General features: G+C 69.1%; 32 protein-coding genes and 1 pseudogene (1 of these 33 only partly in view). 17 read left to right on the top strand and 16 right to left on the bottom strand.

Going from position 1 to position 40,934, the window contains the following annotated elements:
• From EGT67_RS24435 to EGT67_RS24455, 5 genes are all read right to left on the bottom strand, one after another.
• A protein-coding gene (locus EGT67_RS24435) for an Ig-like domain-containing protein (protein WP_241566230.1) crosses the window boundary here: on the bottom strand, positions 1–136 show its 5' portion. It extends 1,871 nt beyond the left edge of the window; only the first 136 of its 2,007 coding nucleotides appear in the window; the start codon lies at positions 134–136; its stop codon lies off the left edge, out of view.
• A gap of 61 nt (positions 137–197) precedes the next feature.
• A complete protein-coding gene (locus tag EGT67_RS24440; protein WP_127918710.1) occupies positions 198–2,534 on the bottom strand; it encodes an Ig-like domain-containing protein in 2,337 nt (778 codons plus the stop codon).
• Positions 2,535–2,730: 196 nt separating this feature from the next.
• The gene (locus EGT67_RS24445; RefSeq protein WP_241566231.1) at positions 2,731–6,951 is read right to left on the bottom strand and encodes a beta strand repeat-containing protein; all 4,221 of its coding nucleotides are present in this window, start codon (positions 6,949–6,951) and stop codon (positions 2,731–2,733) included.
• A 326-nt stretch (positions 6,952–7,277) separates the two neighbouring features.
• Positions 7,278–10,205: an Ig-like domain-containing protein gene (locus EGT67_RS24450; RefSeq protein WP_241566232.1), complete on the bottom strand. Its 2,928-nt coding sequence runs from the start codon at positions 10,203–10,205 to the stop codon at positions 7,278–7,280.
• Positions 10,206–10,476: 271 nt separating this feature from the next.
• Positions 10,477–13,653 carry a beta strand repeat-containing protein gene (locus EGT67_RS24455; RefSeq protein WP_241566233.1) on the bottom strand — a complete coding sequence of 1,059 codons (3,177 nt, stop codon included), beginning with the start codon at positions 13,651–13,653 and terminating at the stop codon, positions 10,477–10,479.
• Between the two features lie 579 nt (positions 13,654–14,232).
• Here EGT67_RS24455 and EGT67_RS24460 point away from each other — a divergent pair.
• Positions 14,233–14,721, top strand: coding sequence for a PaaI family thioesterase (locus EGT67_RS24460; protein WP_127918713.1), 489 nt, complete (start codon positions 14,233–14,235; stop codon positions 14,719–14,721).
• A gap of 78 nt (positions 14,722–14,799) precedes the next feature.
• On the opposite strand, the gene serS is transcribed toward EGT67_RS24460, so the two are convergent.
• Positions 14,800–16,059, bottom strand: a complete 1,260-nt coding sequence (gene serS / locus EGT67_RS24465) for a serine--tRNA ligase (protein ID WP_127918714.1) — start codon at positions 16,057–16,059, stop codon at positions 14,800–14,802.
• Positions 16,060–16,089: 30 nt separating this feature from the next.
• Positions 16,090–16,500: an ankyrin repeat domain-containing protein gene (locus tag EGT67_RS24470; RefSeq protein WP_127918715.1), complete on the bottom strand. Its 411-nt coding sequence runs from the start codon at positions 16,498–16,500 to the stop codon at positions 16,090–16,092.
• Between the two features lie 60 nt (positions 16,501–16,560).
• Between EGT67_RS24470 and EGT67_RS24475 the strand changes: the two genes are divergently transcribed.
• From EGT67_RS24475 to EGT67_RS24495, 5 genes are all read left to right on the top strand, one after another.
• On the top strand, positions 16,561–17,652 hold the full coding sequence (locus EGT67_RS24475; protein ID WP_127918716.1) for a septum formation family protein: 1,092 nt from the start codon (positions 16,561–16,563) through the stop codon (positions 17,650–17,652).
• Between the two features lies 1 nt (position 17,653).
• Positions 17,654–18,004 (top strand): metallopeptidase family protein, encoded by a 351-nt coding sequence (locus EGT67_RS24480; RefSeq protein WP_127918717.1) that lies wholly within the window; start codon positions 17,654–17,656, stop codon positions 18,002–18,004.
• Positions 18,005–18,141: 137 nt separating this feature from the next.
• Entirely contained in the window at positions 18,142–18,450 is a 309-nt protein-coding gene (locus EGT67_RS24485; RefSeq protein ID WP_127918718.1) for a PE domain-containing protein, read from the top strand.
• Positions 18,451–18,508: 58 nt separating this feature from the next.
• Entirely contained in the window at positions 18,509–19,735 is a 1,227-nt protein-coding gene (locus tag EGT67_RS24490; protein ID WP_127918719.1) for a PPE domain-containing protein, read from the top strand.
• The gene (locus tag EGT67_RS24495; protein WP_127918720.1) at positions 19,732–20,535 is read left to right on the top strand and encodes an ESX secretion-associated protein EspG; all 804 of its coding nucleotides are present in this window, start codon (positions 19,732–19,734) and stop codon (positions 20,533–20,535) included. Before EGT67_RS24490 ends, EGT67_RS24495 begins: the two co-directional genes overlap by 4 nt.
• A gap of 4 nt (positions 20,536–20,539) precedes the next feature.
• Here EGT67_RS24495 and EGT67_RS24500 read toward each other — a convergent pair whose 3' ends face one another.
• The 3 genes from EGT67_RS24500 to EGT67_RS24510 form a co-directional block, all read right to left on the bottom strand.
• Entirely contained in the window at positions 20,540–21,229 is a 690-nt protein-coding gene (locus tag EGT67_RS24500) for a histidine phosphatase family protein (protein WP_127918721.1), read from the bottom strand.
• Positions 21,226–22,140 carry a prephenate dehydratase gene (pheA, locus tag EGT67_RS24505; RefSeq protein ID WP_127918722.1) on the bottom strand — a complete coding sequence of 305 codons (915 nt, stop codon included), beginning with the start codon at positions 22,138–22,140 and terminating at the stop codon, positions 21,226–21,228. The genes EGT67_RS24500 and pheA overlap by 4 nt, the downstream gene beginning before the upstream one ends.
• 68 nt (positions 22,141–22,208) lie before the next feature.
• Positions 22,209–22,928 carry a hypothetical protein gene (locus tag EGT67_RS24510; protein ID WP_127918723.1) on the bottom strand — a complete coding sequence of 240 codons (720 nt, stop codon included), beginning with the start codon at positions 22,926–22,928 and terminating at the stop codon, positions 22,209–22,211.
• A 151-nt stretch (positions 22,929–23,079) separates the two neighbouring features.
• Between EGT67_RS24510 and EGT67_RS24515 the strand changes: the two genes are divergently transcribed.
• The 7 genes from EGT67_RS24515 to EGT67_RS24545 all read left to right on the top strand — a co-directional run bounded on the left by EGT67_RS24515 (position 23,080) and on the right by EGT67_RS24545 (position 30,114).
• On the top strand, positions 23,080–23,844 hold the full coding sequence (locus EGT67_RS24515) for a DUF2470 domain-containing protein (protein WP_127918724.1): 765 nt from the start codon (positions 23,080–23,082) through the stop codon (positions 23,842–23,844).
• A 109-nt stretch (positions 23,845–23,953) separates the two neighbouring features.
• On the top strand, positions 23,954–25,342 hold the full coding sequence (locus EGT67_RS24520; RefSeq protein WP_127918725.1) for a wax ester/triacylglycerol synthase family O-acyltransferase: 1,389 nt from the start codon (positions 23,954–23,956) through the stop codon (positions 25,340–25,342).
• Positions 25,339–26,565: a serine hydrolase domain-containing protein gene (locus EGT67_RS24525; protein ID WP_127918726.1), complete on the top strand. Its 1,227-nt coding sequence runs from the start codon at positions 25,339–25,341 to the stop codon at positions 26,563–26,565. The genes EGT67_RS24520 and EGT67_RS24525 overlap by 4 nt, the downstream gene beginning before the upstream one ends.
• A 26-nt stretch (positions 26,566–26,591) precedes the next feature.
• Positions 26,592–27,410 carry a CPBP family intramembrane glutamic endopeptidase gene (locus tag EGT67_RS24530; protein ID WP_127918727.1) on the top strand — a complete coding sequence of 273 codons (819 nt, stop codon included), beginning with the start codon at positions 26,592–26,594 and terminating at the stop codon, positions 27,408–27,410.
• Between the two features lie 34 nt (positions 27,411–27,444).
• Positions 27,445–28,797 (top strand): LCP family protein, encoded by a 1,353-nt coding sequence (locus EGT67_RS24535; protein ID WP_421958166.1) that lies wholly within the window; start codon positions 27,445–27,447, stop codon positions 28,795–28,797.
• 63 nt (positions 28,798–28,860) lie between these two features.
• Complete coding sequence (locus EGT67_RS24540; RefSeq protein ID WP_127918728.1) at positions 28,861–29,406, top strand: ferritin; 546 nt, start codon at positions 28,861–28,863, stop codon at positions 29,404–29,406.
• A gap of 159 nt (positions 29,407–29,565) precedes the next feature.
• Positions 29,566–30,114 carry a ferritin gene (locus EGT67_RS24545; protein WP_127918729.1) on the top strand — a complete coding sequence of 183 codons (549 nt, stop codon included), beginning with the start codon at positions 29,566–29,568 and terminating at the stop codon, positions 30,112–30,114.
• A 68-nt stretch (positions 30,115–30,182) separates the two neighbouring features.
• Here EGT67_RS24545 and EGT67_RS24550 read toward each other — a convergent pair whose 3' ends face one another.
• From EGT67_RS24550 to EGT67_RS24565, 4 genes are read right to left on the bottom strand one after another with little or no spacing between them, the layout of a single operon-like run.
• Positions 30,183–31,097 carry a DUF5926 family protein gene (locus EGT67_RS24550; protein WP_127918730.1) on the bottom strand — a complete coding sequence of 305 codons (915 nt, stop codon included), beginning with the start codon at positions 31,095–31,097 and terminating at the stop codon, positions 30,183–30,185.
• 33 nt (positions 31,098–31,130) lie between these two features.
• A complete protein-coding gene (locus EGT67_RS24555) occupies positions 31,131–31,895 on the bottom strand; it encodes a glycerophosphodiester phosphodiesterase (RefSeq protein ID WP_127918731.1) in 765 nt (254 codons plus the stop codon).
• The gene (locus EGT67_RS24560; protein WP_127918732.1) at positions 31,892–32,842 is read right to left on the bottom strand and encodes a DUF4328 domain-containing protein; all 951 of its coding nucleotides are present in this window, start codon (positions 32,840–32,842) and stop codon (positions 31,892–31,894) included. The genes EGT67_RS24555 and EGT67_RS24560 overlap by 4 nt, the downstream gene beginning before the upstream one ends.
• Entirely contained in the window at positions 32,843–33,190 is a 348-nt protein-coding gene (locus EGT67_RS24565) for a rhodanese-like domain-containing protein (RefSeq protein WP_241566234.1), read from the bottom strand.
• 503 nt (positions 33,191–33,693) lie between these two features.
• Here EGT67_RS24565 and EGT67_RS24570 point away from each other — a divergent pair.
• The 3 genes from EGT67_RS24570 (at position 33,694) to EGT67_RS24585 (ending at position 38,680) form a co-directional block, all read left to right on the top strand.
• A complete protein-coding gene (locus tag EGT67_RS24570) occupies positions 33,694–34,623 on the top strand; it encodes an LLM class F420-dependent oxidoreductase (protein WP_127918734.1) in 930 nt (309 codons plus the stop codon).
• Between the two features lie 1,719 nt (positions 34,624–36,342).
• Positions 36,343–37,848 (top strand): MFS transporter, encoded by a 1,506-nt coding sequence (locus EGT67_RS24580; RefSeq protein WP_127918735.1) that lies wholly within the window; start codon positions 36,343–36,345, stop codon positions 37,846–37,848.
• Positions 37,849–38,026: 178 nt separating this feature from the next.
• On the top strand, positions 38,027–38,680 hold the full coding sequence (locus EGT67_RS24585; RefSeq protein WP_241566236.1) for a hemerythrin domain-containing protein: 654 nt from the start codon (positions 38,027–38,029) through the stop codon (positions 38,678–38,680).
• A 9-nt stretch (positions 38,681–38,689) separates the two neighbouring features.
• Here EGT67_RS24585 and msrA read toward each other — a convergent pair whose 3' ends face one another.
• A complete protein-coding gene (gene msrA, locus EGT67_RS24590) occupies positions 38,690–39,364 on the bottom strand; it encodes a peptide-methionine (S)-S-oxide reductase MsrA (protein ID WP_127918737.1) in 675 nt (224 codons plus the stop codon).
• A 9-nt stretch (positions 39,365–39,373) separates the two neighbouring features.
• Positions 39,374–40,516 (bottom strand): acyltransferase family protein, encoded by a 1,143-nt coding sequence (locus EGT67_RS24595; protein ID WP_127918741.1) that lies wholly within the window; start codon positions 40,514–40,516, stop codon positions 39,374–39,376.
• Between the two features lie 282 nt (positions 40,517–40,798).
• Between EGT67_RS24595 and EGT67_RS24600 the strand changes: the two are divergent.
• A pseudogene (locus tag EGT67_RS24600) lies at positions 40,799–40,934 on the top strand (superoxide dismutase); the annotation flags it as partial.

Below are 40,934 nucleotides of genomic sequence, written 5' to 3' on the forward strand. Positions count from 1 at the left end.
TGTTCGACACCGTCCGCGTGTATCGGCTGTTGCCGTCGTCCCACGTCACCGAACCCGGCGCCGCTCCGGCCGTACCCGCGCCGAATGCTCCGACGAGGGTGGCTGAAAGGGCGGCCACGCCTGCCGCGGCGGTCATTCGCCGTGTCGTCTTACCCGTCATACCGTTCTCTCGTTCTCTCACCGTCGTTGCCTTCGAATCACGCTGTCGCATTGCCCACTCCGCTCAGCGAACCGAGCGAGAGGCTACCGGTGTCGACGCCGGGCAGACCACCGCCGGTCTCGGAGATCACGAGCGTCCCCGAAACCGAGGTCGACGCCGTGAATCCCGCTGCACCGCTGTACTTCGCGGTGATGGAGTGGGATCCGGTGCCGGTGAACGTGTGCGTGAGGCTCGCCTGGCCGTCGACCAACTGCACGGCCTCGCCGAGCGGCTTGTCACCGTCGAAGAACTGCACGGTGCCGTGCGGCGTTTGCGAGGCGACGACACGGGCCGAGATGGTCACGGGCTGTCCGACGGTGCCGCCGGCCGGGAGTCCCAGCTCGGTCGCCGTCGAGAGATCCACGACCGACGCGACGGTCACGTTGATGTTCTGGGCATCCGTGGTCGAGCCCGAGTAGGCACCGGCGCCGCTGTAGACGGCCGTGATCGAGTGCGATCCCGTGGTGGCGAAGGTGTGGGTCAGCTTCGCGACGCCACCGGCGACGGGAACGGGGTTCCCGATCGGCGTCCCACCGTCGCGGAACTGCACCGTGCCGCCGTTCGGCACCTGAGCGCCGTCCACCAGATCGAAGACGCTGGCCCACAGATCCACGGGCGCACCGCTCTTCGCCTCACCGGGCGCGTTGAGCATCGTGACGGTGCCGATGTTCGACGCCGTCACCGCCACGGTGACCGGAGCAGCAGTCGAGCCGAGCGAACCCACGCCACCGCTGTAGACCGCGGTGATCGAATGCGATCCGCCCTTGGTGAACGTGTGCGTGATGCTCGCGGTGCCGTCCGACAGCAGAACCGGCGAACCGAGGTTCGTCGCACCGTCGCGGAACTGCACGGTGCCGTCGACGGGCTTCGGCGACACGGAGGCCGAGATCGTGACGGCCGTGCCGACCTCCGCGGAGGCGGGTGCGGTGACCGCGGTAGTGGTCGCGACGGCGTCCGGCATCGGCTCCGAGACCGTCACCACGCGGGCACCCGACGCCGACGCCGCGAACCCGGCGTCACCCGTGAACTCCGCGGTGATGCTGTGCGCACCGGTCGTCGTGAAGGCCTGCGAGAGGGTCGCGACGCCGCCGTTGACCCGGACCGGCGTCCCGAGATTCGCGCCGCCGTCCTTGAACTGCACCGTGCCGGTGGCACCCGCGGGATTGACGGCCGCGACGAGATCCACCGCGAGACCGGTGGTCGCCGTAGGCGGCACGGTGATCGACGTGGTGGTTGCGGCGGCCGGCGGGGTGACCGTCACGGTCTGCGCCGCGGACGTCGAGGTCGCGAAGCCGGTCGCTCCCGAATAGACCGCGGTGATGCTGTGCGCGCCGGTCGTCGCGAATGCGTACGACAGGCTCGCCGACCCGTTGTTCACGGGAACCGCGGCGCCGATGTTCGTGCCGTTGTCCTTGAACTGCACCGTGCCCGACGCCTCGGCCGGCGACACCGTCGCGGTGAGCTGCACCGGGGCACCCGTCGCCGCACTCGGCGGGACGGACAGCGTGGTGGTGGTCGTCGCGTCCGGCGCCGAGATGCGGATGGTCGCGAGCGGTCCGGCACCGGCATTGAGCGCAGCGCCTTCGGAGTTGCGCGGGCTGCAGCGCGTCGGCGCCCACTGGGTGCCGAACAGCGATGCCTTGGCGAGCTGGGTGCTGAAGTTCTTGTCGTTGTTGAAGCTGCCGGCATCGCCGCTGGTACGAATCTTGGGCTGAATGGTCCCGGACTGACCGGCCACCATCGTCACGTCAATCGCCGGCAGACGGAACCACGAATCCCCGTTGCCGTTGCCGCTGCCGTCGATATTCAGTTTCAGCTTGGGCGCCACGATGCCGCCCTCGCTGCTGCCGCTGTTGTTCGCACCGTTGCCGATGACCTCGTTGTTGCCGGAGATGCGGAGGATTGTGCCGTTGGGGTCGGCGATTCCGTTGTCGTTGACGCGGATCACGCTCGGCGCGACACCGCCGAGGTTGATCCCGGACCCCGGAACGATCGTCGCCCCGACGAACGTGGCGTTCGAGGGGATCTCGAAGTCGTTCTTGAGCCGCGACAGATTGGTCGTGGTCGCCCCCGAATCGGAGTTCGGGTACGACTGCGCATTCGTCTGCATCCTGAAGGTGAACTGCTCACCCGGAGCCACGGTCGCAGGGGCGTCGACGGTAACCGAAGCGGCCGGCGTCTTGGTGACGTTGATCGTCGCCGACGCACGGCATGTCGTGGTGAAGTCGACTGTGGACTGTGCAGCACTCGCCGGCGTGGCGAGGAGCAAGGAAGCGGACACCACGGTGGCGCCTGTGAGGGCTGCCGCGCAGCGCCTCGATAAAGAGGAACTCATCGGTCTCCTGAAACAAACGAATGATGGGCGCCCGCGGACGTCGAACTCCCAAGTCAGAGACGATAGACGGCCGAATTGGAACGTGTACCAGTTTCGCTGGACAAATGTTCAGTCGATCTTGTAAATGTCGAAATGCGTGTGGCCCCCTGTCGCAGAACGACAGGGGGCCACGCGATTCAGATCAGCCGATCACCACTCAGAAGCCGAATCGGAATCCGCTCAGGCTGCCCAACGACCCCAGCGAGCCTGCACCATCCGTGCCGCCACCGGACTCGGCGACGTCGAGCACCTGCACCTGCGACGTCGAACCCTGCACACCCTGGCCACCGGAGTACACCGCGTGAATCTGACGCGGGCCCGTCTGGTCGAACGTGTGCTCGAGTTCGGCGATCCCGTTCACCACCGGAACCGGCTGGCCGAGCGCGACACCACCGTCGTAGAACTGCACCGTGCCCGGCAGTGTCGGCGCACCCGTCACGCTGGCCTTCAGCTTGAACGGCGTGCCGGCCGACGCGGACGTCGCCGAGGTGATGGCCACCGACGACTGTGCGTCGGTCGGGTTCGGCGCGGACACCACGATCTGGTGCTGCGTCGAGGTGGATCCGACGAACCCGGCGTCCGCGGTGTACACCGCGGTGATCGAGTGCGTGCCCACCGTGGTGAACGTGTGGGCCAGCGTCGCAGACCCGTTCAGCAGCGGAACCGGGTTACCGATCGCCGCCCCGTTGTCCTGGAACTGCACGGTGCCCGTCGGCACCGCCGTGCCGGACTGCGCCTGCACCGTCGCCGAGAGGGCCGTCTCGGCTCCGCTCGTCGCGGTGGCCGGAACGCCCAGCGACAGCGACGTTTCCACATCCTGCGGCGCAGGATCGGTCACCGAGACGTTCTGCGCGGCAGCGGTCGACGCCGTGAACCCGGGCGCACCCGAGAACTCCGCCGACACCGCATACGAACCGGCCGCATTGAACGCGTACGGCATGCTCGCATGACCCGACGCATCCACACCCACCGGCGCACCCACAGCATTACCGCCAACCTTGAACTGCACCGTGCCACCAGCCGGAACCGGAGCCACCGCCGCCGACAGGGTCACCTGCTCACCCGTCTCAGCACCCGCAGGCACCGACACCGTCGTCGTGGTCTGCGTATCCGGCACAACAGGATCGGTGACCGTGACACTCTGCGCTGCGGCCGTCGAGTTCGTGAACCCGGTGCCGCCCGTGAAGGTGGCAGTGACGGCGAACGATCCGGCGGCGTCGAACGTATGCGGCAGGCTTGCAGCACCGTTGACGACCGTGACGGGGGCACCCACCGGGGCACCGTTCACCGAAAACTGCACCGAACCCTGAGCGTTGGCGGGCGAAACCTGAGCCGACAGGCTCACCTCAGCACCCGTCTCCGCAGTAGCAGGCGCCTGAACCGTCAGCGACGTCTGGACATCCGGATCAGTGACCGTCACGTCATGCGCGGCAGCGGTCGAGTTCGTGAACCCGGCAGCACCCGTGAACGACGCACCGATGCTGTGCGTACCCGCGCTGTCGAACGAATGCGGCAGCACGGCCACACCGTTCGCCACTGTCACCGGAGCACCGATCGGAGCACCGTTGTCCGTGAACTGCACCGTGCCCGCGGCGTTCGCCGGCGACACCGTCGCCGTCAGATCCACCGACGAACCCGTCGTCGCCGAACCCGGCGCCGACAGCGACAGCGACGTCCCCACGTCCGGATCGGTGACCGTCACGTTCTGCGCCGCAGCAGTCGAGTTCGTGAACCCGGCAGCACCCGTGAACTCAGCCGTCACCGCGAACGAACCAGCCGCATTGAACGTGTACGGCAAGGCCGCAGCACCATTCGACACCGCAACCGCAGCACCAACCGGGCTGCCATTCACCGAGAACTGCACCGAACCCTGAGCATTCGCCGGGCTGACCGTGGCGGACAGGTTCACCTCAGCACCCGTCTCGGCAGCCGACGGAACCGTCAGCGACAGCGACGTCCCCACGTCCGGATCAGTGACCGTCACGTTCTGCGCCGCAGCAGTCGAGTTCGTGAACCCGGCAGCACCGGTGAACTCAGCCGTCACCGCGAACGAACCGGCAGCATTGAACGTGTACGGCAAGCCCGCCACACCATTCGACACCGCAACCGCAGCACCAACCGGGCTGCCGTTCACCGAGAACTGCACCGAACCCGCGGCGTTGGCAGGCGAAACCTGAGCCGACAGACTCACCTCAGCACCCGTCTCCGCAGCAGCCGGCGCCTGAACCGACAGCGACGTCTGCACATCCGGATCAGTGACCATCACCTCGTGCGCGGCAGCGGTCGAGTTCGTGAACCCGGCCGCACCGGTGAACTCGGCCGCGATGCTGTGCGCGCCCGCGCTGGCGAACGAATGCGGCAGCACCGCCGCACCGTTCGCAACCGCCACCGGCGCACCGATGTTCGAGCCGTTGTCCTTGAACTGGACCGAACCCTGTGCGTTCGACGGAGACACCGTCGCCGACAGATCCACCGACGACCCGGTCGTCGCCGAACCCGGTGCCTGAACCGTCAGCGAGGTCGCGACGTCCGGATCGGTGACCGTCACGCTCTGCGCGGCAGCCGAAGCGTTCGTGAACCCGGCGGCACCGGTGAACTCAGCCGTCACCTGGAAGGAACCGGCAGCATTGAACGTGTACGGCAAGCCCGCCACACCATTCGACACCGCAACCGCAGCACCAACCGGGCTGCCGTTCACCGAGAACTGCACCGAACCCGCGGCGTTGGCGGGCGAAACCTGAGCCGACAGACTCACCTCAGCACCCGTCTCCGCAGCAGCCGGCGCCTGAACCGACAGCGACGTCTGCACATCCGGATCAGTGACCGTCACGTCGTGCGCGGCAGCGGTCGAGTTCGTGAACCCAGCCGCACCCGTGAACGACGCACCAACGCTGTGCGCACCCGCACCCGTGAACGTGTGAGGCAGAGTCGCAACACCATTCGCCACCGTCACCGGAGCACCGATCGGAGCACCGTTGTCCGTGAACTGCACCGTGCCCGCGGCGTTCGCCGGCGACACCGTCGCCGTCAGATCCACCGACGACCCGGTCGTCGCCGAACCCGGCGCCGACAGTGCGAGCGAGGTGGATACGTCAGGGTCCGAAACCGCGACCGACTGGGCGGCCGACGTGGACCCAGCGAATCCGGCGCCACCGAGGAACTCTGCCGTGATGCTGTGCGCTCCCGCAGCAGCGAACGTGTGCTGTAGCGACGCCTGGCCGGCGACGACAGCCACCGGCGAACCGATCGCGGTGCCGTTGTCCTTGAACTGCACGGTGCCGACCGCACCGGCCGGCTGGACACCCGCAGAGAGCGTCACCTGCTGACCGGTCGTCGCCGACGCGGGGGCCTGCAACGTCGTCGACGTCGGGGCGTTCACGGTCACCGTCTGGGCCGGTGCCGACGAGTTCACGAAACCGGAGCCCGCCGTGAAGTCCGCGGTGATGCTGTGTGCACCGGACGTCGTGAATGTGTGCTGCAGCGTCGCCTGGCCGCTCGACACGGGCACCGGCGAACCGATGTTCGTTCCGTTGTCCTTGAACTGCACCGTGCCGGTCGCGTTCTGCGGAGCGACGTTGGCCGTCAGCGTGACCGGCGCGCCGGTCAGCGCGGTACCCGGAACCGACAGCGCGACAGTCGTGTTGGCCGGGGCGTTCACCTGTACGTTCTGAGCCGCCGACTGCGAGGAATTCGCAACGGCAGTGCCCGCGAACTTCGCCGACAGGCTCCGCGCACCCGCCGTAGCCGGCGTCCACACGAATGTGCCGGTACCCGACGCATTGATCTGGCTCTCGCCGAGCTTCGTCGTCCCGTCGTAGAACTCCACCGTGTTGCCCTGCGCGGCACCGGTCACCGTCGCGGTCAGCGTGACCGACTGCCCCGTCAGGACCGGAGTCGGCACCGCGGCCAACGTAGTGGTGGTGGCGTCCTTCGCGACCGTGATCGTCGGACCCTTGTCTGTGTACGTGCCGCTACCGAGGCTTCCCCCGTAGTGCATCGTCGTCATCAGCGGGGTCGCGCGAGCACAATTCGCGTTCACCAGGTAGTTGAATTCGAAGGTCTGCGACTTCGGACTGATGTTCGGGTACACCGGCCACGACCCCGTCACGCGGGTGTAGTCCGCGGCGATCTCCGGGCCGCCCGTGTTTCCGCTGACATACGTCAGGCAGGTCGGGTGGAGATCCTTGACCGCCTGGATGTACTCGACCACGCCGCCGGTGCGCTCGAACTTGGTCGACACCGTGACGGTCTCACCCACCGAGGGGGTGGAGTTGCTCACCGTTCGGGTGAACTTGCTGTTGCCGTCGTTCCAGGTCACCGACGCCGGCGCCGCACCCGCCGCTCCGACACCCACCGTTGCCGCGAATCCCGCGGCCATTGCGAAAGCACTTATTCCGCCGACTATCCGGCGTAGATCCCTGCCAACCATGCACTTCCCTCTCGACGACGACCGTCGGTCGCCAACTCAACGGATCAGGTTCGACCTGGGACACTGCGCTGGAGGAATCGAGTCCGGGGCGCGCTGCAGGGCCCATGCCATTCCCCTGCAACCAAACCGCAGCCCGACTCCGCGTCTGAAATGCGGCTCGAACTCTACCGGACAAACGTCCAGATGGAACCCGATTGGCCAGGTCCGACCACACGAAAGCGCTGTGGCCCCCTACCGTCGGGCAGGGGGCCACAGCCTGTTTCACTCGTCAGACGTCAGGATCCGAAGCGGAGTCCGCCCAGGCTGCACAACGAGCCGCTGCCCATTGAGCCGTTACAAGCCGGCCCGCCGGTCTCGGCGACATCGAGCACCTGCACCTCCGACGTCGAACCCTGCACACCAGGGCCACCGGAGTACACCGCATGGATCTGACGCGGCCCGCTCTGGTCGAACGTGTGCTCGAGTTCGGCGATGCCGTTCACCACCGGAACCGGCTGACCGAGCGCGACACCACCGTCGTAGAACTGCACCGTACCCGGCAGCACCGGGGCACCGATCACCTTGGCCGCCAGCTTGAACGGCGTGCCAGCCGGCGCCGACGCAGTCGACGTCATGACGACCGACGACGGCACGTCCACCGGATTCGGCGCGGACACGACGATCGGACGCTGCGTGGACGTGGACCCGGCGAAACCGGCGTCCGGCGTGTAGACCGCCGTGATCTGATGCGTCCCCACCGTGGAGAACGTGTGCGCCAACGACCCGGAACCGTTGGCCAGAACCACCGCCGAGCCGATCGGAGATCCATTGTCCTGGAACTGGACACTGCCGGTCGGTGTAGCGGACTGCGCATTCACCGTCACCGACAGCGTGGTCTCCACCCCGGTCGTCGCGGTGGGCGGAACACCGATCAGCGTCGAGGTCGCGATATCCGGGATCACCGGATCGGTCACCGTGACGGTCTGTCCCGATGCCGTCGAGTTCGTGAACCCGGTTGCACCAGTGAACTCGGCCGTCACCTCGAACGATCCGGCCGCGTCGAACGCGTACGGCAGCGTCGCCGTACCCGCCGACACCGCAACCGGAGCGGCCACCGGTGCTCCGTTGACGGAGAACTGGACGGTGCCCTGCGCATTCGACGGCGTGACCGTAGCCGACAGGTCCACCTGCTGGCCGGTCTCGGCCGTTGCCGGCGCAGCCACCGACAGTGCCGTCTGCTGCACCGGATCACTCACCGTGATCGAACCGTTGGTACCCGCGGACGAATCCGTGAAACCGGGTCCACCCGTGAACGACGCACCGATGCTGCGCTCACCCGCGGCCGTGAACGCGTGCGGCAGCGTCGCGACACCGTTCACTACCGCAACTGGATTGCCGATCGGCGCACCGTTGTCGGTGAACTGCACGGTGCCCTGGGCATTCGACGGATCGACGGTCGCCGTCAGATCCACCGACGTGCCCGTCGTCGCCGTGCCCGGTACCGACACCGTCAGCGACGTCTCCACGTCCGGGTCGGTCACCGTGACACTCTGCGCGGCAGCCGACGAGTTCGTGAACCCGGCCGCACCGGTGAACTCCGCCGTCACCTGGAAAGAGCCGGCAGCGTCGAACGTGTGCGGCAGGCTTGCAGCACCGTTGACGACCGTGACGGGGGCACCCACCGGGGCACCGTTCACCGAAAACTGCACCGAACCCTGAGCGTTGGCGGGCGAAACCTGAGCCGACAGGCTCACCTCAGCACCCGTCTCCGCAGTAGCAGGCGCCTGAACCGTCAGCGACGTCTGGACATCCGGATCAGTGACCGTCACGTCATGCGCGGCAGCGGTCGAGTTCGTGAACCCGGCAGCACCCGTGAACGACGCACCGATGCTGTGCGTACCCGCGCTGTCGAACGAATGCGGCAGCACGGCCACACCGTTCGCCACTGTCACCGGAGCACCGATCGGAGCACCGTTGTCCGTGAACTGCACCGTGCCCGCGGCGTTCGCCGGCGACACCGTCGCCGTCAGATCCACCGACGTGCCCGTCTCGGCACTTGCCGGCGCCTGAACCGTCAGCGACGTCGCCACGTCCGGATCAGTGACCGTCACCTCATGCGCGGCAGCGGTCGAGTTCGTAAAGCCGGCAGCACCGGTGAACTCGGCCGTGATGCTGTGCGCGCCCGCGCTGGCGAACGAATGCGGCAGCACCGCCGCACCGTTCGCGACCGTCACCGGCGCACCGATGTTCGAGCCGTTGTCCTTGAACTGGACCGAACCCTGTGCGTTCGACGGAGACACCGTCGCCGACAGATCCACCGACGAACCCGTCGTCGCCGTACCGGGCACCGACACCGCGAGCGTCGTCGACACGTCCGGATCAGTGACCGTCACGGTCTGCGCGGCAGACGTCGAGCCGAAGTACCCGGCACCAGGGATGAACTCCGCGGTGACACTGTGGGCGCCGGCGGAGCCGAACGCATGCGGAAGCGTGGCGACACCGTTCACCGGAGTCACCGGCGAACCGATGTTCGCGGCGCCGTCCTTGAACTGCACCTGGCCGGCCGCGTTGCTCGGGTTCACCGTCGCGGTCAGGGTCACCGGCTGCCCCGTCATCGCGGACGCCGGCGCCTGCAGCGTGGTGGTCGTCGCGAGCTCCTCCACCCGGACGTTGACATTGAAGGGATTGGCACCCTTGGGGTTTCCGTTGAATGCCCACACGTCCAGCAGCACGCCGCTGTCGTAGGTTCCGAACGCGAAGTTGTCCGGCACCCGGTAGCTGGCCTCCAGCGTGACGTTCTGACCGCTCTTGACGATGAAGCCGTTGCCGAAGGCGTTGCAGCCGCTGCCGCTGCACTTGGCGCTGACGCCGCCATCCGATTCATTGGTGAACGTGGCCTTGTTCGTGGCACCCAGGTACGTCACCTTGGGGCTGCCAGCTACGAGGGCGAATCCGGCGGGTGGCACGTCCCGGAACTTCGGAATGTAGCGCTCGACACCGCTGTCCACCCAGATCGTGCTCTTGTAAGTGACCGTATCGCCTCGATGGAGGACGTTGCTGCCGATCACTTCCTTCTTGAACTTGACGTTGTCGGATGCGCCCTGGTTGCTGGACGGCGGCGGATCGGCCGCAAAGGCCGGGCCGCTGCCCGCGACGAGCAGTCCGACCGCCGCCGCACCCGCTATGACGGGTGTGGCGAGCCGCCGTAAGGCTGACAATCCCACTGAATCCTCCTCAGGTACACGCTTCCCCGACCCAGCAGTGTGGAAAGTGCCGACGCTGATCGTCGACGAACGTTGCAGATTCATCTTGCTGGTCAATCGCCAGATCGTATTGCCATTCGTCGGCAACGTGATTGGTTCCACAGAAGAGGCTCTCGCTACCGATTTCGACGACATCGGCGAGGAGCATCATCCGCATCCGTCCACAACGACCTCAGGGCGAGGCCCCGCCTCCGTGAGGAGACGGGACCTCGCCCAGTCCATCAGGTGCTACTTACGAACCGAAGTTCAGGCCGCCCAGCAGATCCCGGAGGATCGCACTCAGGTTGCCCAAGCTGCCACCGCCCGAGTTGTTGCCGGAGACCTGGACCGTCTGCGCGCTCGACGCCGAGTCCGCAACGCCCTGGCCGCCACTGAACTCCGCGCGGATGCTGTGCGCGCCCGACGTGGTGAACGTGTGGTTCAGCGTCGCAACGCCGTTGATCACCTGCACGGCGTCACCGATCGGGGTAACCCCGTCGAAGAACTGGACCGTACCGGTCACCGCCGCGTTGCCCGCACCGGTCACCTGTGCCGAGAGCTGCACCGACGTGCCGACGGTCGCGTTGCCCGGCACCGTCACGACGGTGGCGGTCTCGACGTCGACCGGAGTCGGCACCGTCACCACGATCTGCTTCGCGTCAGCGGTGGAACCGGTGAATCCGGTTGCGCCGCTGAATGTCGCGGTGATGGTGTGCGTGGCCGCCGTGGTGAACGTGTGGCTCAGTGTGGCGACACCGTTCACGACCTGCGCGGTTCCGATCGGGGTACCGCCGTCGAAGAACTCGACGGAGCCGACGCTCGGAACGACTTCCTCGGTCCCGTTGTCGTAGACGGTGGCCACCAGATCCTGTGCCTCACCGGTCTTCGCGTTGCCGGGGACGCTCAGGATCGTCGTGGTTGCCGCGTCCACCGGAGTCGGATCGGTCACCGTGATCGTCTGCGCACCCGCAGCCGAATTGGTGAAGCCGGCACCGCCGGTGAAGGCAGCCGTCACCGAGAACGAACCGGCCGCATCGAACAGGTGGGACAGCGTCGCGGTCCCGCCCGAGACCGGCACGGCCGCGCCGACAGGCGAACCGTTGATCGAGAACTGAACCGTGCCCTGAGCGTTCGCCGGGGTCACCGTCGCCGTCAGGTCCACGTCGTCACCGGTATCCGCGGTGGCCTGGACGCCCAGCGCCAGCGACGTTTCCACATCCTGCGGCGCAGGATCGGTCACCGAGACGTTCTGCGCGGCAGCGGTCGACGCCGTGAACCCGGGCGCACCCGAGAACTCCGCCGACACCGCATACGAACCGGCCGCATTGAACGCGTACGGCATGCTCGCATGACCCGACGCATCCACGGCGAGCGGAGCGCCCACCGCGTTGCCGCCCACCTTGAACTGCACCGTGCCACCGGCCGGAACCGGAGCCACCGCCGCCGACAGGGTCACCTGCTCACCCGTCTCAGCACCCGCAGGCGCCGACACCGTCGTCGTGGTCTGCGTATCCGGCACAACAGGATCCGTCACGGTCACGGTCTGCGCACCCGCGGTCGAACCGGCAAACCCGGAACCACCGGTGAAGGTGGCCGTGATGCTGTGCGAACCGGCCGACGTGAACTGATGCGACAGCGTGGCGACACCGTTCGACACCTGCACCGGGGCACCGATGTTGGCGCCGTTATCCTGGAACTGCACCGCGCCGGCCGCATTGGTCGGCGACACGTTGGCCGTCAGATCGACCGAGGCGCCGGTCTCCGCGTTCTGCGGAACCGTGAGAGCCGTCGTGGTCGCCACATCCGGATCCGTCACAGTGACGTTCTGGGTCTGCGCGGCGGTGGACGAAGCGAACCCGGTGTCACCGGTGAAGGCGGCACCGATCGCGTGAACGCCTGCGGTCTGGAACGCGTGCTGCAGCGTGGCAACACCGTTCGTCACCGTCACCGGGGCGCCGATGTTGGCACCGTCGGCGGTGAACTGGACCGTGCCGGCCGCGTTCTGCGGCGCGACGTTGGCGGTCAGCGTCACGTCGGCGCCGGTCGCGGCGTTCGCCGGCACCGACACCGTGGTCGTGGTCTCCACGTCCGGCACAACAGGATCGGTGACGGTCACGGTCTGCGCACCGGCGGTGGAACCCGTGAATCCGGGGGCGCCGGTGAACACCGCGGTGATCGAGTGCGCACCGGCGGCAGCGAACGTGTGCGACAGCGTCGCCGCGCCGCCGGCCACCGTCACCGGCGTACCGATGTTGGCACCGTTGTCCTTGAACTGGACCGTGCCCGCCGCGTTGGACGGCGTCACGTTAGCGGTGAGGTCGACGGCCGTGCCGGTCTCTGCGTTCTGCGGAACCGCCAGGCCCAGCGTCGTCTCGACGTCGACCGGCGTCGGATCCGACACCGTCACGGTCTGGGCCGACGACGTGGACCCGGTGAAGTTGCCCGTACCGGTGAACACCGCCGTGATCGAGTGCGAACCGGCCGAGGTGAAGGTGTGGTTCAGGCTGGCCGCGCCGCCCGCAACCGCCACCGGGGAACCGATGTTCGCGCCGTTGTCCTGGAACTGGACCGAGCCCGTCGCGTTGGTGGGCGCGACATTGGCCGTCAGCGTGACCGGGGCACCGGTCTCCGCGGTGGTCGGAGCCGTCAGGTTCGTCGTGGTCGACACCTGGGAGGCAACGATGTTGATCGTCGCGAGCGGACCGGCACCCGCGTTGGGCGCGCTCTTGTTGTCGCTCGCGATGCACCGGGTCGGCGCCCACTGTGTGCCTCCGAGGAACGAGGCTCGCGCCAGCGAGGTGCTGAAGTTCTGGTCGTTGCCGTAGGACGAGGCCGATCCGTTGGTACGCAGCTTCGGCTGGATGACACCGGATGCGCCGGCCGTCACGGTGATGTCGACGGCGGGGAGTTGGTACCAGCTGTCACCGTTCGAGTTGGTCGACCCGTCGAGGTTCTTCTTCGCCTTGGGGACACGAATGCCGCCCTCGCTGTTGGTGCTGTTGTTACTGCCGTTGCCGACCACCTCGTTGTTGCCCGAGAGCCGGATGATAGGCCCGGCCACGTTGTCGACGACACCGGCCTCGCTGACGCGCAGCACGTTCGGGGCGACGTTGTCGAGGTTGATTGCGGTTCCCGGCACGACGGCCGCGCTCACGAACGTCGCGTTGTCGGGAATCGCGAAGTCGTACTTGAGCCGCGAGAGATTGGTGGTGGTCGCACCCGAGTCCGAGTTCGGATACGAGGAGGCGTTGGGCTTGATGCGGTAGGTGAAGGTCTCACCCGGAGCCACCGAGGCAGGGGCATCGACCGTCATCGAGGCCCCCACGGTCTTGTCGACCGTGAGGATCGACTTGGCCTGACACGAGCTGTTGAAGTTGGTGACGGTCGTGTCGGCGTTGGCCGGGGCACCGACCAACATCACACCGGTCACGAGCGCTGCGCCTGTGATGGGGGCGGCACAGCGCCTCAGTAATGGATTTTGCATACACCACTTCCTGTAAGAAGTTGCGGATGGGGGGAGGGGAAATCCGCAGAGGTTTGGACACCATAACGAGCGGATTACGCCCGTGTATCGCTTTTGCCTATCAAACGCCCATATGTAGCTGAATGTTTGCTGACTGCTTCCGGAAGCTACCCGCAGGTAGCATCGCAATCCTGGTCAATTGCCCAGGTCGGACAGCTGTCCAGCGTCCTTACCTGTACTAATCGCACCGATGTGAGTCTCAAGGCCGTCTCGACGCACGGCGAGCACCTCACCCCGAACTTTCACCCTTGGATTAGCCCCACCGCCGAGAAATTCCGTGAAAACGGGGCGCAGGCGACCCGGTGGCAGCAAGCGGCGGGACCGGGACACTCCGAATTCGAGCGAACCTCACCCGACAAACGACCGAGAGGCGGATTCGCCTGCGGCAGAATTATGAAATTCATTTCAGTCCGATGGAGAGCCGCCGGAGCGGCGCCCGACCGATCGAACCTTGCAGGCTCCCCCACCCCGGGTACCGTCCGGTGCGTGTCCACCGAACGCCAGCGCACCTACACCTGGAACGACCCCGCCCCCATCGCGGAGGCCAACCGGAACCTCAGCGGCCTCGAGTTCGTCCGCGGACTCGTCGACGGCACCGTCCCGCACCACCCGACCGCGAGCACCCTCGGGTTCCGCGTCACCGACGCGCGCGAGGGGTTCGTCGAGATCACCGCGGAGCCACAGGAGTGGCAGTACAACGCCGTCGGCAGCGTGCACGGCGGCGTCATCGCCACGATGATCGACACCGCCATGGGCTTCTCGGTGTCGAGCACCCTGCCCGCCGGCGTCGGCTACACCACCCTCGACATCACCGTCCGCTACATCCGCGGCATCAAGGCGAACGACGGATCCATTCGCGTGCACGGCTTTTCGGAGCACACCGGCCGCACCACGGCGACCGCGCGGGCCGAGGTCCGCGACGACCGGGACCGGCTGCTGGCGACGGCGTCGACCACCTGCCTGATCCTGCGCTGAGCCCCCCACGAAAGCTGAAGGGTCCCTTCACGCGCTGTCAGCGCACGAAGGGACCCTTCAGCTTCTGGAACGGCGGAACTACGGCGCGGTCAGCACCTCACGTCCGACGAACGGCACCAGCGCGGCCGGGACCTTGACGGAACCGTCTGCCTGCTGGTGGTTCTCGAGGATCGCGACGAGCCAGCGCGTGGTCGCGAGGGTGCCGTTGAGGGTCGCGGCGGTCTGCGGCTTGCCGTTCTCGTCGCGGTAGCGGATGCTCAGGCGCCGCGCCTGGTACGTGGTGCAGTTCGACGTCGACGTCAGCTCGCGGTACGCCTGCTGCGTGGGAACCCAGGCCTCGCAGTCGAACTTGCGGGCCGCGGACGACCCCAGGTCGCCGCCGGCGACGTCGATGACGCGGTACGAGAGCCCCATCGCGTCCAGCATGTCGCGCTCCCACGCGAGCAGACGCTGGTGCTCGGCGTCGGCGTCCTCCGGCTTGCAGTAGGTGAACATCTCCACCTTGTCGAACTGGTGGACGCGGATGATGCCGCGGGTGTCCTTGCCGTAGCTGCCGGCCTCGCGGCGGAAGCACGACGACCAACCCGCGTACCGCTTGGGGCCGTTCGACAGGTCGAGGATCTCGCCCGAGTGGTAGCCCGCGAGCGGCACCTCGGAGGTGCCGACGAGGTACAGGTCGTCGTCGGCCAGGTGGTACACCTCGTCGGAGTGCTGGCCCAGGAAGCCGGTGCCCTGCATGACCTCGGGGCGCACCAGCACCGGCGGGATCATCATCGTGAACCCGTTGGCCATCGCCTTCTGCGCCGCCAACTGCAGCATGCCCAGCTGGAGCATCGCGCCGAAGCCGGTGAGGAAGTAGAAGCGCGAGCCCGACACCTTGGCGCCGCGCTCCATGTCGATCAGCCCCAGCGATTCGCCCAGCTCGAGATGATCCTTGGGCTCGAAGTCGAACGTCGGGATCTCACCGACCGTCTCGAGGGTGATGAAGTCGTCCTCGCCGCCGGCGGGGGCGCCGTCCTGCACGATGTTCGAGATCGCGCGGTGCGCCTCGTCCAGTCGGGCCTGCGCCTCGTGCTGCGCGGCCTCGGCGTCCTTGACCTTCTGGGCCAGTTCCTTCGATCCCTCGAGCAGCGCCGGGCGCTCCTCGGGGGACGCCTGCCCCACCTTCTTGCCGAACGCCTTCTGCTCGGCGCGCAGCGTGTCACCCGCCAGGATGGCGGCGCGGCGGGATGCGTCGGCCTCGAGCAGCGCGTCGACCAGACCGGGGTCTTCGCCGCGGGTGCGCTGCGAGGTGCGGACGGCGTCGGGGTTCTCGCGAAGGAACTTGAGGTCAATCACGACCACAAACCCTACTTGGTGACCCCGCACTCACTCCGGGTGCTTCCCCAATATCTGCAGATAATCCTCACGTCCGAACATGCGTGCGGCATCGAGCGCCGACGGCTGACCGGCTTCCGCGTCCGCGCCCGCGGCCACGAGCGCGGTCACCACGGCGTCCTCGCCCTTGAACACCGCACCGGCCAGAGGTGTCTGCCCGCGATCGTTCGCGCGGTTCACGTCGGCGCCGCGCTCGATCAGCGCGCGCACCGCATCGGCGTGCCCGTGGTACGCCGCGAGCATCACCAGGGTGTCGCCGGCCGCGTTGGTCAGGTTCACCGGCACGCCGGCGTCGACGTACTGCGCGAGCGTGGCCGCGTCGCCGGCCCGGGCCATGTCGAACAATCGACCGGCCAACTCCTGCACGTCACCGTCCGGCGTCGCGGGATGTTCCTCACTCATGCCGCACGAACCTACGCGGAAACTTCGGCATCTGCGTGCGTTGAAGGCATTATGGACGGGATGTCCGTGGATGAGACCGAGCCGAAGTCGCAGCCGACAGCTGAATCGGCACCGCAGCCGGAACGGCGCCGACACCTGTCAGCGCCGGTCACGCGGCGTGCGCTCGCGCTGGTCGCGATCGGGGCGCTGCTGGCCGCAGTCGCCACGATCTTCGTGTCCGGCGGATTCGACCGCGGCGACAATCTGCCCACCCACACCGCCGGCGTCGGTCCGCAGCCGACGGGCGCGGTGGCCGGCGAGGCATTCGGGTCGGCGACGACGGGCGACTGCCTCGCGTGGTCCAAGTCCGATGCGAGCGACCTCGAACAGGTCGACTGCGACCAGGCCCATCAGTTCGAGGTGGCCACCGACGTGGACCTGAGCCTGTACCCGAGCGTCGAGTTCGGGCCCGGATCCAAGTTCCCCGGCGTGCTGCGGTTCTCCGAACTGCGCGACGAGCAGTGCGCACCCGCCGTCAACGCCTACCTGGGCGGTCGTTTCGACCCGAAGGGCAAGTTCAGCGTCGGTCTGATCAACCCGGGCGAGGCCGGCTGGGCCGCCGGTGAGCGGACCATCCGCTGCGGTCTGCAGTTCTCCGGCGTCACCGGGTCGCTGCTGCCCATGCAGGGCAAGGTCGCCGAGCAGGACCAGTCGAAGGTGTGGGACGTCGGCACCTGCATCGGCATCAACCAGAATGTGCCGTCCGATCCGGTGGGGTGCGCCGATCCGCACGCGTTCGAGGTGGTCGGCGTGATCGACCTGGCCAGCCAGTTCCCCGGCGGCATGCCGTCCGTCGAGGACCAGGACAAGTACCTCGAGAAGGCGTGCACCGACGCCAGCAACGGCTACCTGGGCTCCCCGACCACGCTCCGCGACAAGACCCTGACCCTGTTCTGGGACAACCTCGACCTCGACAGCTGGCTCGTCGGCAGCCGCAAGATCAACTGCTCGATCGGCAGCGAGGTCGACGGCAACGGCTTCGCGACCGTCGTCGGCAGCGCCAAGGGCGACATCCTGATCAACGGTCAGGCTCCGGTGCCGCCGCCGGCGGCCCCCGAGGGTCGTTCGCTGCCGACCCCGCTGCCCGGCGCGGCGCCGCTGCCGGGAGCCTGACGTGTCGGTGACGATGACCGAGGACCGGTTCGAGGAGCTGGTCTCGGAGGCCCTCGACCTCATTCCGCCGCAGCTCGCGGCGGCGATCGACAACGTCGTCGTGCTGGTCGAGCCCCGCAACGACGAGGAGCCGACGCTGCTGGGGCTCTACCACGGCATCGCGCTCACCGAACGGGACAGCCACTACGGCGGCTCCCTGCCCGACACCATCACGATCTACCGCGACGCGATCCTCGACGTGTGCCACTCCGAGGACGAGGTGGTGCACGAGGTGATGGTCACGGTGATCCACGAGGTGGCCCACTACTTCGGGATCGAAGAGGACCGCCTGCACGAGCTCGGCTGGGGCTGAACACCGCACCGCACCCCACCGGATTTTCGTCGGTTTCATGTGGAACCGACCCGCCTCCTCGTGCGTCGAAGCAATCAGGGACAAGTTTCGCGAAGCTCGTTCCCGTCGCCACCGCCCCCGAGACGAGGAGTCAAGCCATGTTGGACCACGTGCGCGTCGAACCCGACGTCCTCTTCGCCGCGGCCGCGGAACTCGACGCGCTGGCCGCCCGCCTGCAGGCGACGCTGACCTCCGCGACCCCGGCCCTGAACGTCGCACCGTCCGGGTCCGAGGAGGTGTCGTTGCTGGCGGCCGGATACTTCAACCGACTCGCCGGCAGCTTCGGGCCGGCCGCCGCCCGGGGCATCGAGGAACTGGTCGCGGCCGCGGCCATGCTCCGCGCGCAGGCCATTGCGTACCAGGACCAGGACCACGCCTTCGGCGCGTCGCTCGCCACAGGCATGTGAGCACACGCGTCCCGAACCGCTCCGCCGAACTCTCGGCCCAACCGAGGAGAAACGCATCATGACCTTGGGTGTCACAGGCGTCGTCTGGATGCCTCGCGGCGCAACCGTCAACTCGACCGCGCTCAGCGCGGGCGCCGGCCCGGTGCCGCTCAGCGCCGCCGGCCCGGCCTGGGCCGCGATCGCGGAGGGCTTCGTCGACGCCGGCGCGACCCTCGTCCGGGTCATGGAAGAACTGCGGGCCGGGTGGGAGGGCACGGCCGCCGAGGCCGCCCTCGCCAGGATCGCACCGTTCACCGCCTGGACCGAGCAGACCGCGACCCTCGCAGCGGAGACCGCCGCCAAGGCGTCCGCCGAGGCCGGCGCGTACACCACCGCGGCCCTGGCGATGCCGAGCCTGCCCGAGATCGCCGCGGTCAAGACCGCCAAGACCGCCGCCTACACCACCGGCGGCGCGCTCAACGGCTCCGCGGCCGTGGCCGAGGCCGCCGACCGGGCAATGGACATCCGCGCCGGAATCGTGATGGAGGGGTACGAGGCGGCGTCGAGCATGCTCGCGACACCCGAGACCTTCACGCCGCCGCCGCCGATCACCAACGGCTCGACCGTCGGCCTCGAGTCCCGCGACGCCGGCAGCGTGGCGCGGCGCAGACTCGAAGACGACCTCCGCACAGACCCCGTCGGCACCATCGCGGCGGCGGCCACCGCGTTCGCGCAGAACCCGGCCGTCGCGACCGCGGCGTCACAGGTCGGCACCGTCGCGGGCACCGTGTCCAGCGCGACGTCGGCCGCCGCCAACTTCGGCGGGGCCGTCCTCGGCGGCGTGGGCGCCGGATCGCCCGCGCTCATGGGGGACCCGGGGGCGCCGGTGTCGGCCGTCGGCCGAGGCACCACCACCGGGATGTCGGGCGGCGGGTCGTCCGGCGCCGTCGCCTCGCGTGCCGCCGGCGTCGGCGGGGGCAGCGGCGCGCGGGCCGCGCTGCCCGACGGGTGGGCGCAGGCCGGTCAACTCGACGGCTCCGGGCACCGCGGCGGCGTCGCGGGCGGCGCGGGCACCGGCCTCGGCCCGGGAACCGCCGATGCGGCGCGCACGGAGACGGCCGCGGCGGCCGCCGCCCGCAACACCCCGATGTCCGGCACACCGATGGGCGCGCACCGCGGCGACGCGGACGCGGACGGGGCCGACCGCGCCACCCGCGGCTACCTGCGCAACTTCGAGCACTTCGCCGACGGGCGCACGGTGATCCCCTCGGTCATCGGCGCCGACCTGCCCGAGGACGGGCGGTGATCGACTTGGGAATCGAACCGATCGGCACGACACTGCCGCCCACCACCCTGCACGTCGACGAGATCGACATGCTCGTGCACCTGCTCGACGTCGACGTCTTGCCGGTCGTGCTCGACGCCGGTCCCCGCTTCGACTCGCTCCCCACGCGAGACGCGGTGTTCCGGCGGGCCCACGACAGGCTCGCCGCGGCAGGCCTGGTCGACGGCATCGCCGTGCACCCCGACCTGGCCCGGCAGATGCGGACCCTCGCCCGCCCGCGCGCCCAGATCGCCGTGCGCAAGAGCGTCGACGGCACCGTCCACCGCGCGTGCCTGGCCCTCGACCGGGACCCGGCCGACGGCGCGGTACTGGCCCTGCGCAGCGGCGACGCGTTCACCATCCAGCGGTCGGGGCTCGACCTCGTCGGCCCGCTCGTGCACGCGCTCGGCACCGCACCTGCGCTGCCCTTCGGCGTCGTGAACTGCCCGACCGCGGACCTCGCCGCCGCACTCGACCGGATCACCGACCCGCGGAGGGCGGCCGATCAGCTGATCGCGGTGGGGGTTTCGGCCGCGGAGTCCGCGGTCGTCGGGCCCGCGTTTGCCGGCTCCCCGACGTTCACCGAGATCGTCGGGCTGGTCCACGAGGACAGCGGCGCGACGCTGACGCACGGACCGGTCACCGTGTTCGACACCGCCGCCGGACGCGTCGTCGGCACCACGAGCGTCGCCACCGACGGCGTCCGGTGGACGTCGCTCTCCCCCGGCACCCCGGGCCGGCTGCGTCAGGCGCTCGAAGCGCTGCTCGCGCAGCTCGGCTGAGGGCTCAACCCATCGGGTCGTCGGTGGCCTCGGTCGCCGCCGCCTCGAACCACGGCCGCTGCGGGGTCGCGTCGAACGGCGGGTCGAAGAGACCCCACCGCACGCACTGCCAGCCCGCGGCGGTCGGCACCAGCTCGACCGTCGAGGTGTTCTCCAGGTGCCGATCCGCAGCGAAGGCGCCGGGCACCCCGGCCAGGTAGGCGGCCACCAGCCGGATCGCGGCACCGTGGCTCACCACCACGACATCTCCCCCGTCGCCGCCGTCGAGGTACTCGGAGCGCAGCGAGTTCACCACCGGCACATAGCGTTCGACGATGTCGTGGCCCGACTCGCCGCCCGGGATCCGGGCGGACAGGTCACCCGTGTGCCACGTGTGGAACACCTTCGCGAACATCTTGTGCGACTCGAGATCCGAGCGGTCCTCGAGCTCACCGGCCTGCGCCTCGTGCAGACCCTCGCGCACCTGCAGCGTGATGCCCGACGCCGTCTCCACGAACCCGGCCGTCTCGCGTGCCCGCAGCGCCTGTGACGACACCAGCGCGGTCGGCGGTCGCACCGCGAGCAGGTCGCCGAGCGTCTGCGCCTGCGTCCTGCCGAGTTCCGTCAACCGCGCACCGGGCAGTCGGGTGTCCAGCCGTCGTTCTACGTTCGCCTCGGTCTGCCCGTGCCGGACCAGGATCAGTCGGCCGCTCACGCGTTCCCCTCTCCGCGGCGCAGCCTTTCCAGCCACGCGGTGTCGTCGATGTCGGGCATCGGGGCGCCGCCGCCCGGGACGGCCGACGGCCACGACCCGAGGAAGCGGACGTCGCTGAAGCGGTGCAGCGCCTTGAGCGCCTCCGCCACCAGCCCGTCGTCGATGTGTCCGACGCAGTCCAGATGGAACAGATAGGTGCCGAATTCCTTACGGGTGGGCCGGGATTCGATGCGAGTGAGGTCGATGCCCCGGGTCGCGAACTCCGTCATCGCACGAACCAGCGAGCCGGGCACGTTGTCGAGGTGCAGCACGACGCTGGTGCGGTCGTTGCCGGTCCGGGCGGGCGCGGGTTGCGGCCGGGTCACCAGCACGAAGCGGGTGCGGGCGCCCTCGTAGTCGGCGACCCCGGACGCCAGCGCGACGAGCCCGAGCCGCTCCCCCGCCAGCGCGGTGGCCACGCCCGCGTCCGCGACACCGGCCGCAACATCCTCTGCCGCACCGGCATTCGACGACGCCGGCTCGACGCGAGCGTTCGGCAGGCGCGTGTCGAGCCAGCCCTGCACCTGTGCGGTCGCGACCGGGTAGGCGCGGACGGTGCGGACGTCGTCGAGCGTCGTGCCGGGGCGCCCGACGATGGTGAAGGCGACCTCGAGTTCGGTTTCGGCCATGATCTGCAACCGGTCGCCGAGGGCGAGCGCATCCATGGTGGGACGAATCGACCCCTCGACGGAGCTTTCGATCGGGACCACCGCGCCGTCGGCGTCGCCGCGACGCACCATCTCCAACGCCGCCGGCTGGCTCGCGGCCGCCACCCGTTCGACGGCGCCGGCGAACGTGCCGGCCGCCTCGAGCTGGGCGAGGGCCATCTCGGTGAAGGTCCCGCTGGGTCCGAAGTACGCGATACGAGGCACGCCTACGAGGTTACGCAATCGCCCCCGAGGTACTCCGCGGATCGGTCCCGGTTCCGTTACGGCGTGCGCTACAGCAGCCCGGCGTCCGCGAGGACGCGGTCGGCCTGCTCCGGGTCGTCGACCTCGATGCCCAGCAGCACGCCCCGCACCGCCTCGGCGGCCTCGGGGATCAGCGCCGCGAGCGCGGCGGCGTCCGGGGCGGCCAGCGCCGCGCGGACGTCGTCGCCGCGCAGTGCCGCGACCGTGCCGGCCAGCAGCGCCAGGACCTCGGCACCGTCGCGGGCGCGGGCGACGAAACCGACGGAGGTGTGCGCGAGCACTGCGAGGAAGTCGGCGACCGCGTCGACGGGCTGACCGGCGATCAGCCCGGGGCTGTGGCCGGCGTCGGCGAGGACCTGCGCCGCCTCGGCGAGGGGGCCGGCGTCGGCGCCGTCGGGCGTGACGAACACCGCGACGGGGGCGGGCAACCGGAGACCGACCGCGTCCGCGAGCTGCTCCGAGGTGCAGTGCACGTGGTAGCGGAGCGCCCGATGCTCCACCGCGTCCGCGAGGCCGTCCGGATCGATGTCGAGCTCGACGACGACCGCACCGGCATCGACGTCGGTACCGGCGGCGCCGGTGAGGATCGAGGCGGCCACGATCTGGGGGCCGGCGGTAACGGCGTCCCGGACGACGACGGCGCCGGCGGCGGCTCGCCGCTGGTGGAGCAACCCGGCGACGAGCGGCCGGGCCGCGTCGGCGCGGGACGCGGGAAGAGTCGGCATCGACAGCGAAACAGGAATCGACACACCCACACGTTAGCCCGGCCCGGGTCGGAACCCACCTTCCGAGCCGAGGGGTTGCCGACCGCGCCCCCAGGAATTAGCTTAGGTTTACCTCACTTCGATGCAGGTTCGGTGTCGCGCCCCGGGCCGGCCCCGACGCAAAAGGAAGCCGCCGATGACCCGCAGCACCCTCGGACCGTCCACCGCCGAACGGATGCGGAGCGCGAGCGCCCGCGCGACCGATGCCGTGCTGGCCGTCGCCGGCAGCGACCCCGCCGTCACCTCGCTGCACCACCTGCGCACCGACGGCACCGCCGTCCTCGCGACACCGATGGACTGCGCTGCGGCGGCCCTGACGTGGCAGGCCGGACCGGGCGGGTTGCCCGCCGTCCTCGAACTCACCGACTACGCGCCCCTCGCGCTGCGCGAACCCGTCCGATCGCTCGTGTGGCTGCGCGGCACGCTCACCGCGGTGTCCGGGCAGGACGAACGCGACCTCGCCGACGCGGTGGCCGCCGAGAACCCGCACCCCGCGCTGCTCGACGTCGGGCACGACGCCACCCTGCTGCGCCTGCGACTCGAGTCCGCCGTCGTCGCGGACAGCAACGGCGCCGAGGCCGTCGCTGTCGACGACCTGCTCGCCGCCGAGCCCGACCCCTTCTGGGATGTCGAGACGGGCTGGCTGCAGCACCTCGAGGAGGACCACTCCGACCTGGTCGAGATGCTCGCCCGACGGCTGCCGCCGCCGCTGCGCACCGGGCGGGTGCGCCCGCTCGGCATCGACCGGTACGGGGTGCGGTTGCGGATCGAGGACGCGACCGGCGACCGGGACGTGCGGATGGACTTCGCCGAACCCGCCGACGACGCGCTCGCGCTCAGCCGCGCCCTGCGGGTCCTCGTCGGCTGCCCCTTCGTCAACGGTCTGCGCACCCGCCCCTGACGACGTTCGGCTTGCGGGTCGGTCACATCCCGGCCACACCCGGCGAAGCGCCTGCCGCACCGCGGCGCGGGGTGTACAGAGAAGCTGTGGACCGACATCGTGGTGCGCGATGGCCCTGATGTCACCGGTGGACGTCGCGCTGCTCGCCGGTGAGATCGGGTCACGCACGCTGCACATCGGCGTCCTGCTCGTCTTCGCTCCGCCGCCCGGCGGCCCCGACAGCTTCGCCGCCGACGCGTACCGCGACGCGCTGACAGCCGTGCGCGCGCAGTCCGCGCTCATGGCCGAGCCCGCCGTCTCCCTCGCCACCGGTCTCCTGCCGGCCTGGCGACCGGCCGACCACATCGACATGAGCCGACACCTGGAACGGCACGCGCTGCCCTCGCCCGGCGACGACGCCGAACTGTTCGGGCTGGTGGCACGCCTCCACGAGCACCGTCTCGCCCGATCCCAACCCATGTGGGAGGGCTACCTGATCGAAGGACTTGCCGGCGGCGGATTCGCGCTCTACGGGAAGATCCACCACGCCACCCTCGACGGGATGTCGGGCATCCGGATGATCGAGCAGTCGCTCACCACCGACCCCGACCGCCGCGACATGCCGTTGCTGCTCGCGCCGGACCGATCCCCGCAGCAGCCGGGACCGCGCGGCCTGCCGGGCCCGCTGCGGCTCGCACGCGCAGGCGTCGCGAGTGCGGTGTCGGTCGCGGACGTCGCCCGACACGCCGTCGTCGGTGCCGCCGACTGGCTCGGCCGGGCCGTGACGACCGACTCCACGGTCCTGCCGATGCGCGCGCCGCACACGCCGCTCGACGGCAAGGTGGGGCCGGAACGGGCGTTCGTCGGCCGGTCGTGGCCCAAGGAACGACTGCGCGCGGTACAGCGCGCCACCCGCGCCACCAGCAACGAGATCACCCTCGCCATGTGCGGGGGTGCGCTGCGCAGCTACCTGACGAAACGGGACGCGCTACCGGCGTCGTCGCTGGTGGCGCTGGTCCCGGTCGCGCAGCGTCGACGCGAGGACGCCACCGGCGGCAACGCGTTCGGTCTCGCGCTGTGCACGCTCGGCACCGACCTCGACGACCCGCGGGAGCGCCTCGACCGGATCCGCCGGTCGATGGCCGATGCGAAGCGCCGCGTCCGCACGATGGGCAGCGGCGCGTCGACGATCGTGGCCGTCCCCACCCTGGCCCCGAACATCGCCCGGATCCTCCCGATGGGCGAGGTGCTGCCGCCGAGCTACAACGTCGTGGTCTCCAACGTGCCGGGTCCCACGAGCCCGCTGTACTGGAACGGCGCCGAACTGCGGCACATGTACCCGCTGTCGATCGTGTTCGACGGGACCGGTCTGAACATCACGGCCTGTCACTACGCCGACCGGCTGGATTTCGGATTTCTGGCGCACCCGGAATCTGTGCCGGACCTCGAGTGTTTTACCGATGAGACCGAGGTTGCATTGGGCGATCTCGAACGGATATCGGAAGTTCGCTCGACATGACTGCCGCAATGCCGCGTCGTGGCTCGGGCGGGACCCCACGTCCGAAGGCGGAATACCGGCCGCCCAGGACGATGCTGGTCGACCCGCGTTTCGAGTCACTGGCCACCCAGTTCTTCCACCTGTTCCATCGCACCCACGACGGCGGTGGCGCGCTGGCCGTGTATCTGCACGGCAAGCCGGTCCTCGACGTGTGGGCCGGGTGGGCGTCCCCGATCCGCAAGTGGGACTGCGACACCGTCACGCTGTCGTTCTCGACCGGCAAGGGCGTCGCGAGCACGGTGCTGCACCGCCTCGCGCAGCGCGGGCTGATCGACTACGACGCCACCGTCGCGTCCTACTGGCCCGAGTTCGGTGAGGCCGGCAAGGAATCGATCACCGTCCGTGAACTCCTCAGCCACCGCGCCGGCCTGCACCGCATCCGCGGACTGGTGCCCGGCCGCCTCGCACTGCTCGACCACGACCGCGTCACCGCGGCGCTGGCGGCGTCCGTCCCGGACCCCCGCCGCACCACGATGCCCGGCTACCACGCCGTCACCTACGGATCGCTGATCGCGGAACTGACCGCGCGGGTGTCGGGCAAGCCGTTCGCCGAACTGGTCCGCACCGAGGTCGCCGAACCGCTCGGCATCCCGGAGTTCTGGTTCCAGGTCCCCGAATCCGAGAAGGGCCGCATCGCGAAGGTCTTCCCGCACATCAACCCGTTCGGGGTGCCGTGGGGCGTGACGTCGCTGGCGCTGTCGCTGGTGCCGCACCTGCGCGACATCGCCGACGCCGGCATGCCCGAGGGCTTCGACATGCTGGTGCGCGACCCGTCGATCCACGACTTCGTGATGCCCGGCTGGAACGGCGTGTTCAGCGCCCGCGCCCTGGCCCGCATGTACGCGGCGTTCGCGAACGACGGCGTCGTCGACGGTATCCGGTTCCTCGAGCCCGACACCATCGCCCAACTGAGCGAGGTGCAGACCCGCGCCCGCGACTACGTTCTGGGCATCCGGATGAACTGGCGGCTGGGCTACCACGCGGCCCTGGTCGCGGCCCGCACCCAGCATTCGGGCGCGTTCGGTCACTACGGGCTGGGCGGCTCCGGCGCGTTCGCCGACCCCGACAGCGGGCTGTCGGTGGCGTTCGTGACGAACCGGTTGGGCGGCGCGCTCACCCCGTTCGCGGACCTGCGGCTGCCGAACCTCGGTGCGAAGGCCGAGTCCCTCGCCCACCACATCTGACGACGTTTGCGTCTAGCGTCGGCGGGGTGATCACCCGCACCACCGTCGACTCGTGGCTCCGGCCCGCCTTGCCACCGTCGTCCGAGCCCCCGCTCGACGCCCGCGAGCGGCGCGCGCTGTGGTTCGAGATCACGATCGTGCTGCTCGTGACGTTCGGGCTCAACGGCGTCTACAGCATCCTGTCGCTGCTCGAGTCGGCGCTGCAGCCGGGCGGCCTGTCGGAGCAGGCGGTCGCGCTCAACCCGTCCCGGTCGACGCAGTCGTTCATCGACCTGGCCCGGCAGCTGCTCGGCGTCGTCAAACTCGCCGCGTGGGCGGCGCTGGGGCTGTACCTGCTGTGGCGCAGCGGCCTGGGCCCGCGCCGGATCGGTTTCGGCCGGACGCAGCTGCGCGACGGGATACTGCCCGGCGTCGGACTGGCCGCGCTGATCGGACTCCCCGGCCTGGCGTTCTACCTGGCCGCGGTCGCGCTGGACATGAACCTGACGGTCATGCCGAGCACCATCGACGACCACTGGTGGCGGCTGCCGGTGCTGGTGCTGTGGGCGATCGCGAACTCGGTCGCCGAGGAAGTCCTGGTGGTGGCGTACCTGATCTCGCGGCTGCGCCGGCTGGGTTGGAGCGAGAACTCGTCACTGCTCGCGTCGGCGCTGCTGCGCGGCAGCTATCACCTGTACCAGGGTCTCGGCGGCGGGCTCGGCAACGTGCTGATGGGGCTGATCTTCGGCCGGTACTGGCAGCGCACCGGGAAACTGTGGCCGCTCGTGGTCGCGCACGCCCTGATCGACACCGTCGCGTTCGTGGGATACGCGCTGCTCCGCGGGCACCTGTCGTGGCTACCGTGACCGCAACTGTCGGCATCGCACGTATTCTCGGATCGTGAACGGCGAGACCCCCGACAGACGTCAGCCGGGCCCGCCGCACCGCGGCCGGCCCCAGCCCCCGCGCAACGTTCCCCCGCCGCGCCGCGGTGGGCCGCCCCCGCAGCGCCCGTCGCAGGGCGCCGAGGGCACCCAGATCATCCGCCGTGACGGACGTCCCGGCGGCCCCGCACCGCGGCCTGCGCCCGCGCGTGCGTGGTCGGAGGCCCCCGAGCCGCAGGCGTACTCGCGGACGCCGGGCGGGCCGCCGCCCCGCGGAAGCGGCCACGCGCCGACGCAGACCCCGCGCCCGTACGCGGAGCCGCGCCGGACTCCGCCGGCCGCCCCGCCGCGCGGTCCGCAGCCGCCGCGCCCGCCGGCCGCCCCCGCCGAGCCCCCGAAGCAGCGGCGCCCCCGGAAGCGGGGAACGTGGCTGCGCCGGGTGGCGCTGACCCTGGCCGTGCTCCTGGTCGCGTCGATCGGCGGTGTAGTCTACCTCGACACCAAGCTGAACCGCGTCGACGCGCTCGCCGACTACCCGGGCCGCGTCGCCGACACCCCGGGCACCAACTGGCTGTTGGTCGGCTCGGACAGCCGCGCCGGCCTGACCGCCGACCAGGACCGCGCCCTCGCCGCCGGCGGGGACATCGACGGCAAGCGCACCGACACGATCATGCTCGTGCACGTGCCGAAGAGCGGCGCCACGACGATGGTGTCGATCCCGCGCGACTCGTACGTGAACATCCCGGGCATCGGGCGGGGCAAGATCAACGCCGCGTTCGCACAGGAAGACGGCGAGCAACTCCTGGTCCAGACGGTCGAGGAGGCCACCGGGCTGCGCATCGACCACTACGCGGAGATCGGCTTCGGCGGGTTCGCGGGCATCGTCGATGCCCTCGGCGGCGTGAACATGTGCGTGCCCTACCCGATCGACGACCCCCTCGCCGGCATCAACCTGCCGGCCGGTTGCCAGGATCTCTCGGGCCCGGAGGCCCTCGGCTTCGTCCGTAGCCGCGCGACCGCGCTCGCCGACCTGGACCGGATGAACAATCAGCGTGCGTTCATGAGCGCGCTGCTGAAGAAGGCCACCTCGCCCACGACGCTGATCAACCCGCTGCGTCTGTGGCCCATGATGACGCAGACCGCCAATTCGCTGCAGGTCGCCGACGGTGACCATCTGTGGAATCTCGCCGGGCTGGCGTGGGCACTGCGCGGCAAGATGGTCACGACCACCGTGCCGGTCGGCGGATTCGAAGTAGTCGACGGCTGGGGCGACGTTCTGTTGTGGGATCGGGAAAAGGCAAGCGAATTCTTCGATGCGCTTGCAAATGACCGCCAGATTCCACAGGGTCTCTTGACCGGCACACCGTGATGCTCGTCGCTGTCCGGACATTGTCGACACTGTCGCGGCATTACGGACGGTATTGTTTCGTGCATGACTGAAGCGGCGCACACGAACGAGTTCCACCGACTGCTGCAGACCCAGATCCGAAACGAATTCACGGCCTCCCAGCAGTACATCGCGGTCGCCGTCTACTTCGATTCGCAGGACCTGCCGCAGTTGGCTGGCCGCTTCTACCGGCAGGCCGCCGAGGAGCGCGACCACGCGATGATGATGATCCAGTACCTGCTCGACAACGACCTGCCGGTTGCCGTGCCCGGCATCGACTCCGTGGTCACCGAGTTCGCGTCGGTCCGGGAGCCGGTCGCGCTGGCCGTGGAGCAGGAGCGCACCGTCACCGAGCAGATCACCCGCCTGGCCCGCACCGCCCGCGACACCGGCGACTACCTGGGCGAACAGTTCATGCAGTGGTTCCTCAAGGAGCAGGTCGAGGAGGTGGCCAGCATGACGACGCTGCTCACCATCGTCGACCGCGCCCGCGACAACTTCTTCAACATCGAGGACTTCGTGGCGCGCGAGATGAGTTCGGCCGTGACGGCCGATTCCACGGCCCCGCGGATCGCCGGCGCCGACGCCTGATTCCGGTCTGCCGCAATTGCCGAACAATCGACAATTGCGGCAGATCGGTATTTCCGGAAATCTCGATCCGGAATGAGGCAAGGCTAATTGAGGACACACTAGCCTCAATTAGGTTCCACTTGGGTGACAGTTCGCCCTGATCAGCGATACCTTGACTCCATGAGTGCCTCAGACGATTCGCATCGGACGAAATTTCACGCACTTCTCCATGATCAGATCCGCAACGAATTCAACGCGTCGCACCAGTACCTCGCGACGGCGGTGTATTTCGACAACGCGGATCTCCCCCGGCTGGCCCACCACTTCTACAAGCAGGGCAACGAGGAACGCAATCACGCGATGATGATCATCCAGTACTTCCTGGATCGGGACATCACCGTCGAACTCACGGGCGTCGATCCGGCGAAGAGCCACTTCGAGAACGCGCGGGAGCCCATCGCGCTCGCCCTCGCGCAGGAGAAGGCCGTCACCGAGCAGATCGTCCAACTCGCCCGCACCGCCCGCGACGACGGCGACTACCTGGGCGAACAGTTCATGCAGTGGTTCCTCAAGGAGCAGGTCGAGGAGGTCGCCCGCATGACGACCCTCCTGACCATCGCCGACCGTGCGGGTTCCAACCTGTTCGATCTCGAGGACTTCGTGGCCCGCGAGATGAGCAGCGTGGACGACGCGTCCGGGGCGCCGCCCGCCGCCGGCGGCACGATCTAGCACCGAAACAGCGGAAGGGTCCCTTCACGCGCTCGCGCGCACGAAGGGACCCTTCGAGCTCGGTGAACTCAGCGCAGCGTGACCTGGCGTCCGCGCAGCCCGTCCCGCGCACGCACCTCGGCCGCCGTGAGCGGCGCGTCCACTGCGAGGGCCTCGGCCAGACGCGCACCCAGCTCGGCGGTGGGCGCGGCCCACTCGTCGGGGTGCTTCTCGCGGTCGAGGTCGAAGACCGGCACCAGCAGGCCGTGGGTGCGGAACGAGCCCGCGAACCGCGACCCCTCGCCCAGGTGCAGTCCGCCGGCCGCGTGCACGCGGGCCAGCGCGAGCATCAGCGAGTCCTCGTCCTCGGGACGCACCCAGCGCAGGTGCGCGCGCTCGCCGGCGTCGACCCACCACGCGGCGACGACGCCGTCGGCCTCGAGTCGCGCCGACGGCATGATCGCCATGTTCGCCTGCTGGACAGTCGCCGCGACGTCGGGGGCCGGCTCGACACCCTCGGGGATCCACCAGTCGAAGTTCTGGTGGACGGTGATCTTCGGCAGCGCGTCGGCGACGAGGACGTCGGCCAGGCGCGGACCGCCGGCCTGCGGGTCGGCGAAGGTCAGCGAGTTGCCCGGTTCCGCGGACTGCACCCACGTGACCGCCGCGCCGAGGTCGGCGCCGGGATCGGCCGTGTGGGCCTGGACCTGCAGGCCGACGTACCGGCCGGCGGTGCCGTCCTCGTCGCGCACCAGGGCCGCGACGGCCCCGGGCAGGACGGTGGCCGCGGTGACCGGCTTGTCGGCGTCGCGGACCGGCAGCTCGACGAGCGCCGACGGCACGAATTCGCGCAGCGCGACCAGGTCGCACTCGGCGGCCAGACCCTCGAACGGGCGGGTCGGCGCGACGACGTCGGCCTCGCGCTCGAGACGACGCTGTTCGAGCTTCGCGGCGCGGTTACTGCCCGGCTTGGGGCCACTGTTTCTCTTGCTCTTCTTACCCACGAGGCCAAAACCTACACGGACGAGCGCGTTATCTCAGCCGCCCAGCAGTTTCTTGGTGCGGCCCGGATGATTGGTGGCCACCCAGCCGACGCCGAGTTCCTTGCACAGGACGACGTCGGCGGGATCGTCGACGGTCCAGCAGTAGGTGGCGCGTCCGGCGGCGGCGGCCTTGTCGACGATCTCCGGGTGCTCGCGGAGCGTCTTGATCGACGGCCCGACGGCGGTGGCGCCGACGGTGGTGGCCGCGCCGCCGCCGAGGTAGCGGGAGGCGTCCCCGAGCAGCACCGTCGGCAGCAGCGGCGCCGACCTGCGGATCCGCCACACCGCGCTCGCCGCGAACGACATCACGACGGCCCGCGAATGGTCGGCGGACGCAGGGGTGGCGAGCCCGTAGCGGGACAGCTCGGCGAGCACCTTGCTCTCGACGAGGCCGCCGTAGCGGACCGGGTGCTTGGTCTCGATGAACAGTTTGGTCGGGCGTGACGTCCAGCCGAGGGTGAGCTCGATGAGTTGGGACAGTGTCAGCAGCCCGGCCGGTTCGCCGTCGGTGCCGTAGTCGAGTTCTCCGAGCGACTCGAGCGTCATCTCGCTGACGACGCCGCGGCCGGAGGACGTGCGATCCACGCGACGGTCGTGCACGCACACGAGGTGGCCGTCGCGCGTGAGTCGCACGTCGCACTCGAGTCCGTCGGCGCCCTCCGCGAGGGCGAGTTCGTACGCGGCGAGGGTGTGCTCGGGCATCGCGGCCGACGCGCCGCGATGCGCGACCACGAGGGGTCCACGCCGATCCGGGCTCATCCGACCGTCGCCTCCTCGGTGCGGGCGGGCTGCCCGGTCCCCGGCACGTTGATCCAGCGGGTGGTCCGCTGCGGGCGTCCGAGCAGGTCCAGCCCGTCGAACCGGCGCATGACGCACAACGTGAGCAGGGCGGTCGCGGCCGCGACGGCCGCGGTGACGGCGGCGAGCACCACCCCGTCGGCCTGTGCCTGCAGGCTGTCGCGGCCGCGCCACAGCAGCCCGACGGCGACGAGCAACCCGTCGACCGCCCACGCCGCCCACCAGATGCGGACCGCAGTCAGGGTCCGGCGGTCGCCGCCGGCGACCTCGGTGAGGTAGACGCCGGGCATCACGAGGTTGACGACCGGGACGAGCACGCCGGCTGCGAGGGACCGCGGCGAGCGTGGGTCCGCGAGCCCGCGGGCGGCGAACACCTGACGGCGGGTGACGACGAGTCGGCACACGGACGCGACCGCGGCGGCCAGCGCGACCAGCGGCGCGGACAGCTGTGTCGCCCACACGATCGAGTCCGACAGCGCGAGGGTCAGCGGATCGACCAGGCGCACCCGATTGAACACGAGCAGCCCGTACCGGAATGCCTCGGCCAGGGCGGCGAGCCCGAACACGATCGCGGTGCACGCGAGCAGCGTCGGCGCGAGGTCCGCGGCGGCCTCGGTGCGGGTGAGCCGGTCGTCGGGTTCCTCCGGTGGCGGGTCGAGCAGTCCCCAGCGCGGCACCTGGGTGTACCGGGGCGTCGGCCCGAGGCGGCGCGGCTCCCGGCGGCGTCGGGCGATCGGCGGGTAGGGGCTGCGGGCGACCCAGCGGAAGTTGCGTGCGGCCGGTGGGGCCGGACGGTCGGTGTCGACCGGGGAGAGCAGCACACCCTGGCAGCGCGGGCACCACTGCGCCGGGCCGCCGACGACCGGCCACCTCGACGCGCAGCGGGCGCAGACCTGGACGACGCTCATCTAGTAGATCTTCGCGGAACCGGGATCGTCGCCGCAGGTGAGCGGGAGTCCGGCGCCCTGCCACGCGACCATGCCCCCGTCGACGTGGTAGGCGTCGAAACCGATGCTGTTGAGGTATTCGACGACGATGATCGAGCGCCCTCCCTGGCGACACACGACGTACACCTCGGCGTCGATGTCGATCTCGTCGATGCGGGCCGGCACGTCGATGATCGGGATGTGCTGCGCCCCCGGGGCATGCCCCGACTCCCACTCGTCGTCCTCGCGCACGTCCAGCAGAACCGTCGCGTCGGTGGGCTCCGTCGGAAGATCTGTCACGGAGACGGTGGGAACGTGCGGGATCGTCACGGGTTCGATTCTGGCACGCCCCCTGTTCCGTGGCAGATGATCTCGCGTTACGCCCTCGGACCGTTCGTGACCGGACCGATACGTCAGGCCTCCGACCTCCATCGATTTGCCACCCCAAATGTGACCTGAAGCACTTGATTCGTCGAGTTATCCACAGTTTCCACAGGGTCATCCACAGTTCTGAACAACTTTGGCGGGAACATCCACAGGTCAGGGGCTCGAGGTGGATTGTTCGCTGACAACTGTGCACCGCAAGTTCCACAGCAATCCACAGCCTGTGTGGATTTGCGCGACGGCGGTCCGGTGTGGTGGACCGGGCCGGAGTCCCCACCGCCGGGATGTGTGCCCCCATCCCAGCCCCTCGCTCCGGCCCGGCTCTCCCCCCTTTTCGGTCGGGACGAACCCGTCCCGACACTTGATCCGACGCGGCGGGACCCGAATCGGTTCCCTCGACTTCGTCCTCCGACGCAAGTCACATTCGACGGTGCGGCACAGTGGTCCGCATGGACCTGAGAATCTTCACCGAACCCCAGCAGGGCGCCACCTACGACGATCTCCTCACGGTGGCGAAGGCGGCGGAACAGTTCGGGTACGACGCCTTCTTCCGGTCCGACCACTACCTGGCGATGAACGTCGAGGGTCTGCCCGGCCCCACCGACGCCTGGATCACCCTCGCGGGTCTCGCCCGTGAGACCTCCACGATCCGGCTCGGCACCCTGGTCACGTCGGCGACGTTCCGCTACCCCGGCCCGCTCGCCGTCTCGGTCGCGCAGGTCGACGCGATGAGCGGTGGCCGGATCGAACTCGGCATCGGCGCGGGCTGGTTCGAGGAGGAGCACGCCGCATACGGCATCCCGTTCCCGTCGCTCGGTGAGCGGTTCGACCGGCTCGAGGAGTCGCTCGCGGTCATCACCGGCCTGTGGGGGACCCCGGTCGGTCAGACCTTCAGCCACGACGGCACCCACTTCCCGATCAGCGACTCGCCCGCGCTGCCGAAGCCGGTGCAGACGCCGCGTCCGCCGATCGTGATGGGCGGCATGGGCAAGAAGCGCACGCCGTCGCTGGCGGCGCGCTACGCCGACGAGTTCAACCTGCCGTTCGTCTCGATCGAGGACACCGTCGCGCAGTTCGAGCGGGTCCGCGAGGCGTGCAAGGCGGTGGACCGCGATCCCTACGAGCTGGTCTACTCCAACGCTCTGGTGCTGTGCTGCGGGCGCACCGACGAGGAGATCGCCCGCCGGGCCGCCCGGATCGGGCGTGAGGTCGACGAGCTACGTGAGAACGGCCTGGCGGGCACGCCGGCCGAGTTGGTCGACAAGATCGGCCGCTACCGCGAAGCGGGGACGCAGCGGATCTATCTGCAGACCCTCGACCTGGCCGACCTCGATCATCTCGAGCTCGTCGCGGCGGAGGTCATGCGGCAGCTGGACTGACGTGCACGCCCGCTCAGGAGGTCACGCGCCCCAGAAATCCCGAGATAGGTTCTGCCGCAACGGTTCAGGCAGGAATCGGGGCGGCCGGGCGGGTTTTCGGGCGGTTTGCCGGCACGGGGCAGACCCCCTGAAAATGTGCCCCACATCCACGGGGTCGATTTCCCGATCGAAATCAAACGGGCGAATTGAACATTAATGGGAATGCAATTCCAAGCGATGTAATTTACCCGGAACCTGGCGTGCGAAAAAATGTGGATGCCGCGCCGACAGGCCATTGCCTCGACAATTCGGGCAATGGCCTGTCGGTTCTTTGTACAACTGCCGGCGCTTACGCCCGGCGACGATGCCTGCCGACGCCCGCTGCTGTCGTACCCGCCATGGCCGCGACGAGCAGGGCGCTGCCGACCAGCCAACCGGATCCGTCTCCGCCGGTGTCGTTCGAGGGTCCGCCGCCGGCTTCGACGCCGCCCATGGGGACGACAGCGACCTGCCCTCCGCCTTGCGGTGCGGGTGGCGCTTGCTGGCTGGGGCCGGGGACACTCGGGGCCGGTCCCGGCGCGCTGGGGCCCGGAACGCTCGGGGCCGGTCCCGGTGTCCCCGGGCCGGGGACACCCGGGCCGGGGACACCCGGGCCGCCCGATCCTCCGGACCCAAGACTGCCGAGCCCGATACTTCCGAGTACGCCACTACCAGCTGCGGCACTGCCGAGTAGGAGACTGCCGCTGTTGGAGCCGGAGCTCCCGAGCAGCGGCAGAATCAAGCTGCCCAGGTCCGAACTTCCGTGCTCCCCGAGGCTGGCGCTGCCGGCCTCCGCACTACCGGAACTTTCACTACCGTGGCTGCCGAGACTGCCCTCACCGCTGCCGGAACTTTCACTACCGTGGCTGCCCGAGCTGCCCTTACCACTATCCGAACTCTCACTACCGTGGCTGCCCGAGCCGCCGTCCTCACCGCCGGCGTTCGCCAGCGCCGGCGAACCGATCGCCAGCGCGGCGACTGCCGTCGCGGCAACCATGATGCGGGTCTTGATCTTCAGAGTGCGTACGTCCGTAGCTCTGTGGGTTGGCATCGCTATACGACCTCCTCAATTGGCCTGCGCAACAATTCGTAGAGATTCCGCCCGACAGCATGAAGACAGAAAAAAACTGCGGCGCCACCATTTCCTCACCCCAGCCAGAGACCAACTAAACCGGCGGCGCCCCCATGCATATAGGCGAAAGCAACTTAACATCTCGATCGGCCCAGGAAAGGTGGAATCAGTATTACGAGCGCGGACGCCCGCCCAGAAGAACGGGACACGCACACGCCGCGAGATCGATCAGCACCGTGCCCGCGACTCGAAGCCGACGCGAACGCCGCCGATCGCGCGTGAGGCGTTGGCCCGCCTTCTGCGTCCTACAACGAGATGGATTGTCTTACAGAGCATCTGGAAGATCCATCGCGGGAACGTCGACGGCGCGAGGCGGCGCGCTCCGCGCCCACCCCAGCGCCGCCCTTCCCGTATGTGACGATCGCGATCGTTGCCCCTTGTGGGGTGTAGGACCGGTAGGCCCCCTCCCCGAGCAGCGCTCGTAGCGGAGTCCGTCGCCGAAGGCGCTTCGGCAGCACCTCCGAAATATGTTTCCGTTCAACGGGACACCCCTCCTGCGGAAGCGGCCCCGGGATCTGTAATGGGCGCAACAGCGTGACCCGCACCACATTTCCCCAGAAAGGTGTTACATGTCAGGAACACTCGGCACCGCGGCCACCCCGCCGCGCGCCGTCTCCGAAGGCGGCTGGACCCCGCGGCTCGTCCTGTCCCTGATCTCCATCGCAGTCGTCCTGGAAATCGTCTCGATCAGCTCGACGATGGCCTCGGTCGCCATGATGCCGATCGGTGAACACTTCAAGACTGACCAGATTGCCTGGGTGACAACGGCTTACCTGCTCGCCGCCGCGGTGGCGTGCCCTCTGGCCGGTAAGCTCGCCGACATCCACGGCAAGCGCAAGGTGTTCCTGATCTGCATGGCTATCGCCGCCGTCGGCGCCCTGGTGTCCGCGGTTGCGCCGAACTTCCTCGTCCTGGTGCTCGGCCGCGCCCTGTTCGGCGTGCTGATCGCCTGTATGTTCCTCGGTTTCTCCCTCATGCGAGACGTGTTCCCGCCCAAGACTCTTGCCCTCGCTGTGAGCCTCGCCGCGGGCGGCATGGGCCTGATGACGATCCCGTCGCCGTTCATCACCGGCGTGCTGGTCGACGCGTGGGGATTCCGCTCGATCTTCTGGTTCCTGTTCGTCGCGCTGGTCGTCATGGCCCCGCTGGTGGTGCTCACCACCGAAGAGACTCCGGTCCGCAATCCCGCCCGCCTCGACGTCGTCGGCGCCGTCCTGCTGGGCGGCGGTCTGGCCGCGATCCTCGCCGGCATCAGTTTCGGACCGTCGTGGGGCTGGGCCGACGTCGGTACGCTGCTGCTGATCGTCGGCGGTCTCGCCGTCATCGCGATCTGGGTGCCGCTGGCCCTGCGTACGGTGGATCCGATCGTCGACCTGCGGTTCTTCCGCCGCGGCCCGATGCTCCGCATCTGCCTGTCCGCCGGTCTGGCCTACGGCACGATCTCCTTGTACGCCACGCTCATTCCGATCATGAGCATGACTCCGTCGGTCCTCGGTCTGGGTTACGGCTTCGGTGTCGACGCCAAGGGTGTGGGCCTCATCCAGATCCCGATGGGTGTCGGCAGCGTCATCGGCGGCATCGTCGTCGGCAGGATGCTGCGCACCAAGTTCCCGACCCTCACGCTCGCCGGCGGCGCGGCTTTCATGCTGGCCGCGTCGGTCGTGACCGCGTTCTCGCACACCGGCAAGCCCGAGGTGCTGTTCGGCATCCTGTTGTTCGGCCTCGGTATGGGCGCCACCACGGCATCCATCCCGAACCTCACGATCGCGTCGGTCCCGCCGTCGGTGCAGGCGTCGATGTCGAGCATGGTGCAGGCGTCGCAGACACTGCTCGCCTCGATCCTCCCGGTGATCGCCTTCGCCGTCCTGAACTCGAACGTGGCAACGGTGATCGACGGCTACGGCTTCTACGCCGACAACGGCATGACCATCGCGTACCTGATCGGCGGCCTGTCGTCGCTGGCCGCGATCCTCGTGGTGATGACGCTGCACCGTCGGCGCCACGCGATCGCAGCCCAGGCGGCGACGGATGCCGCAGCGAGCGAACGTGATCCGGAGCCGCTGCCGGCGGCCTGATCCTCACGCGGACGGGCCCGGTGCCTCCACGGCACCGGGCCCGGTCCGCTGTCTTGTGCCTGTTCCGTTCCGGTCCTAGCCTGGGAACGAGGTCGCGACACGAGAATCGCGACCGCAGGAGACCGTCATGAACGGAAGATCCACGCGAAAATCCACTGCGCCGGCGGACACGAGGATGATGGGGGTCGTGCACGACGCACTGCGCCGAGATCTCGAACGCACCGAGCACGTCCTGCAGGCGCCCCGGATCGACGAGCACCAGCGCGGCGCCGTCTCCGATCACACGCACTGGATGATGGCGTTTCTGCACGAGCATCACCGTGCCGAGGACCACGGATTGTGGCCGCTACTGCGGCGGACCGCACCCGACGCCGCACCGGTGCTCGACCGGATGGACGCGGACCACGCCCGGATCGCACCCGAGGCCGATCGACTGGACACCGCCGCCGCGATGTTCCACGACAACGGGTCACCCAGCGCGAGAAGTGAATTCACGAGATCACTCGCCACCCTCGAGGAAGTACTGCTGCCGCACCTACGACAGGAGGAGGACGAGGCGATGCCGCTCGTCGCACGGAACCTCACTGCAGCCCAGTGGGTCCAGTGGGACCGGACCGAGAACATCGACCCCAAGTCCAAGTGGGAGCTGGGGATCCTCGGTCAATGGTTGGGTGACAGCCTCGACCCCGAACGGACCGACCTGCTCCATCACCAGGTCGGTCCGGTCACCCGGTTCGTCCTGTTACACGTTTTCGAGGCCCCGTACCGCCGTGCCTGCGCACTGCGCTGGGGGCCCGACGTCCCGGTCGGGCCACTGGAGGCCCCGCGCTGACCGAAGCGGTCAGGCACCCAGTCCCACAGGACAACTCACACCGGTCGCGTGGACGGGACAGTAGCCGCCCGGGTTCTTCGCGAGGTACTGCTGGTGGTAGTCCTCGGCGTAGTAGAACATGGTGAGCGGCGCGATCTCGGTGGTGATCACCCCGTAGCCGGCGTCGGCGAGGCGCTTGCCGAACATCTCCTCGGTCGCGTGCGCGACCGCGTTCTGTTCGTCGGATTCGGTGTAGATCACCGACCGGTACTGGGTGCCGCGGTCGTTGCCCTGACGCATCCCCTGGGTGGGGTCGTGGTTCTCCCAGAACTGCTTGAGGATGCCCTCGTACGAGACGACCTTCGGATCGAACACGACCAGCACCACCTCGGAGTGCCCGGTGCGTCCCGAGCAGACCTCCTCGTAGGTCGGGTTGGGGGTGTAGCCGCCCGCATACCCGACGGCCGTCGAGTACACGCCGCCGCGCTGCCAGAACTCCTTCTCGGCGCCCCAGAAGCAACCCATGCCCACCACGGCCGTCTGCATGCCCTCCGGGAACGGCGGCTTCAGCGGGTGCCCGTTGACGTAGTGGGCGTCGGGTACCGGCATCGGCGTCTCGCGACCCGGGAGGGCCTGATCCGACGTGACCATCACCGATTTCGCGCGCGCGATTCCGCCGTCGAAAATCTCATCGAACCAAGACATGGTTCGATGCTACGCGCGGTCGGGGGTGTCCACCGGGCGCCCGCTCGGCGCATGATCGGGCTGCTCGGAGCCCCCGGCGGGCACCGATTCGCGGGATCCGCGACCGATGCGCCGGGTGCGCGCGGACAGCCATCGCGCGGCGGGCACCTCCACCCACCGATAGAGCACCTCCGACACGGCCGCGGTGACGACGAGGAAGGCGATGACCGCTCCGGTCTGACCCAGCGGTCCCACCGCGTGCTCGTAGACGCGGTAGAGGATCAGCGTGTGGACCAGGTAGATCGCGTAGCTGCGGGTGGCGGTCCACCGGATCACCGACCACCGCGTGGGTCGACCGCGGTAGCGCCCCAGGACCAGCACCAGCGCGGTCACGACGGCGATGGTCCACAGGTAGCGGTCTCCGGCCCAGTAGACGCGGATCTCCGTGGCCAGGCGCACCACCTCGATCTGCGCGAGCACGCCGACGACCAGCCAGCGCCAGTCGACCAGGCGCGCCCATCCGAGGTACATGAGCTGGCCGAGGAAGACCGTGGGCAACGTCGCCGCGATTTTGGAGAGCATCGGCACGGTGTAGGGCTGCGGGATGTAGAGGTTGTAGAGCAGCATCAGCGCGCACACGGCCGCACCGATGAGCGGGACGACGACGGGGCGCGCACGCAGCACCGGCCGCAGGGCGACGCAGTACACGTAGAAGAACACCTGGACGACGAGGGTCCAGGTGACGCCGAGGACCGCGACCTCGGGCCGGAGGAAGAATCCGCCGAGTACGAAGCTCAGCGCGGCCTCGGTGTTGGAGATCCCCGGCTGCCCGCTGAACATGCCGTTGATGCCCAGCCGCACCAACACGATCGCGGCGGCGATCGCGACCCAGAACGCCGGCAGCAGGCGCCCGACCCGATCGAGGAGGAATCGTCCGGGGTGGTGCCGCATCGCCGACCTGGTGATCACCGCGCCGGTGAGCGTCATGAAGATCGCGACCCCGACGAACGAGAGGTGCTGGTTGAGGTTGAGCCCCTCGACGAACACGGCGTAGACGCCGTCGATCAGCCACCATCCGGAGCCGAGGTCGTCGATCAGATAGAACGAGATGTGGGAGTAGATGACGGCGAGAACCGCGACGGTGCGGAGCAGATCGGCGCCGGACAGTTCCACTCGAGGTGCCAGCTCTGCCCGCGGATTTGCAGCACGCGTCTCGGAAGGCACCACGCGATATTAGTGTTCCGTTCACCTCCGGGACCAATTCAGCGCGTCGTCCGCATTGCGCGGATGGCCCTTTCCCGCACCCGGTTTCGGTGACCCGAAATATTTTGTGAGGTCAGGACCACCCTCAGCGAGGCGGTTGCGCAGGGTGTACCAATGAGATTGGGTTGTCCCCAGTACAACTCATCAAACGCACACGTCACAGGGCGCCACGCCCCTGAGGAAGGGAATCTCGTGTCTGTTTACACGCTGCCCGATCTGCCCTACGACTACGCCGCCCTCGAGCCCCACATCTCCGGCAAGATCATGGAGCTCCACCACGACAAGCACCACGCCGCCTACGTCGCCGGCGCCAACGCCGCCCTCGACA

Source organism: Prescottella agglutinans, from assembly GCF_004011865.1.
Lineage (GTDB): Bacteria > Actinomycetota > Actinomycetes > Mycobacteriales > Mycobacteriaceae > Prescottella > Prescottella agglutinans.

Bases quoted from the DNA above. Each gene is read 5' to 3' on its own strand.
- EGT67_RS24440 (WP_127918710.1), bottom strand. From the start codon at position 2,534: ATGAGTTCCTCTTTATCGAGGCGCTGCGCGGCAGCCCTCACAGGCGCC.
- EGT67_RS24445 (WP_241566231.1), bottom strand. From the start codon at position 6,951: ATGGCCGCGGGATTCGCGGCAACGGTGGGTGTCGGAGCGGCGGGTGCG.
- EGT67_RS24470 (WP_127918715.1), bottom strand. From the start codon at position 16,500: ATGAGTGAGGAACATCCCGCGACGCCGGACGGTGACGTGCAGGAGTTG.
- EGT67_RS24475 (WP_127918716.1), top strand. From the start codon at position 16,561: ATGTCCGTGGATGAGACCGAGCCGAAGTCGCAGCCGACAGCTGAATCG.
- EGT67_RS24485 (WP_127918718.1), top strand. From the start codon at position 18,142: ATGTTGGACCACGTGCGCGTCGAACCCGACGTCCTCTTCGCCGCGGCC.
- EGT67_RS24490 (WP_127918719.1), top strand. From the start codon at position 18,509: ATGACCTTGGGTGTCACAGGCGTCGTCTGGATGCCTCGCGGCGCAACC.
- EGT67_RS24515 (WP_127918724.1), top strand. From the start codon at position 23,080: ATGACCCGCAGCACCCTCGGACCGTCCACCGCCGAACGGATGCGGAGC.
- EGT67_RS24520 (WP_127918725.1), top strand. From the start codon at position 23,954: ATGGCCCTGATGTCACCGGTGGACGTCGCGCTGCTCGCCGGTGAGATC.
- EGT67_RS24525 (WP_127918726.1), top strand. From the start codon at position 25,339: ATGACTGCCGCAATGCCGCGTCGTGGCTCGGGCGGGACCCCACGTCCG.
- EGT67_RS24540 (WP_127918728.1), top strand. From the start codon at position 28,861: ATGACTGAAGCGGCGCACACGAACGAGTTCCACCGACTGCTGCAGACC.
- EGT67_RS24545 (WP_127918729.1), top strand. From the start codon at position 29,566: ATGAGTGCCTCAGACGATTCGCATCGGACGAAATTTCACGCACTTCTC.
- EGT67_RS24555 (WP_127918731.1), bottom strand. From the start codon at position 31,895: ATGAGCCCGGATCGGCGTGGACCCCTCGTGGTCGCGCATCGCGGCGCG.
- EGT67_RS24560 (WP_127918732.1), bottom strand. From the start codon at position 32,842: ATGAGCGTCGTCCAGGTCTGCGCCCGCTGCGCGTCGAGGTGGCCGGTC.
- EGT67_RS24570 (WP_127918734.1), top strand. From the start codon at position 33,694: ATGGACCTGAGAATCTTCACCGAACCCCAGCAGGGCGCCACCTACGAC.
- EGT67_RS24580 (WP_127918735.1), top strand. From the start codon at position 36,343: ATGTCAGGAACACTCGGCACCGCGGCCACCCCGCCGCGCGCCGTCTCC.
- EGT67_RS24585 (WP_241566236.1), top strand. From the start codon at position 38,027: ATGGGGGTCGTGCACGACGCACTGCGCCGAGATCTCGAACGCACCGAG.
- msrA (WP_127918737.1), bottom strand. From the start codon at position 39,364: ATGTCTTGGTTCGATGAGATTTTCGACGGCGGAATCGCGCGCGCGAAA.